Origin of the sequence: Rhodococcus sp. NPDC127593 (genome assembly GCF_042671975.1) — a bacterium.
GTDB lineage: Bacteria > Actinomycetota > Actinomycetes > Mycobacteriales > Mycobacteriaceae > Rhodococcus_F.
This window is the reverse complement of record NZ_JBHXWI010000065.1, coordinates 1-50136: the sequence shown is the minus strand read 5'-3', so window position 1 is coordinate 50136 and position 50136 is coordinate 1. Positions and strand designations below refer to the sequence as shown.

Sequence of the window (50136 nt, the reverse complement as noted above, 5' to 3'; positions counted from 1 at the left end):
AATGGCCCGCCAAACGCGCACACCACCAACACCATCCACAACCCACTCAACCGCCGAAATGCACCATCCTTGTTCACTAACTGAACGGTATTGGGCTTAGAGCAGGCCCCACCAATAGAGCAGAACGGCGAGAACGAACACGATCACAGTTTCCACGACGACCCTCCTTCGCCCGACTGCACGCACAAATCCATCATCCCCCTTCGGCGGGTGCGGACGCCACTGCGCTTCGCGCCCGTGAGTACTTGTTAACCCCCCGCGGTTAACAAGTACTCACAGGGGTGTGACGGGTGTGTCGGATGTTGTTGCTAGGTTGGGCGGTGTCAGGACACCGGCTCGGATGACCGTGTCCCGAGTCGGGGTCGAAAGGTGCTGTCTTCCATGGTGATGGGTCCCACCCATGCAATGTCCGGTGCGGCTGTCGGTCTGGCGGTGGCAGATCTGCTGCCCCTCGACTGGGGTGGCCCCACCTCGACCGCCGAAACCTTCACGTTCGCGGCGGTGTGCGCCGGAGCGGCGCTTCTCCCGGACCTGGACACGAGCCAGTCCACGGTCTCGCGCTCGTTCGGTCCGGTCAGCAGTGTCGTAGCGAAGGGCGTCGACGCGGTGTCGCTGGGCTTCTACACCGTCACCAAGGGCAAACGCGACGGCAAGCGGCGCGGCGGGCACCGCACGCTCACCCACACAGCCCTGTTCGCCGCCGGCATCGGGGCCGGGGTGTCCGCGCTGGTCGTCCAGTTCGGCAAGCCGGCCATCATCGCGACGCTGTTCGTCTGCCTCGGGCTCGCCCTCCGAGGGCTGGCCGGGGAGCTGGCCAAAGAAAAAGGCTGGCTGGCGGTTTCGGCGGTCGCCGCAGTGCTGTCCGCGCTCACCTGGCAGTCGTATCCCACCGAGGCCGGTTCCACCGGACTCGGAGTCGCGGTGGCCCTGGGCTGCGCCACCCACTGCCTCGGGGACGCCATCACCAAGGAAGGCGTCCCCTTCCTCGCCCCGTTCCTCACACTCGGCAAGGAACGGTGGTGGGAGTTCCGGCTTCCGTCGTTCCTGTCCATCCGGGCGGGCGGGCCCTTCGAGAAGGTTGTGCTCGGGCCCGCCCTCACGGTGGCCGTCGGGCTCATGGTCATCTGGGCCATGGACGGTGCGCCGCAGGCAATCTACGACGCGTTCATGCCTGCCCCGCAGTGACTCAAACCGCGAGCATGTTCTCGAGGTCGTCGAGGACGAGCATCGCCCCGGTGGGCCCCAGCGCGAGGAACCAGGTCTCGTCGCTCACATTCACGGCCTTGCCGTCCTTCACGGCCTGCATCTGATTCCACAGCGGGCCGCCGACCACGGTCGACTCGTCGGTGGTCTCGGGCGCGCCGTAGCTGGAGTAGAAGATCCGGTCGGCATTCGCCTCACCGATCGTCTCCTGGCTCACCTCGACGGCGAGTTCGTCGACGTTCTGCACCGTCGGACGCGGAAGTCCGACATCCTCCAGGATGACGCCGATGAACGACAGATTGCCGTACAGGCGGATCTTGCCGGACATGAACCGGACCAGCGAGATCGTCGGCTCGCCCGTGATGGACTCCCGGACCTCGTCGGCGCGGGTCTGATAGGCGTTGAGCACCTCCTCCGCCTTGGTCTCCGCACCGAGGGCATCGGCGACCAGCAGGAAGTTCTCCTTCCACGGGAAACCGGGGCGGATGCCGAACACGGTCGGTGCGATGGACGACAGCTGCGGGTACAGCTTGTCGGCGCGCAGCTTGCTGCCCACGATCAGGTCGGGCTGCAGCGCTGAGATCGCCTCGAGGTTCAGGTTGTTGGTCGTCCCGACGTCCGGCACCCCGGCCAGCTTGTCGGCGAGGTAGGACGGCTGACCGGCGGCGCTCTCGGGGCTGGCCAGCCCGACGGGCGTGATTCCCAGGGAGAGCACGTCGTCCAGCTCACCGCCGTCGAGGACGATCACCCGTTCGGGCTTCTTCTCGATGACGGTCTCCCCGAGCGCGTGGGTGATGGTTCGGGGGTAGACGCCCGGTTCGGCGTCGGTGCCGAGCTTGGCGGTCTCGGCGTCCGCCGTGGCGAACAGGCGGCCGCCGGTGGCGACGTCGGCGTTGCCGGCGGACGACCCGGTGTCGGTGGTGCCGCAGGCGGCGAGAAAGACGGTGGCCAGGGCAACCAGCCCGGCGCGTACGTAGAGCCTCGAAGACATGAGGTGAGGCTAGCCTGAGGTTTCGGTCGGGTGTTCGCGGGGTCTTACAACCGGAAAACGCCTCCACCATGCAGAAGAGGCCTTGGCCGGCGAACCGGTCAAGGCCTCTTCTCGGTGTCTCACACTGTCGGGGTGGCGGGATTTGAACCCACGACCTCTTCGTCCCGAACGAAGCGCGCTACCAAGCTGCGCCACACCCCGTGTTGAACCTCGGCTAGCTTACATTACCCAGCCAGTCACCATTAAATCCCCTGGTCAGTTGCGTAAAACGGTGCTCTCCGACGACTCGGTGCGACCCCGGGCGGCGTCGGCGTCCGAGCCGCCGCGCTGAGCCGGAACCAACGTCAGGAGCGTCGCCTCGGGGCGGCAGCAGAAGCGGGCGGGCGCCCACGGCGACGTCCCGATCCCCGCGGACACGTGCAGCTGGGTGTGCGCACCCCACTTGGACGGACCCTTCACCCGCGAACGGTCGATGTCGCAATTGGTGACCAGCGCGCCGTAGAACGGCACGCACAGCTGACCACCGTGCGTGTGGCCCGCCAGCACGAGGTCGTAGCCGTCGTCCGCGAACCGGTCGAGCACCCGCGGCTCGGGCGAGTGGGTGATGCCCAGCCGGAGATCGGCCAGCGGATTGGGCGGACCGGCGATGGTGTCGTACCGGTCGCGCTTGAGGTGCGGATCGTCGACACCGGCCGACGCGATCCGGACACCCGACACCTCGAGGTCGCGGCGGACGTGCGTGACGTCGAACCAGCCGCGCTCGGTGAACGCGGCCCGCAGGTCGCCCCACGGCAGCGGCTCCCCGAGGACGCGTTTGTGTTCCTTGCGGAAGTACTCGAGCGGGTTCTTCGGCTTGGGCGCGAAGTAGTCGTTGCTGCCGAAGACGAACAGTCCGGGGCGGGCGAGCAGATTCCCCAGCGCCTGGACCACTGCGGGCACCGCCCGCTGGTGCGACAGGTTGTCGCCGGTGTTCACGACGAGGTCGGGGTCGAGGTTGTCCAGTTCCCGCAGCCAGTTCTGTTTCAGCCGCTGTCCGGGCATCATGTGCAGGTCGCTGATGTGCAGCACACGGAGCGTCGACGACCCGGGTTCGAGTACCGGCATCGTGACCTCACGCAGCGCGAACGCATTGCGCTCGATGAGCGAGGCGTAGCCGATGCCGAGGGCGGCGGCACCCGCCGTACCCAGGGCGGCGCGGGTCAGGTTGGCACGGAACTCGTCAGACACTCTTCCAGGATACTGATGAGCGCAATCGAGATGCAGTGGACGAATCGGGGCGCGTAGCGTTTCGCCCATGCCAGATTCACTGAAAGCAAGACTGCGCTCCGACATGACGGCCGCCATGAAGGCCAGGGATTCGCTGCGCACCGCCACCATCCGCATGCTGATGGCCGCCGTGCAGACCGAAGAGGTCTCCGGCAAGGAAGCCCGCGAACTCACCGACGACGAGGTGCTGAAGGTCCTCGCGAAGGAGTCGAAGAAGCGCGGCGAGTCCGCCGAGATCTACACCGAGAACGGTCGAGGTGAGCTGGCAGCGCAGGAGCGAGCCGAGGCGCAGATCATCGACGAGTACCTCCCGACGCCGCTGACCGACGCGGAACTGGTCGACGTCGTGGACACCGCGATCGCTCAGGTGGCCGAGGAAATCGGTGAGCGTCCCGGCGTGCGTCAGATGGGTCAGGTCATGAAGGCCGCCGGCGCACTCGCGGGCGGCAAGGCGGATGGTTCGCGGCTCTCGCACGCGGTGAAGTCCCGGCTCTGACTCCCCGAGGTGAGTGGGAAAGCGTGCGTCGACACACTTTCCCACTCACCTGCGGTCACCGAGGTATGGGCGGCAGCTGGATCGGCGGCAGGCCGGGCAGCTGGATGGGCGGAACGGGGATCCCCTGAGCCGGCGCCTGCGGGGGTGCGGCCTTCACCGATCCGTCGCTGACGTAGATCGTGATGGTCGACCCGGGAATGGCCGAACCGGACGGCGATGAACTCGTGACCGTCCCCTTGGTCGCCTGCGACTCCGTGGTGACCGCGTTCACGGTGAACCCCGCGCCCTGCAGACGGGACGTCGCGGCCGACTGGCTCAGCCCGGTGACGTCCGGAACCTGACCGTTCTGGGAACCCCGCGCGTACTTCTGGTCGACCGGCGGCAGCGTCGTCGGCCCGAAGTTGTTGGCGATCGGATTCATCGCCGCATACCAGGTCCGCGCCGGTTCGTTTCCGCCGAACAGGTTTCCGTCGCCACACGGCCGCAGCGGGGCGGAGCAGATCTCACCCGGCGTCGGTGAGTCACCGAACACGTAGACAGCGGCGGCGAAGTTGTTGGTGAATCCGAGGAAGCCCGAGGACATGTGGGACTCCGTGGTACCCGTCTTGCCTGCCATCGGGAGCGTCCACCCGACGCTGCCCGCCGCGCCGGCGGACGTGCCGCCGGGCTTGTCGTCCTTGCTCATGGCGTTGGTGAGGGTGTCGGCGAGGCCCGGTTCGACCACCTGCTCGCAGGCCTGCTGGGTGACCGAGACGGGCTTGCCTTCACGGTCGAAGACCGAATCGATGGGGGTGGGCGGGCACCACTTGCCGTGCGAGGCGAGCGTCGCCGCGACATTCGACAGTTCCAGGGGATTGATCCAGGTGGGCCCGAGGGTGAACGAACCCAGGTTCTGATCCTTCTGGAAGTCGGCCATGCTGCGGTCGTCGAATCCCGACGTGCCGGGCTGGGCGTACGAGCGCAGACCCAGCCGCACCGCCATGTCGACGGTGGGGGCGACGCCGGTCGCCTGGATGAGCTTGACGAACGCGGTGTTGGGCGACTGTGCCAGCGCGTCCGTCACCGACAGCGCCGCCGGGTATTTGCCCGCGTTCTCGACGCAGTACGTGGACGCGGGGCAGCCGCGCGCGCCACCGCTACCCATGCCCCGGGCCTCGAACCGCCCGGGCACGTCCAGGATGGCGTTCGTGCCGAGGCCCTTCTCCATGGCCGCGGCCGTCGTGAAGATCTTGAAGATCGACCCGGCGCCGTGACCGGCCAGTGAGTACGGCTGCGCCTGCACGGTCTCGTTGGCGTTCGCATCGAGGCCGTACGTGCGGCTACTTCCCATCGAGAGGATCCGGTGCGAATCCTGGCCGGGCTGGACCACGTTCATGACGTTCGCGATGCCGTCGAGTCCCGGGCTGGCGTTCGCGCTGAGCGCCGCCTTGGTCGACGCCTGGACCGCGGGGTCGAGCGTGGTCTTGATCAGGTAGCCGCCCTTGTCGATCTGCTCGCGGCTGATGCCGGCATTGGCCAGGTACTGCAGGGCGTAGTCGCAGAAGAAGCCGCGGTCGCCGGCGGCGATGCACCCGCGGGGCAGCCGGTTGGGCTCGGGCAGCACGCCGAGGGGCGTCTCCTTGAGCTGCCGGAGCTCGGCGGCGCGCTCGGGGATATTCGAGATCATCGTGTCGAGAACCACGTTGCGTCGTTCGAGGACGCCCTCGGGGTTCGTGTACGGGTTCAGCGCCGAACTCGACTGCACCATGCCGGCGAGCATCGCGGACTGCTGCGTGTTCAGTTCGGACGCGTCGATGCCGAAGTAGGTCTGTGCGGCGTCCTGGATGCCGAACGAGGCGTTGCCGAACGGCACCAGGTTGAGGTAACGGGTGAGGATCTCGTCCTTGGTGAGTTCCTTGTCGAGCGTCAGCGCCATCCGGATCTCGCGGATCTTGCGGGCGGGCGTCGTCTCGATCGCCGCACGGCGTTCGGCGTCGGTCTTGGCTACGACGAGCAGCTGGTAGTTCTTCACATACTGCTGGTCGAGGGTGGACGCGCCCTGCTGCACCTCTCCGCTCGTGGTGTTGGTCAGGAAGGCGCGCATCGTGCCCTGCCAGTCGACGCCCTTGTGCTCCGGGAACCGGCGGTCCTCGACGGAAACGATGGCGAGCTTCATCTCGTTGGAGATCTTGTCGCTGGGCACTTCGAAGCGCCGCTGGTCGTACAGCCACGCGATGGGATTGCCTGCCGAGTCGACCATCGTCGAGACCGCGGGAACCGTTCCTTCGACCAGTTCGGCGGAGACGTTGTCGACGGTGTCAGCCGCCCTGTTGGAGGCGTAACCGAACCCGCCGGCGAGAGGAAACATCACGCCGGCGAGGAGCACTCCTGCCAAGGCGGAGGATCCTGCGAGCTTCCCCACTGTTTTTGCAATCGACACGATCTACAGACTACGTGGGGTCTGAGGGTGCGCTGGTTGGGCGCGGAATTCGGCCAGGAAAAAGCCCTGAGCACGGGGTATGGACGGGCGTACCAAAAAAGCGTGTTCTTCGTCTTGCGCGTTGCGGTTTCTTTACCTAAATTGTTGGAACAGTGTGATGGAGATAACACCCCATCGCTTATGTGGTGCAGCCTCGGCGTGCTACGTGCTGAGTTGCGCAGACTCGAAGAGGGGAAACGAATGCACATGACCACCCCAACCAGCCGTCTGGACGTCGAGCAAGCAGAAGCGCGAATCGCCTGGGTCACCCAGGCCCGTTGCCGGGAAGTCGATCCCGATCAACTCTTTGTACGCGGCGCAGCACAGCGCAAGGCCGCAACCATTTGCCGGCATTGCCCGGTATTGATGCAGTGCGGAGCCGATGCTCTCGACAATCGTGTCGAGTTCGGCGTGTGGGGTGGCATGACGGAACGTCAGCGCCGGGCGTTGCTCAAGCAGCACCCCGAGGTGGAATCATGGTCCGATTTCTTCGAAGCTCAGCGGCAGCACCAGTCCGCTGTCTGACGTTCGGGATCTGATTCTCAGGACAGTTAAGCCACAGGCGGTGACCGGTTCTCCGGCAGCGAGCTGATCAGCTCGTGCGGGTGAGCTGGTCACCTACCGCTCTCAAGGCCTCGAGGTCCGACACCTCGAACGGCAGTGAGGGCACGCCGACGATCGGCACCCGAGGGTGGGCGGCCGTGAACCGGGTCAGCAGTTGGACCTCACGCTTGGCGATCACCGCCCGATGGGCGTGGATCCGCAGCACAGCAGCGGTGAGGGGGTCTTGGTCCCCGAGTTGGTCGGCGGCAGTGACCGCATGATCGGCCGACAGGGAACTGAGAGTGGGGTGCGTCCGATTCAGGACGAGGCCCGCGAGCGGCATTTCGTCGCCTGCGAGCCGGTCGACGAAGAACGCCGCCTCCCGCAGTGCATCCGGCTCCGCTGCCGCGATCACCAGAAATTTGGTGCCCGGCTGCCGGAGCAATTCGTAGGTGCGCGTTGCCCTTTCCCGGAAACCGCCGAACATCGAGTCCAGTGACTGCACGAAACTCGAGGCGTCCGACAGCATCTGACTACCCACGATGGTGGAGACGCCGCGCAGCGCGAGGCCCATCGCACCGGTGACGAGCCGGGTGAGACCGCGACCCGGCGCGGTGAGCAACCGGATCATGCGACCGTCGAGGAATGCGCCCAGACGCTGGGGTGCGTCGAGGAAGTCCAGGGCGTTGCGGGACGGCGGGGTGTCGACGATCACAAGGTCCCATTTGTCGCTGGAGGCGAGTTGCCCCAGCTTCTCCATCGCCATGTACTCCTGCGTTCCCGAAAACGAGGTGGCGACGGTCTGATAGAAGGGGTTCGCGAGAATCTGCTCGGCCTTCTCCGGTGTGGAGTGCTCGATGACCATCTCGTCGAACGTGCGACGCATGTTGAGCATCATGGCGTGCAGTTCGCCCGTCGCTTCCGGTCCGAGCTGCACGGGTTGCGGCGAGTTGTCGAGTTCCGCGACGCCGAGGGCCTGAGCGAGCCGGCGCGCCGGGTCGATGGTCAGCACGACCACCTTCCGCCCCTGCTCCGCCGCGCGCAGTGCCAGCGATGCGGCCGTGGTGGTCTTGCCGACGCCACCGGCGCCGCAGCACACGACGATCCGCGTGGCCTTGTTCTCCAGAATCCCCGCGACATCGAGAGCGGAGGCGGTGCGGCGACGCTCGTGTTCAGTTGTCTGGGTCATCGGACACCCTGTTCCGTCAGATATTCGGCGAGTTCGTACAGCCCGCCCAGGTCGACACCGTCGGCGAGGGACGGCAGATGCAGTCGCGCCCCGTCCACTTCGCTGAGCGCTCCGGCGCTCTCCTCCTGCGCCTCGAGGACGGACGCGTGCTCGATCGTCTCGGTGAGCAACCCGGCGAAATCCTCGTCGTCGAGGGTGATCCCGCTCTTCTTCAGCCCGGCCCGAATGGCCTCGGCGTCGATGCGACCCTTCGCGGCGTCGGCCAGCGTCTCGGCGGGCAGGAACTGCGGGCTGGTGCGGTTGACGACGATGGTGCCCAGTCGCAGATCGGCGCGGGCCAGTTCCTCTGCGGCGTCGGTGGTCTCCTGCACCGGAAGCGCCTCGAGCAGCGTCACGAGGTGGACGACGGTCTCGTCGGAATGCAGCAGGCGCACCACGCCCTCGCTCTGCGAGCGCACCGGCCCGCCCTTCGCGAGGTCAGCCATCGCCTTCGTCACGTCGAGGAAGTTGCCGATCCGCCCGGTCGGCGGGGCGTCGACGACGACGGCGTCGTACGCCCGCTTGCCGGACTTGTCGGTGCGCACCACACATTCCTTGATCTTGCCGGTCAGCAGCACGTCCCGAAGCCCCGGTGCGATGGTGGTGGCGAACTCGATCGCGCCGAACTTGCGCATCGCGCGGCCCGCGAACCCGAGATTGTAGAACATCTCGAGGTATTCGAGGAATGCGGTCTCGATGTCGATGGCCAGGGCCATGACCTCCCCGCCACCCTCGGCCGCCGCGACTTTCGTCTCCTTCGGCGGCAGCGGGGGCACGTCGAAGAGCTGGGCGATCCCCTGCCGGCCCTCGACTTCCACCAGCAGCACGCGACGCCCACCCTCCGCCAGCGCGAGAGCCAACGCGGCGGCCACCGTGGACTTTCCGGTGCCGCCCTTTCCGGAGACGAAGTGCAGCCGGGCCTGCGCGGCCTTCTCGGGCCACGTCGGGGTGAGCTGGTCTGAGGATGCAACCACGGGGTCGAGCCTATAAGTCTGGGAGCCGGGATGTGCGGGGGATAGGCTCACCGGCATGAGTGAATTGACTTCCTGGGAGTACGCCACCGTTCCGCTGCTCACACATGCGACCAAGCAGATCCTCGACCAGTGGGGCACCGACGGCTGGGAACTGGTGACGGTTCTGCCCGGGCCCACCGGTGAGCAGCACGTCGCGTACCTGAAGCGCCCGAAGGGCTGACGGCCGTGGCAGAGACACAGAACTGGTCCGCCCGCCTCGCCGAGCTCGGCATCACGCTGCCGTCCGTCGTTCCGCCGGTGGCCGCCTACGTGCCCGCCGTGCGCACCGGCAACTACGTCTACACGTCGGGGCAGCTGCCGATCGTCGAGGGCAAGCTGACGATCGCAGGCAAGCTCGGCGCCGGCGTGTCGGACGAAGACGCCAAGGCCGCGGCCCGGGCCTGCGCACTCAACGCGCTGGCGGCGGTCGACGCGCTCGTCGGCATCGACTCGGTGGTGCGGATCGTGAAGGTCGTCGGATTCGTCGCGTCCGCCGAGGGATTCACCGGTCAGCCCGGCGTTGTGAACGGCGCTTCCGAATTCCTCGGCGAGGTGTTCGGCGACGCCGGGGCCCACGCGCGTTCGGCTGTCGGCGTCGCGGAATTGCCGCTCGGCGCCCCCGTCGAGGTGGAGCTGATCGCCGAAGTGCGGCCGGAGAAGTAGCGCCATGACGCTTGCCCATCCGGCCTACGCCCAGGTGCGGGAGGTCACCCCGATCGTCTCGGTGATGCTCGAGAACAATCCCGGCATGATGACGCTCGACGGAACCAACACGTGGATTCTGCGTGCGCCGGGCCGGGACGAGTGTGTGGTGGTCGATCCGGGTGACGCCGACGAGGAGCATCTCGCCCGCGTCGCGGCACTCGGACCGGTCGCACTGACGCTGATCACCCACCGTCATTTCGACCACACCGGGGGGGTGCAGCGGTTCTTCGAACTCACCGGCGCGCCCGTGCGGTCGGTGGACCCCGAATTTCTCCGCGGCGGCGGCGAAACCCTCGTGGACGGCGAGACCATCGACGTCGCGGGGCTCACCCTCACGGTGATCGCCACGCCCGGGCACACGAAGGATTCGGTGTCCTTCACCGTGGAAGGTGAGGGCACCGTCCTCACCGGCGACACGATCCTCGGCCGCGGCACCACGGTGCTCGACGACACGGACGGCGATCTCGGCGACTACCTGTCGTCGCTGCGCCGCCTACTGGACCTCGGAACCGGACACCGGGTGATGCCCGGCCACGGACCCGAACTACCCGACCTGAACGTCGTCGCGCAGCAGTACCTCGATCATCGCGAGGAGCGACTCGAACAGGTGCGGGCCGCGCTCGGCGCGCTCGGCGGCGCACCCACCGTTCGCGACGTGGTCGAGCACGTCTACTCGGACGTCGACCCGAAGCTGTGGCCGGTGGCGGAGAAGTCCGTCAACGTGCAGCTCGCCTACCTGCGCAGCCTCGACTAGCCACTGAAACGACTTCGGCCACCCCCTCGGTGTGAGGGGGTGGCCGAAGTCGTAGGTGCGGGGACTACCGCGCGCGACGCGCCAGGCGCTCGGAGTCGGAGATCAGCACGCTCTTGCCTTCGAGGCGCAGCCATCCGCGGTGCGCGAAGTCGGCGAGCGCTTTGTTGACGGTCTCACGGGAAGCGCCGACGAGCTGGGCGATCTCTTCCTGCGTGAGGTCGTGGGTAACGCGCAGCGAACCCGCCTCCTGGGTGCCGAACCGCTGCGCGAGCTGCAGCAGCGCCTTGGCGACACGACCGGGGACATCCGTGAAGATGAGGTCGGCCAGGTTGTTGTTGGTACGACGCAGACGGCGCGCGAGCACCCGCAGGAGCTGTTCGGCGATCTCGGGCCGGTGGTCGATCCACGCCTTGAGTGCTTCGCGGTCCATGCTGACCGCGCGGACCTCGGTGACCGTCGTGGCGGTGGACGTACGCGGGCCCGGGTCGAAGATGGACAGCTCACCGAACATGTCGGACGGGCCCATGATCGTCAGCAGGTTCTCACGGCCGTCCGGCGAGCGGCGGCCGATCTTCACCTTGCCGGAAACGATGATGTACAGGCGGTCACCGGGCTCACCTTCGTTGAAGATGACATGTCCGCGGGGGAAGTCGACAGGCTGCAGCTGCTTGGTCAGCGCCGCTACCGCTGAGGGCTCGACTCCTTGGAAGATGCCGGCTCTTGCCAGGACGTCGTCCACGTGCGCTCCTTGGGAATATTGTTCGTCTGTATGCATATTGTGCGCGATTTGCTGCATGTCGACGATGCCCCGGTGATCCGCGGCGTGTCGCTGTGCAACAGGTACGGCTCTGAAGTCTACGTTGAGACGGCTCGGTCTGAGTGACCGATACCACGGAAGTCGTAAAAGTTAACCGGGGGATGCGTCCTGCGGTGTGCTGATTCGGGGGCTTCCCAGCGCTCAGCTGGCGCGCCGCGAGCCCACTTCGGTGACGGCGGCGTCGTCGGATTCGAAGCCCGACCGACCCTTGCGACGTCGATGGAAGCGTGCCAATGCGTGGGGGAAACCTTCGTGGGCCAGGGTGGCCACTTCGTCGTGACTTGCCTGGTCGAGGAACTCTTCCACCTCTTGCTGACGAACGGTGAGCCGGCGGAGTCTGAACTCCACCCGCTCCATTGCCAGCGCGAACAGCATCAGCAGCACTGGGAAGAGGACCACAGCGAGACCTTGCATACCGGGAAGTAAACACTGCAAATGTCTCAGAAGCGACACAGCGGCGATTCGGATCGGTCGGGTATCCGTAGAGTTGATCCCGTGCATGCGACCCCCAGCGACGGCTCCGAAGTGCGTGGACGCACCCGTTCGCGGGCCGCGAAGCAGGACGAAACCCGGCTCGGACTCGTCCGGCGCGCCCGGAGAATGAACCGACGGCTCGCCGAGGCCTTCCCGCACGTCTACTGCGAGCTCGACTTCACCACCCCACTCGACCTCGCGGTCGCGACCATCCTCTCGGCGCAGTGCACCGACGTGCGGGTGAACATGGTGACGCCGGCGCTGTTCGCCCGCTATCCCGACGCCAAGGCGTACGCGGAGGCCGCACGCACCGAACTCGAGGAGTACATCCGGTCCACCGGTTTCTATCGCAACAAGACGAACTCGCTGATCGGGCTCGGGCAGGCTCTGCTCGAACGCTTCGACGGCGAGGTCCCCGGCAACCTGAAGGACCTCGTGACGCTGCCCGGGATCGGCCGGAAGACGGCCAACGTGATCCTCGGCAATGCGTTCGATGTGCCGGGGATCACCGTCGACACCCACTTCGGGAGGCTCGTCCGACGCTGGAAGTGGACCGAGGAGGAAGACCCGGTCAAGGTCGAGCACGCGATCGGCGCGCTGATCGAGCGCAAGGAGTGGACGCTGCTCTCGCACCGGGTGATTTTTCACGGCAGGCGCGTCTGCCACGCCCGCAAGCCCGCCTGCGGGGTGTGTGTGCTCGCGAAGGACTGTCCGTCGTACGGGCTCGGCCCGATCGACCCCGACGTCGCCGCCGAACTGGTTCGTGGACCGGAGACGGAGCATCTGCTGCGTCTGGCCGGCAGGTGAGGGTAGATACGAGTGTCTAGCGCAGCGCGGTGGAGTCTGGCCGCCCTCGTCGTCGTGGTGGCTCTCGTCGTCGCGATCTGGCCGCGGGGTGACGACGCGGAGGTGCCGTCGTACCAGGATCGGTTCGGTTCGGGTGGTCGTACCCCGACCGCGGTGAGCGCCGATCCCGACGCGCTCGCGGCACTGAGGACACAGGCGGGCCTGGCATCGTGCCCCGCCTCGACGGCCACGTCCGAGCCTTCGCCGGGTTCGGTCCTGTCCGGCATCACGCTGGAATGCGTGGGCGACGGCAGCCAGGTGGATCTGGCTGCCGCGCTCGGTGGCAGACCGGCGCTGCTGAACCTGTGGGCCTACTGGTGCGGCCCCTGCGCCGAGGAGCTGCCCTTTATGCAGCAGTTTTCGGATCGTGCGGGTGACGCGGTTACCGTGCTTACGGTGCACACCGATCCCAACGAGTCCAGCGCGCTGTCCCGGCTCGTCGACTACTCCGTCACGCTTCCCGGTGTGCAGGACGGCGACGGGCGTGTCCGTGTCGCGGTCGGAGCCCCGCCTGTCCTGCCCGTGTCGGTGCTGATCCGGCCCGACGGCACGGTGGCGAAGGTTCTGCCGCAGCCGTTCCGCAGCGTCGACGAGATCGCGGACGCCGTCGAACAGAACTTGGGGGTGGCGGCATGACGAACTCCGTGGACGGCGTCGCCGTTCCGCCCTGGCTCCGCCGGGTCGTGCACCGGACCCCGGCCGACCCGCACAGGATCAACCCCGTCCTCGATCGGCGCGCACCCCGCGGCGCGACCACCCGTGAGGCGGCGGTGCTCGTGTTGTTCGGCGGTCCTGTCGAGGCGGACCCGCTGATGTCGGGAGGCCTGCCTGCCGACGCCGACGTCCTGCTCACCCAGCGTGCGTCCACGATGCGTCAGCACAGTGGCCAGGTGGCCTTCCCCGGGGGCGCCAGCGATCCCGGCGACGAGGGACCCATCGCCACCGCGCTGCGGGAGGCGCAGGAGGAGACGGGGCTCGACCCGTCGGGTGTCCGCCCGCTCGCCGTGCTCGAGGAGATCTTCATCCCCCCGTCCGGTTTCGACGTCACTCCCGTCCTCGCGTACTGGGAGAAGCCCAGCGAGGTCGGCGTGGTCGATCCCGCGGAGGCCGAACGTGTCGCCCGCGTACCCGTGCACACCCTGATCGATCCGCGGAACCGGTTCCAGGTGCGTCACCCGGCCGGATACCAGGGGCCCGCGTTCGCCGTCGACGGCATGCTCGTGTGGGGTTTCACGGCCGGCATCCTGGCCGCCCTGTTCGCGGTCTCCGGCTGGGAACAGGAGTGGGACCGCCACGACATCCGCGACCTCGACACCGTCCTCGCCGAACTCGACAACGATCTGGACGACGACCATCTGACCCACGGTCACGGCCGGCCGGCGGCCGAGCGATGACGGGCTCGCACTGGATCGACCTGGCGATCGTGCTGATCGCCTTCGTCGCCGCGACGTCCGGCTGGCGGCAGGGCGCGGTGGCGTCGGTGCTCGCCTTCATCGGGGTGGTGCTCGGTGCGGTGGCGGGCATCCTGATCGCCCCGCACGTTCTGGTGCACGTGGACGAGGGCCGCGGTCGCGTGCTGGTCGGTATCGCCCTCATCGTGGTGCTGGTGATCGTCGGCGAAGTCGCGGGCATGGTCCTCGGCCGGGCCGCGCGAGGAAGCATGCACAGTCCGGTCGCGCGGTCCGTCGACAGCGTGATCGGCGCCTGCGTGCAAGCTGTCGCGGTGTTCGTCGCGGCGTGGCTGCTGGCGATCCCGCTCACGTCCTCGTCCCAGCCCCAGCTGGCGGCGGCGGTGCGCGGGTCGACCGTCCTCGAAACTGTCGACAACATCGCGCCCGCCTGGATGCGGCAACTGCCCACCGAGTTCACCGCCCTGCTCGACACGTCCGGGCTTCCCGACGTCATCGGGCCGTTCGGACGCACCCCCATCACGACCGTCGACCCGCCGGACGCCAGCGTCCTGGAGAGCCCGGTCGCGTCCTCGCTGCAATCGAGCGTGCTGCGGATCCGGGGTGTGGCCCCGAGTTGCCAGCGGGCGCTCGAGGGATCCGGATTCGTCGTGGCCCCCGACCGGGTGATGACCAACGCCCACGTGGTCGCGGGGACGGCGGGCATCGTCGTCGACACCGCGAACGGGCCGATGGACGCCGAGGTCGTGCTGTTCGACCCGTCCGCCGACGTCGCGGTGCTCGAGGTGCCGGGACTGGACGCCCCTGTACTCCACTTCGCGCCCGAGCCTGCCCAGACCGGCGACAACGCCCTGGTTCTCGGCTACCCGGGCGGCGGGCCGTACACGGCCAGCGCCGCGCGGATCCGCGAGATCCTGGACCTCAGTGGGCCCGACATCTACCGGGCGGGAACCGTCCAGCGTGAGGTGTACACGGTCCGCGGTTCCATTCGGCAGGGCAACTCGGGCGGACCGCTCGTCGACAGCGACGGCCGGGTGCTCGGGGTGGTGTTCGGCGCCGCCGTCGACAACAGCGACACCGGTTTCGTGCTCACCGCCGCCGAGGTGTCGCGCCAGCTGCAGGCGGCGTCCGGGGCGTCCGCCGCCGTTGACACCGGGGCGTGCATCCTCTGACCGTCGGTCAGACCGTGCGGGGTGCGACGAGGTCCAGCAGGGCCGCGTTGACGCGTTCCGGGGCCTCCCAGTGCGCGTAGTGACCGACACCGGTGACCGTGTGCATCTGCTGGGTGGGCGCGAAGCGGTGACTGCGGCGCACGGTGTCCGCGAGCACGTACGGGTCGAGGTCGCCGTGGAGGTGCAGGACCGGGATCCGCAGCGTCTGATCCATCGACGCCATGAACCGGCTGCCGTCCGGGCGGAACTGGCTGCGGAACGCCCACCGCTGGTACTCCAGGGTGCAGTGCGCGGTCCCGGGAATCTGAATCGCCGAGCGCATCCGTGACATCACGACGTCGAACTCCGGATTCTCCGTCCAGGTGGGGCCGGAGCGTTCGCGGATCAACCGTTCGACTTCCGACCCGTTGTCGCGGGTGAGGCGACGTTCGGGACGCCACGGCACCTGGCAGGACACGAACGAGGGCAGCAGGGCCTTGCGCTGGTAGCGGTCGTGGAGGACGGCCTGCTTGAGCGCGAGGGGATGCGGCGAGCTGACCAGTGCGATCGACCGGACGAGTCGAGCGTGCAGGACGGCCGTCGCCCAGCAGACGAGGCCACCGTCGGCGTGCCCGACGAGGGTGGCCTCGCCGTAGCCCATGGCCCGGATGAGGCCGGCGATATCGCCGGCCAGCGTCCACCCGTCGTAGCCGCGCGGCGGTTTGTCGGAATCGCCGTAGCCGCGGAGGTCGACGGCGACGGCCCGGTACCCCTCCGCGGACAGCGCGGTCAGCTGATGGCGCCACGACCACCAGAAGTCCGCGAACCCGTGCAGCAAGACGACGAGCGGCGCATCCGGTGCGGACGCGCCGACCTCGACGGTGTGGAAGCGGATTCCGTTGGCATGGATGTCGCGATGAATCCAGGGGCCGTCGAAACGGACGGTAGACGGATCGGGTGGTGCCACAGGAGCGAGTTACCGCGCGTGACGTCCGCTGGATGATGCGAGATGGGCTTCCGCATCCGAGTACGACGTCGGGAGCACCGACCTGGCCTGCTTCAGGGAGTCGATGGTCTTCTCGGGTGCGCGGAGTTTGCGTACCCGCAGATAACCGAGCAGGGCGAGGACCGCCGTCACCACGACCATGATCAGGAAGACGATCAGGAACGCCAGCCAGCGGGCGATCCACACGTCGAGGAGTTCGGCGAGGAAGAAGAAGAAGAAAAACGAGCTGAACAGCAGCACGGTGAACGCGAGGATGAAGAACAGGCTGCCCTGCAGACCCTTCTTGACCTCACCGGTGACCTCGGCCTTGGCGAGCTCGACCTCGGCGCGAAACAGGGTGGACACCTGCGCGGTCGCATGCTTGACCAGCGTGCCGAGGCTCGCCTCGCCGGGTGTCTGAGCGTCCACGTCCGTGAGCGGGATCGACGACACCGTGTTCGGCACCCCGTCTCCCGTGTATCGCGGGCTGTCTCCCTTGCCGTGAGTGATGCTCACTTGTCGACCCCTCCAGGTAGCTCTTGCACTTCCGAGTCATCCTTCCGGGCCGCATGGGCCCGACCGCGTCGCCACAGTAACGCTGATCCGATCAGCGACGCTGTCAACGATGTCACGAGCACCGCGACCTTAGCTATTTCGGCCTCGCTGCCGTCACCGATTCCCGCAAGCGCGAGATCCGATACGAGAAGGCTAACGGTGAACCCGATCGCACCGAGCACTGAGAGGGCAAACATGTCCCGGAACCCCAGTGCTCGCGGCTTCTTCGCGATACCCAGGCGGATCGCGAGCCAGGAGATGCCGAAGATGCCGACGGTCTTGCCGACGAGGAGCCCCGCGATCACGGACTGCGAGATGGGGTTGGTGAACAGCTGCCCGAAGAGCTCGCTGCTCAGGGCCACCCCGGACGCGAACAGGGCGAAGATCGGGACGCAGACGCCTGCCGACAGCGGCTGGATGCGGTGCTCGAGGCGGGAGCCCGGGGATTCGCGCTCGCCGGGGTCGCGCCGGACCCGGGTGAGGAGGCCGAGCGCGACGCCGGCGAGTGTGGCGTGGATTCCGGCGTCGTGCATGCAGTACCAGGTGAGCAGCGCGAGTGGAACGTAGAGCAGGGGGGTCGTGATGCGCCGGTGCTGGGCGAACGTGTAGACGGCCAGGCACACAGCGGCGCCCAGCAGCCACAGCAGGGCGATGGAGCTGGTGAACAGGACCGCGATGAGCACGATCGCGAGAAGGTCGTCGACGACGGCCAGGCTGAGCAGGAACACTCGGGCGCTCGCCGGGATGCGAGACCCGGTCAGCGCCAGCACACCCAGTGCGAACGCGATGTCGGTGGCGACCGGGATGGCCCAGCCCCGGTCCATGCCGGGAGTGCCGGCGCCGATCGTCGCGGCGATGATCGCGGGCACCACCACGCCGCCGCAGGCCGCGATGATCGGGAGCAGGGCGCGTTTGCGGTCGGCGAGTTCGCCCACCACCAGTTCCCGCTTCAGTTCGAGGCCGGCGACGAAGAAGAAGACCGCCAGCAGCCCGTCCTGCGCCCACGTCCCGACCGTCAGGTTCAGGTGGAGCGCCTGCGGGCCGATCGGCCAGTCGCGCAGTGCGAAGTACGAATCCGAGACGGGGGAGTTCGCCCACACGAGGGCGATCGCCGCGGCGACGAGCAGGATCGAACCGCCGACCGTCTCGGTGCGGAGGTAGCGGGAGAGTTCGGAGCGGAGAGGCTGGGTCACCGGGGTCGCTCGCTTTCGATGTGGTCCGGGTACGGCAAATGCTCTGCCGACCAGACTTCCCGGCGCACCGAGATGAGCTTATCCAATTTGCCAAGCGAAAGACACGAGGTGTTCAATTCCTAAGGAATGGACTGTCGTCCCAATAGTTGAAATAGCATCGTGCAGGAGTAAGTCGAGTGAGCAGTGCCGTCGATACGTCGAAGCCCGAACCGGACGGCGGGGCCACCGTCGCCGGCGTACCCAGAAGCCGGATCGTCGTCGCGAGCATGGTGGGAACATCCATCGAGTTCTACGATTTCTACATCTATGCCACCGCGGCCGTGTCGGTGTTCCCACACCTGTTCTTCCCCAAGGGAAACGGCACCACCGCCCTGCTGGCGTCCCTGGCCACGTTCGGTCTCGCCTTCGTCGCCCGGCCGCTCGGCTCGATCCTGTTCGGCCACTTCGGCGACCGCATCGGACGCAAGACGACGCTCGTCGGCTCACTCCTCACCATGGGTATCGCCACGTTCGTGATCGGCCTGCTGCCGACGTACCACCAGATCGGCCTCGTCGCGCCCGCGCTGCTGGCGTTGATGCGCTTCTGCCAGGGTCTTGGACTGGGCGGTGAGTGGAGTGGCGCGGCGTTGCTCGCGACCGAGACCGCGCAGAAGGGCAAGCGGGCCTGGGCGGCCATGTGGCCGCAGCTCGGCGCACCCATCGGGTTCTTCCTCGCCAACGGTCTGTTCCTGATCATCACGCTGTTCCTGGACCACGACAACAGCACCCCCGACCTGGACGGCGCGTTCCTCACCTGGGGCTGGCGTATCCCGTTCCTGCTCAGCGCGATCATGGTGATGATCGGTCTGTACGTGCGGCTGAAGCTCGAGGAGACCCCCGTATTCGCCCGCGCCGTCGCGCGGGGCGAGAAGGTGAAGACCCCGCTGGCCGAGGTGTTCAAGACCAGCTGGCGTCAGCTGATCATCGGCACGTTCGTCATGCTCGCCACCTACACGCTCTTCTACATCATGACCACCTGGGTGCTCAGCTACGGCACAGGCAAGACCCCCGCCCAGGGCGGCACCGGAGCCGGCTTCCACTACACCGACTTCCTCGTCCTCCAGCTGATCGCGGTCCTGTTCTTCGCGGCCGCAGTCCCCGTGTCGGGGTGGCTGGCCGACCGCTACGGGCGCCGCATCACGCTGCTCACGATCACCGGGTTGATCATGGTGTTCGGGCTCACGTTCGGTGTGATGCTGAACCAGGAAGGCATGGGCAATGCCCGCATGCTCGTATTCCTGGCCATCGGAATGTTGTTGATGGGCATGACCTTCGGGCCGATGAGCGCCGTTCTGCCCGAGCTGTTCCCGACCAACGTGCGCTACACGGGTTCGGGGATCGCCTACAACACCGCCAGCATCCTCGGTGCCGCCGTCGCGCCGTTCATCGCCACCTGGCTCGCCACGTCGCACGGCGTCGGCTGGGTGGGCATCTACCTGCTGATCGCCGCCGCGCTCACGTTCGTCGCGCTGCTCGTCATGCGCGAGACGCGCGACCAGTCGCTCGACGACGTAGGGGCGTAGCCCCCGTGCGCCTTTCTGGTTGTTCCAACTACCAGAAAGGCGCACGGGCGGAGCCTATAGTTCTTGCATGGCGAAAGCCGTGCTGCTGTCCAGGACGGCCCGGATCCGGCTGCCGAAGCAGGATCTGTGGTCGTTCCTCGCCGATACCGATCGGCTCAACCGCAATATCGATCTGTCACCGGTGCACTTCGCTCCGATGCTGGACCGTCGGCGCAAGGGACACTATTCGGCGGAGACGCGTTCGTACGGGCGGCGGGTGCGCTACGAGGAGTTCCCGTTCGAGTGGATCGAGGGCCGTTTTTACCACGTCCTCCGGCGGTTCTCCCGCGGTCCGCTCGCGGAGGTCTCGACGGGTGTCCGGCTCCACCCGGCCGCCGACGAGACCGAAGTCGAGGTGTTCGCCCGGATCGTCCCGCGGACCTGGTTCGGCGCGATTGCGGCGCGAACCCTACTGGCGCGCACGGGTATACGGAAGACGGTGGCGCTCGCGCGCGCGTTAGAACTCCACATCCGCGACCCGCAGACGCATGCCGTGCCCGCCCTGCCGCCGCCGGAGAAACTCGACGCCGGCCGGTTGGAACTCCGCACGGCACAGCTGTCTCGATCGCACGATGCCCCGAACCTGATCGGGCGCTTGGAATCCCACCTGCGGACCGCGTCCGACCTGGAGGTGACGGGCATGCGACCGTTCGAGCTGGCGGACCGCTGGGGTGCCGATCGGATGCAGCTGCTCTACGTCTTCCTCCACGCCGCGGACTGCGGTCTGCTGGACCTGAGCTGGAGCGTGCTGTGCCCGGTCTGCCGGACCGTCCGCGAGGACGCCGGCCGGATTCGACAGCTGGCGAGCCGCGTCCATTGCGACACGTGCGACATCGCCTTCGACACCGACCTGGCCCGGTCGGTGGAGATCCGCTTCGACGTCAACCCGGCGGTCCGCCGGGCGGAGCGGGCCCGGTACTGCATCGGTGGTCCGGCGAATTCACCGTCGGCGGTGGCTCAGCTGCGGCTCGAGCCGGGGGAGCAGCGTTCCGAGCGGCTCGAACTCGACCCGGGGTGGTTGCGGCTCCGGTGCTATCAGGTGGGCACCCCGGTGGCCTGCGAGGTCGGCCCTGCCGGTGGAACGCTGCGGGTCGAGTGCGGGCCCGGTGAACTCCGGGTGCATGGTTCGCCCGACGCCGACGGGGCGATCCGGCTGGAGGTCGCCAACCGGCTCCCCGGCGAAGCGCTGGTGGTGGTCGAGCGGGAGCGGTGGAAGGACGCCGCGGCGACCGGCGCGCTCGTCACGTCGCTCGACGGTTTCCAGGACCTGTTCCCCGATCAAGGGGTGGCGCCCGGCGACGAGATCGGGATCGCGAACCTGGCGGTGCTGTTCACGGATCTGAGCGGCTCGACCGCCCTGTACGAGCGCATCGGGGACGTCCGGGCGTTCGCGTTCGTGCAGAGCCATTTCCGCTACCTGCATGATGCCGTGGTGCGCGAGAACGGCGGCGTCGTGAAGCAGATGGGCGACGCGGTCATGGCGACGTTCGCCGGTGCGAGGGAGGCCTGGTCGGCGGCGGTGTCGATGCAGTCCGGCTGGGACGATTTCCGTCGCGGGCACCTCGGCGACGACGATTCGGTGGCGTTGAAAGTCGGGCTGCACCAGGGGCCGGCCGTGATGATCGACAACGACGGCCGGATCGACTACTTCGGCGCGACCGTCAACCTGGCGGCGCGGGTGCAGGGTTGTGCGGCGGGTGGCGACATCGTCCTGTCCCGAGCCGTTCACGACGACCCGGAGGTGGCGCCGCTGCTGGCGGAATCGGACTACCGGTGCGACGTCTTCACGACCGGTCTGAAGGGTATCGGCGAGGAGCAGACGCTGTGGCGGCTTCGCCGCCCGTGAGTGGTTGAGGAGTGCAGGGACTCGTCAACCACTCACGGGGCGCGGAGCGCCCTACTTGCCGCGGATCGCGTCGAAGACCTTGGGGTCGACGAGCGTGGAGGTGTCGCCGAGGTCGCGGCCTTCGGCGATGTCCTTGAGCAGGCGTCGCATGATCTTGCCGGAGCGGGTCTTGGGGAGTTCGGGCACGACGGTGATCTGGCGGGGTTTGGCGATCGGGCTGATCTCCCGGGACACTTCGGCCTTGAGTTCGGCGATGAGGGTGTCGCCGGTGTTTTCGACGCCTTCGCGGAGGATGACGAACGCGACGATGCCCTGGCCTGTTGTCTCGTCCGCGGCGCCGACGACGGCGGCCTCGGCGACACCGTGGTGTCCGACGAGGGCGGATTCGACCTCGGAGGTGGAGATGCGGTGCCCGGAGACGTTCATGACGTCGTCGACGCGGCCGAGGACCCACAGGGCGCCGTCCTCGTCGTACTTGGCGCCGTCGCCGGCGAAGTACCAGCCCTGCTCGGGGTAGCGGGACCAGTAGGTTTCGCGGTAGCGGTCCATGTCGCCCCAGATGCCGCGGAGCATCGCCGGCCACGGCTTGTCGAGCACGAGGTAGCCGGAGCCGCCGGCGCCGAGTTCGTTGGCGTCGTCGTCGACGATCTTCGCGGAGATGCCGGGCAGCGGGGCCATCGCGGAGCCGGGTTTGGTGGCGGTGATTCCGGGGAGTGGGGAGATCATGATCGCGCCGGTCTCGGTCTGCCACCAGGTGTCGACGATCGGGGCGGTGTTTCCGCCGATCACCTCGCGGAACCACTTCCAGGCCTCGGGGTTGATCGGTTCGCCGACCGAGCCGAGGAGCCGGATCGAGGACAGGTCGTGGGCGTCGGGAATTTCCCTGCCCCACTTCATGAATGTGCGCACCAGGGTGGGTGCGGTGTAGTAGATGCTGACGCCGTACTTTTCGATGATCTGGAAGTGGCGGTGCTCGTCGGGGGAGTTCGGGGTGCCCTCGTAGACCACCTGGGTGACGCCGTTCGAGAGTGGCCCGTAGACGATGTAGCTGTGGCCGGTGACCCAGCCGATGTCGGCGGTGCACCAGTAGACGTCCTGGCCGGCCTTGTGGTCGAACACGTTGTGGTGGGTGTACGAGGCCTGGGTGAGGTAACCGCCGGAGGTGTGGATGATGCCCTTGGGCTTTCCGGTGGTGCCGGAGGTGTACAGGATGAACAGCGGGTGTTCGGAGTCGAACGGCTGCGCCTGATGGGTGTCGGACGCCTTGTCGACGGTCTCGTGCCACCACAGGTCACGACCCTCGGCGGTGTCGACGTCGATGCCGGTGCGCTTGACGACCAGCACGTGTTTGACGGACTCGGCGCCGTCCACAGCCTCGTCGACGGCGGGCTTGAGGGGTGCGGCCTGGCCGCGACGCCACTGTCCGTCGACGGTGACGACGAGCTTGGCTTCGGCGTCGTCGATGCGTGAGCGCAGGGCGCTGGCGGAGAAGCCGGCGAACACCACCGAGTGGGTCAGGCCGAGGCGGGCGCAGGCGAGCATCGTGACGATGGCTTCGGGGATCATCGGCATGTAGATCGCGACGCGGTCGCCGGCGACGAGTCCGAGGTCGCTGAAGGTGTTGGCGGCCTTGCTCACTTCGGCGAGGAGGTCGTTGTAGGTGAGGTCGCGGGTGTCGCCCGGTTCACCCTCGAAGTGGATGGCGACGCGGTCGCCGTTGCCGGCGAGGACGTGGCGGTCGACGCAGTTGTAGGCGACGTTGAGGCGTCCGTTCACGAACCACTTCGCGACCGGGGCGTCGGACCAGTCGAGGACGTCGGAGAAGGGGGCGTGCCAGTGCAGGCGCTCGGCCTGCTTCGCCCAGAATGCGAGACGGTCCTCGTCGGCGGCAGCCTGGAGGTCGGGGCCGGCGTTCGCCGTTGCGGTGAACTCGGGGCTCGGCGGATACACCTGCGGGACGGAATCAGAATGTTCCGACTTCTCCGTCGCTCCGCTCGCCTGTGCTGCACTGGTCATTGTGGCCCGGCCTTCTTTCCAGTCTCGAATTCGGCACTTCTAGCACGTGTGAGGGTAGTCACATGGTCTCTCGAGCGCACCGTTGCACAGGGTTGCATGCCCATATTCTGCGACGATCGGTCGACTGCGCGCGACGGACGGCGATCGGGGACGACGAGTGGAGACCCCCCGTGCCGACGATGTTTCGATCAGGTGCCGATTGCACGAGTTTCGCCCGTCGTGGCTACACAGATTGAAACGCTGACTTATCGTCATGCCATCATTCGGGCTGCGCCCGGAACCGCGGCCCGGAACCATGCAGATCTGGGAGGATCGTTTTGCGCATCACACGTGTGGCAACCGCCGTTCTGGCGGTCGGCCTGGCAGCAGGGATGCTGTCCGCCTGCTCGTCCGGTGATTCGACGAGCGGGGGTGGTAGCGGAATCGTCAACGCCTGGGCAGGTGAACCGCAGAATCCGTTGATTCCCACCAATACCAGCGAGAATCAGGGTGGCCGCGTCGTCGATTCGCTGTTCGCGGGGCTCGTCTCCTACGACTCCGACGGCGGGGTGAACAACGAGGTCGCCGAGTCCATCGAGACGACCGACGGCAAGAACTTCACCGTGAAGCTGAAGGATGGGTGGACGTTCACGGACGGCACGCCGGTCACAGCGGCCTCATTCGTCGACGCCTGGAATTACGGCGCGCTGTCCACGAATGCGCAGATCCAAGCGTCGTTCTTCGACCCGATCCAGGGCTACGACGAGGTGGCCGCGGAGAACCCGACCGTGCAGACCATGTCGGGACTGAAGGTAGTCGACGACTCCACGTTCACGATCGAACTGAAGCAGCCCGAGTCGGCCTTCCCGGACCGCCTCGGGTTCGCCGCGTACTACCCGCTGCCTGCGGTGGCGTACCAGGACATGGCCGCGTTCGGTGAGAACCCGATCGGCAACGGTCCGTACATGATGTCCGGCCCCGGAGCGTGGCAGCACAACGTCCGGATCGACACCGTCGTGAACCCCGACTACAACGGCAACCGTAAGCCGAAGAACGCCGGCGTCGACTTCGTCATGTACAACAGCCTCGACACGGCGTACACGGATCTGCTCGCGGGCAACGTCGATGTTCTCGACCAGGTGCCGCCGAGCGCGGTCACGACGTTCGAGACCGATCTGCCGGGCCGCACCGTCAACCAGCCGTCCGCGACCATCGAGACGTTCACGATCCCGGGCCGTCTGCCGCACTTCAGCGGCGAGGAGGGCACGCTGCGCCGCCAGGCCATCTCGATGTCGATCAACCGCGACCAGATCACCCAGCAGATCTACAACAACACCCGCACGCCCGCGCTCGACTTCACCAGCCCCGCCATCGAGGGCTGGTCGGATTCGCTCGTCGGCAACGGCAACCTGAAGTACGACCCGGAGACGGCGAAGAGGCTGTGGGCCCAGGCCGATGCCATCGCCCCGTGGTCGGGCAGTTTCGAGATCGCGTACAACGGCGACGGTGGCCACAAGGAATGGGTCGACGCCACCGCCAACAACATCCGCAACACCCTCGGTATCGACGCGAAGGGCAAGGAGTACCCCACGTTCGCGCAGATCCGCACCGAGGCCACCAACCGCACCATCCCCAGCGCGTTCCGTTCGGGGTGGCAGGGTGACTACCCGCAGCAGTACGGCTTCCTCGCGCAGAACTACCAGACCGGTGGCAGCTCCAACGACGGCGACTACTCGAACCCCGAGTTCGACCGGCTTCTGCGTGCCTCCGCGGGTGAGGTCGATCCCGACAAGGCCCAGGAACTGCTGAACCAGGCGCAGGAAGTTCTCCTGCGCGACCTGCCTGCCGTCCCGACGTGGTACCGCAACGCCGCCAGCGGCTGGTCGGAGAACGTGTCGAACGTGGTCATCGACTGGAAGGGCATCCCGATGTATTCCGACATCGAGAAGAACTGACGCACCGGAGATTGTTCGACGACGGGTGGGGCCGCGAGCTGTCAGTTCGCGGCCCCGCTCGGGAGTGCGAGCCGAGGCTTCGGATTCCTGACGTCACTGCTCCCGACGAATAGGAGGTGATCCGATGCTCTGGTACGTCGGTCGCCGTTTGCTCCAGATGATCCCCGTGTTCCTCGGGGCCACGTTCCTGATCTATGCGATGGTGTTCCTGCTGCCGGGAGACCCGATCGCCGCGCTGGCCGGCGACAAGGCGCTCAGCCCCGCGGTGGCGGCTCAACTTCGTGCCCGGTACCACCTCGACGAGCCGTTCCTGACGCAGTATCTCCTGTATCTGAAGGGCATCTTCACCCTCGACTTCGGTACGTCATTCTCCGGCCGCCCCGTCAGTGAGGTGCTGGCGCAGGCATTCCCGATCACCATCAAGTTGTCCCTGATGGCACTCGCCATCGAGGGGATCTTCGGGATCGGCTTCGGCCTGTGGGCCGGACTCCGCAAGGGCGGCGTCTTCGACAGTTCCGTTCTCCTCGTGAGCCTGGTGATCATCGCGATCCCGATCTTCGTCATCGGTTTCCTGGCCCAGTTCTTCGTCGGCGTGAAATGGGGGTTGGTGCCGCCGACGGTCGGGGGTAACACCAGTTTCAAGAATCTGCTGCTACCCGCGTTCGTCCTCGGGTCGGTGTCGTTCGCGTACGTGCTCCGGCTCACCCGGACGTCGGTCGCCGAGAACCTCACCGCCGACTACGTGAGAACCGCGACGGCCAAGGGTCTTTCGCGTCGCCGCGTGGTGCAGGTGCACGTGCTGCGGAACTCGCTGATCCCGGTGGTCACGTTCCTGGGCGCCGATCTCGCCACCCTGATGGGCGGCGCGATCGTCACGGAGGGCATCTTCAACATCAACGGTGTCGGCGGCACGATCTATCAGGCGGTCACGCGCGGTGAGGCGCCGACGGTGGTGTCCTTCGTGACGGTGCTGATCGTCATCTATCTGCTCGCCAACCTGGTCGTCGACCTCCTGTACGCCGCGCTCGACCCGAGGATTCGCTATGTCTGAGAAAGTGGGGAAAGAGTCGGCCCGGACGGGCGACCGGAAAACCCGTCAGGCGCATTTCGTGGCACCCGAAGAGGTGGCGGCGCCGGGGGAGACCGACGCCGTCCACATCGACCAGCCGCCGACGAGCATGTGGTCGGATGCGTGGCGGGATCTCCGCAAACGTCCGTTGTTCCTGGTCGCGACGGTGATCATCGTCGTGGTGATCGCCGTGGCGGCTTTCCCTGCTCTGTTCACCAGCACCGACCCCAGGTTCTGCGATCTCGCGTTCAGCATGCAGGGGCCCTCGGCGGGGCACTGGTTCGGATTCGACAAGCAGGGTTGCGACATCTATTCCCGCACGATCTACGGGGCACGGGCGTCGGTGCTGGTGGGTGTCGGTGTCACGTCGATCGTGCTCGTCGTGGGCGTGGTGTTCGGTGCGGTCGCCGGGTTCTACGGCGGCTGGGCCGACTCGCTGCTGTCCCGGGTCGCCGACATCTTCTTCGGCATCCCGCTCATCCTCGCCGCGATCGTCCTGATGCAGCTGTTCGCCAACCGCACCATCTGGACGCTGATCGTGGTCCTCGCCCTGTTCGGCTGGCCTCAGATGGCGAGAATCGCTCGTGGCTCGGTGATCTCGGCGAAGAACAACGACTACGTGATGGCGTCGCGGGCGCTCGGTGTGTCGAACGTGCGTACCCTCGTCCGGCACGTGCTGCCGAACTCCCTTGCCCCGATCATCGTGATCGCGACCATCTCGCTCGGCATCTACATCGTGGCCGAGGCGACGCTGTCGTTCCTCGGCATCGGTCTGCCGTCCACCGAGATCTCGTGGGGCGGCGACATCAGCACGGCCCAGGTCACGCTGCGTCAGGGGTCGCCGATCCTGTTCTATCCGGCGACCGCGCTGGCGATCACGGTGCTCGGTTTCATCATGATGGGCGACGCTGTCCGGGACGCGCTCGATCCCAAGGCCCGGAAGAGGTGACCGTGGTGTCCACGAACGAACCAGCCGGACCGCAGAATTCGGCCGACGAGGTGCCGCTGCTCGAGATCCGGGACCTGGAAGTGTCGTTCCAGTCCCATTCCGGGCTCGTGCCCGCGGTGCGCGGTGTCAGCCTCACGGTGTATCCGGGGCAGACCGTGGCGATCGTCGGTGAGTCCGGTTCGGGCAAGTCCACGACCGCCCACGCGATCATCAACCTGCTACCCGGGACGGGAAAGGTCACCGGCGGTCGGATCCTGTTCGAGGGGCAGGACCTCGCGGAGGCGTCCGAGCGCGAGTTCGTCGAGCTGCGCGGTCAGAAGATCGGCCTCGTCCCGCAGGACCCGATGTCCAACCTCAACCCGGTGTGGAAGGTCGGTTTCCAGATCGAGGAGGCGTTGGAAGCCAACGGGATCGCGAAGGGCAAGGCCGCGAAGGCGCGTGCCGCCGAGCTGCTCGAGGAGGCCGGACTCGCCGACGCCGAGGACCGCCTGGGCCAGTATCCGCACGAGTTCTCCGGTGGCATGCGCCAGCGCGCGCTCATCGCGATCGGGCTTTCGGCTCGCCCGCAACTGCTGATCGCGGACGAGCCCACGTCGGCCCTCGACGTCACGGTCCAACGCCAGATCCTCGACCACCTCGACGGTCTCACCAACGAGTTGGGCACCGCGGTCCTGCTCATCACCCACGACCTCGGTCTGGCCGCCGAGCGGGCCGAGCATCTGATCGTCATGAGCAAGGGGCGGGTGGTCGAGGCGGGGCCGGCGCTGGAGATCCTGCAGCGGCCGCGCCACCCGTACACCCGGAAACTGGTGGCCGCGGCGCCGTCGCTGGCGTCGCAACGCCGGAGTTCTTCGCTGGCCCGTGCGGACATTCGGGAGCACGCCCTCGAGGTGGTCGGCGAGGCCGAACAGCACGGCGAGATCGGCGTCGAGTTCGGCAAGGCCACCGACGACGTGGTCGTGGCCACCGGGCTGACCAAAATGTTCAAGATCCGGCACGGGCTACGGAAGTCCACCGACTTCACCGCCGTCGACGACGTCTCCTTCGCGGTCCGGCGCGGGACGACCACGGCCATCGTCGGCGAGTCGGGGTCGGGCAAGTCGACGGTCGCGCAGATGGTCCTCGGACTTCTCGCGCCGACGTCGGGGAATGTCGTGTTCGACGGCAAGGACGTCGCGACGCTGGACCGCCGGGAGACGCTCGCATTTCGCCGCCGGGTGCAGCCGATCTTCCAGAATCCGTACGGCACGCTCGACCCGATGTACTCGATCTTCCGCACCGTCGAGGAGCCCCTGCGCACCCACAAGGTGGGGACGAAGGCGGAGCGGGAAGCGCGGGTACGCGACCTGCTGGACAAGGTGGCGCTGCCGGCTTCGGTGATGCGGAGGTTCCCGAACGAGTTGTCCGGTGGCCAGCGGCAGCGGGTGGCGATCGCCCGGGCGCTGGCGCTGCAGCCGGAGATGGTGGTGTGCGACGAGGCGGTGTCGGCGCTCGACGTGCTGGTCCAGGACCAGATCCTGACCCTGCTGAACGACCTGCAGGCGGAGCTGGGGTTGACGTACCTGTTCATCACCCACGACCTGGCGGTGGTGCGGCAGATTGCCGACGACGTGCTCGTCATGTCCACCGGCGCGATCGTGGAGAAAGCGACGACGGACGAGGTCTTCACGTCGCCGAAGGAGGAGTACACGCGGAAGCTGCTGGATGCGATTCCCGGCGGATCGATCCGGCTCGGCGCCTGACGCGGAACGGCGCCGGGTAGCGTTCCGGTACGTGAGCGACCCGTTGCAGCCCCTCGTCGACCTTCCCGGCGTCCGCGAAGCCGCGGACCGTGCGCGCGACGCGCTCGGCGCGGTTCACCGCCACAAGACCAACCGGCGCGGCTGGCCGACCACGGCGGCCGAGGCGGCGGTCCGGGCGGCCCGCGCCTCGGCGTCGCTGGACGGCGGCAGCACCGAGTTACCCGCTCCCGGCGAGGTCGGCGATCCGATTCTGTCGGGGGCGCTGCGGGTTGGGCAGGCCCTCGACGGTGACGCGCTCACGCTTCTGCAGTCCACCTGGCAGCGGGCACCCCTGCAGGCCCTCGCGCGGTTGCATCTGCTGGCCGCGGCCGACCTCGTGGAGGATCAGGAATTGCTCGGCAGGCCGCGTGCCGGGTCCGGCGTCGCGGAGCGGCTCGACGGTCTCGCCCAGCTCGTGACGGGGGGAACGGCTGCGCCCGCGCCGGTTCTGGCGGCCGTGGTGCACGGGGAATTGTTGACGCTGAAGCCGTTCGGGGTCGGCGACGGTATCGTCGCGCGCGCCGCGTCACGTCTGGTTTCCGTGGCGAGCGGGCTCGATCCCCACAATCTCGGGGTCCCGGAGGTCAGCTGGTTGCGCCGACAGCAGGCGTACCGCAATGGGGCTGCCGCATTCGCGTCGGGCGAACCGGAGGGTGTCGGCAGCTGGGTGGTCCTCTGCTGCGGCGCTCTGGAGGCCGGAGCCCGGGAGGCCACCTCGATCGCGGAAGCCGCAGCGAGTTAGTCGAAATCCTTTGCATTGCAAGAAGTTTCCGAACATGTGAAACGGGCGGCGCTGCCGACTGCTGCCGACTTCGCCGCCCGTTAGCACGGACAACCGGTTACCAAGCGTGCAAGGTGGGTTGTGTGGGTGGCCTCGGCGAGAGTCCGAATATCGTCGGGTCGTCCTTGCAACCTGTGCAGGGTCCTTGCCGGTGAAGACTCGAGTCTCGCAGGCCCACAACGCTTCTGCCCTTATAGTGGCTTATGCTTCGCGTGGGTGCCTAGTGCCCGTGCTGGGAATCCTGGTCGGGAGATCGATCCTTCTCTTCTGGGTCGACCTTGGCCTTCCGTTCTTCCGTAACTCCTTTGTACCCCGTGACCCCCCTCACAGCAAGTATCAAATTCGGTTTGTGACCGTGTCGCGGGTTGCGGCCGTCAGCGCTTGCGGCGCAACACTCCATACGTGAACGCGCCCGCGACCAGGGCCCCGACGCTCACCGCCGCCGTGGCCGCAACGGTGGTGGCGGACGGCGCCTGGAGGCGTGCCCGGAGGGAGACCGGATTGGAGAAAGTCAATATGGGCCAACCGTTTCCGGCCGCAGCCTTCCGCAACGCCCGGTCCGGGTTGACCGCGGTCGGGTGGCCGACCGCGGTCAGCATCGGGAGATCGGTCACGGAGTCGGAGTAGGCGTAGCATGCTGACAGGTCGTAGTGGTATTCGTCGGCCAGTTGCCGCATTGCGTCCACTTTGCCTTCGCCGTAGCAGTAGAACTCCACCTCGCCCGTGTAGAGCCCGTCCTCGACCGCCATGCGGGTGGCGGTGCTGCGCGTGGCCCCGAGTGCCTCGGCGATCGGCGCCACCACCTCCTCGCCCGACGCCGAGACCACGATGACGTCGTGGCCCCGCAGCTTGTGGTCCGCGATGAGGTCGGCGGCCTCGGCGAACACCAGGGGGTCCACGATGTCGTGGAGGGTTTCGGCGACCACGGACCGGACCTGGTCCACGTTCCAGCCCGCGCACATGCTCGTGAGGTAGGCGCGCATCCGCTCCATCTGATCGTGGTCCGCGCCCGACAGCAGGAACAGGAACTGCGCGTAACTGCTCTTGAGGACCGATCGGCGGTTGATCAGACCCTGATCGAAGAACGGTCTGCTGAACGCGAGGGTGCTGGATTTCGCGATGATCGTCTTGTCGAGGTCGAAGAATGCGGCAACCCGACCCGTCTCGGTGTGTCGACCTGTCTTGGCACTTCTCTGCGGCTTCGCGGTCACAATCTCCAAGGATATGCGGACTTCGGGTGGGGCGGAGGCTCGTATGAACGGGCGAAGGAAGGGTCTTTCGGCACTATCGACACGACGGAACGTTCAACAGTTGAACTTGCAAATACTGATTGGGGGAGGTGTAGTATTGCTGATGTTCGGATTTAATCCGGACGATGTTCAGCCCGACCCCCCGGGGCTGAACACAGACGACCCTCGCCTCCTCCCCCCCTGGCGAGGGTCGTCCTCTGTGCGCGGCAGGTCTGCCGCACTTCTCGACCCGGATTCCGAAATTGGTGCGGTTGTACCAGTTTCTATCCACAGGGCCGAAGTTGTCCACAATTGAGCCGAGCCCCTTCCTGCGGCCTCCCTCAGCGGGCACGCTCGCTGCATGGACGCAGAAAGCGGGGGTGAAGTGCTGGTTCTGGTCGACGATCCGGCGCTGCTGCACAGCATCAGGCGCGTCGCGGCGGCGGCCGACCGGGCGCTGAACGAGGTCGATGTCGCCGACGCCCGGCACGTCTGGGGAAGCGCCCCGATCGTCGTGCTCGACGCGCGCGCGGCCGCCGCGTGCCGCAACCGGCTCCCACGCCGGCGCCGTGTCGTGCTGCTGTGCGACGGACCGCCCGGCATCGACGAGTGGCGGATCGCGACCGCGGTCGGTGCAGAACACGTGCTCGCGGTGCCCGAGGACGAGTCGGCGCTGGTCGCCGTGCTCGGCGAGCAGCCCCAGCGTCCCGAAGCGGACGGCACCGTTGTCGCCGTCGTCGGCGGATGCGGTGGTGCGGGCGCCTCCACGCTCGCGGCGGCGACAGCCCTCACCGCCGCGTCGCGACCGCAGCCCACGCTTCTGCTCGACACCGACTCGTGGGGATCCGGCCTCGACGTGCTGCTGGGTGTCGAGGACGTGCCCGGACTGCGATGGTCGGGGCTGTCGATCGAGGGCGGCCGGATCTCCTCGAGCGCGCTTCGGGACGCTCTCCCCGCCCGCGGCGAGCGCCTGCGGGTGCTCGCCTGCAGCAGGACGGGGCACGGCGCCGGACCGACAGCGGCCGCAGTCCGTGCGGTCACCGATGCCGGCCGCCATGCGGGCGATCTGGTCGTGTGCGACGTGTCGCGGTTCCCCGGCCCGGTCACGGAAACCGTCCTCGAACTCGCCGATCTGGTGGTCCTCGTCGTGCCCGCGACCGTCCGGGCCTGCATCGCCGCGGGAAAGGTGTCGCAGTGGATCACCGAGAGGAACCCGAACCAGGGACTCGTGGTCCGCGGCCCGGCGCCCGGTGGGCTCCGCGGAGCCGACGTGGCAGAGGTTCTCGACCTGCCGCTGATCGCATCGATGCGCGCCGAGCGCGCGCTCACCGGAATGCTCGAACACGGCGGCCTCAGGCCGAGCCGGCGCTCCCCACTGGGCGCTGCGGCCGAGGCGGTCCTCGACACGGTTGGCAGCAGACCGCGGTCGCGGGAGTGGGCGGCGTGAGTTCCCTCGTCACGCCCGACCTCCTCGATCGGGTGCGCGAGCGTCTCGCGCACACGTCGGGCGAGCCGACGCCGGCGACGGTCGCCGCTGCCATCCGCACCGAGTCCGGTGGCGTGCTCGGGGACACCGACCTGCTCGGGGCGCTGCGGGTGCTCATGACCGAACTCACCGGCGCCGGCCCGCTCGAGTCGTTGCTGACGGAACCGGGAGTCGCGGACGTGCTCGTCACGGCGCCCGACCAGGTGTGGATCGACCGGGGCCGCGGGCTCGAACGCGCAGCTGTCCGATTCACCGACGAGGCGGCGGTGCGCCGGCTCGCCCAGCGTCTGGCGCTGTCTGCCGGACGCCGTCTCGACGACGCTCAGCCGTGGGTCGACGGAAGACTGCGGGACGTCGGGAACGGCTCGTTCGGCGTGCGGCTGCATGCCGTCCTTGCTCCGGTGGCCCAGGGCGGCACCTGCCTGTCGCTGCGGGTGTTGCGCCCGGCAACCCAGGGGCTCGGTGCGCTCGTCGCGAGCGGTGCCGTGGCCGAGGCGGCCCACGACCTGCTGGTGAAGATCGTGCAGGCACGGCTCGCCTTCCTGGTTACCGGCGGCACCGGGGGCGGAAAGACGACTCTGCTGGCCGCGCTGCTGGGGGCGGTGGACCCGGCGGAACGGATCGTGTGCGTGGAGGATGCCGCGGAGTTGGCGCCGACGCACCCGCACGTGGTCCGGCTCGTGGCTCGGGCACCCAACGTCGAGGGCGTGGGTGAGGTGACCGTCCGGGACCTCGTCCGTCAATCCCTGCGTATGCGCCCCGACCGGATCGTCGTCGGTGACGTTCGCGGCGCCGAGGTCGTCGACCTGCTGACGGCGCTCAACACGGGTCACGACGGCGGTGCCGGGACGGTGCACGCCAACTCTCCCGAGGAGGTTCCGGCGCGGCTCGAAGCGCTTGCGGCACTGGGCGGAATGGACCGCGCGGCGCTGCACAGTCAGCTGGCCGCCGCCGTGCAGGTGGTCCTGCACGTCCACCGCTCTTCGAGCGGGACGCGGCGGCTGACGCAGATCGGCGTCGTCACTCGCGACGAGTACGGGCACGTCACGATCGTGCCCGCCTGGAACCACGACACGGGTGAGGGTCCGGCGGTGGACCGGCTCCGCCACTTGTGTTCTCGGCGTGGACCGGTGGATTCGGTGACGGGGGTGCCATCGTGATCGCCGGTCTGGTGGTGCTCGCCTGTGCGGTGCTGGCGGTGCCGTCCGCGAGATCGCGGCCCCGGTTGCTCGCGGTGACGGGCCGGGAAGGTTACCGTCGCCGGATTCGTCTGCCCTGGATGGTTCCGGCTGCGTTCGCCGGCATTCCGATCGCGTACGAACTGGGCGGACTCTGCGCGGTCCTCGCTGCAATGATCGTTTGTGCAACAGTGCGTTTCAGGTCATTGCGACGCAGGTCGGCGAAAGCGAAGGACGCCGATCTGCGCGTCGTACTGTCGAGTCTCGAGGTGGTGACGGCGGAACTTCGGGTGGGCGCCCATCCCGCTGCCGCATGTCAGACGGCGGCCGACGAGTCGGCGGGCAGTGTGGCGGCGGCATTCCGGGCCGCGTCGGCGCGCTCGCGGCTCGGAGGATCTGCCGCCGACGGGTTCCGGATCGCGGACTCCCGCGTCGGTGCCGAGTTGGGGCGGATCGCTGATATCTGGGCGGTGGCCGACGCGCACGGCCTCGCACTCGCGGAGCTGCTCGAGGCGGCACGGGCGGACCTGTTGGGACGCAGCCGCTTCCGTCAGCGAACGGAGGCGTCGCTGGCTGGGGCGAGGGCGACGGCGACCGTACTGGCCGGGCTGCCGCTGCTGGGTGTCGGTCTCGGCCAGATGATGGGGGCGTCCCCTCTGGCGGTGCTGTTCGGCGGCGGTGTGGGTGGAATCCTGTTGCTGCTCGGTGCGGGGCTGGTGTGCGCGGGCCTGTTGTGGACCGACCGGATCACCGGACGGGTGACGGGATGATCTGGGGCGCGGTACTTCTCCTCGCCTGCGCCGTGCTGGTGTTGCCCGCACCCAGATCGCCGGTGCAGCGACTGCGCGGCGACCGCGGTGGCCCGAGTGATGCGGCGTCCGCGGTGGACGATGGCGCGCGCCGCGGGGACCCGCTCGCGATCGCAGCGACCTTCGACCTGCTGGCAGCGTGCCTGCGCGCCGGACTGCCGGTCGCGACCGCGGCGCAGGCCGTGTCGCGGTCGGCGCCCGCGCCGCTGTCGGAGTCGCTGCGCCGGGCCGCGGACCTGCTGTCGCTGGGGGCGGATGCGGCGACCGCGTGGGAGGCGGCGGCGTCGGACCCGGCCACCGAATCGCTCGCCCGCATGGCGCGCCGGTCGGCCGCATCGGGATCGTCGCTCGCCGGTTCCATGACAGAACTCGCTGCCGACGGCCGGATCCAGGTCGAGCATCTGGCGGCTGCGTCGGCCGAACGAGCGGGTGTGCTCATCAGTGGCCCCCTCGGGCTGTGCTTCCTGCCGGCATTCATCTGTCTCGGGATCATCCCGGTCGTCGTCGGGCTGGCCTCGCGTGTGCTGGACGGCGGGCTGTTGTGACAGATCGATACTTCCGGCGCAGAACCGCTGCGCCGGACACTCTGAAGGGGGAACACCATGGAACACGGAATCCGGGCCTTGGCGGAAGTTCGGGCACTGACGGCCCGCTTGACGATGCTCGCGACGGACGAGGACGGCATGTCGACCGCGGAGTACGCCATCGGGACCATCGCGGCCGCGGCCTTCGGCGCCGTCCTGTATTCGGTCGTCACCGGCGACAGCATCGTCACTGCGTTGACGAACATCATCGACAAAGCGTTGAACACCGCGGTGTGATGAGTGCTTCCGAGAACCTGCGCCGGTCGGAGGCCGGTGGCGTGACGGTCGAGGCGGCCATCGCGATCGCGTCGATCGTGGCGGTGGTCGTGCTGTGTGTCGGCGCGATCACCGCGGCGACGCTGCACGTCCGGTGTGTCGACTCGGCTCGCGAGGCTGCACGGCTCGCTGCCCGGGGAGATCGCGAGTCGGCGATCTCCACGGCGGCGAGAGTGGCTCCCGGCGGTGCCGACGTGTCGGTCCGTGCCGAGGGGGAGTTCGTCGTCGCGACCGTGCGGGCACACAGTCCGCTCCTTCCGCTCGTGAACATCTCCGCGGAGGCGGTGGCGGCTCTCGAACCCACCGTTCCGGGCTGGAGCGGGGGAGGGCGGTGAGTTCGGGGATCACCGAGGAGCGCGGTTCCGTGACCGTCACGGCGTGCTGTGCGCTCGCTGCGCTGGTGGTGGTCACGGCGATGCTGGTGCACGTCGGCTCGGCGGTGTCGGTGCGGCACCGGGCGCAGTCCGCCGCGGATCTGGCTGCCCTCGCCGCGGCCGTCGCGCTGGACCGCGGCACCGAGGCGGGGTGTGCCGCGGCACGGGAGGTCGCGGGGCGAATGCGCACCGAGGTCGTGTCCTGCGAGGTCGACGACTGGGACGTCGAGGTTGTGGTCACCGCACCGGTGATTCTGTCCTCGCTGGGTGTCCGGGATGCCCGCGCGGTCGCGAGGGCGGGTCCCGCGGAGTGACGCCGAAGCGGGGAGGCGGGCCGGTAATACCAGCGTGCGGCCGGTTTCTGTGATTATGACCAGATTGGTAATAATCCGCCGCTCAGGAAGTATTGGACGGCATCGATCCTGTGATGCGAGTCTCACTGCTGCGAGCTGGTTTTCATCCACACCACTCCCTTTGGCGAGAGAGGGCATTACATGACCACGGCACCACCGAAGCGGACCGAGGCCGAGACAAAGGCGCGGAGGGCGGGCATCGCCTCGTTCATCGGCACCACGATCGAGTGGTACGACTTCTACATCTACGGCACCGCGTCGGCGCTGGTCTTCGGTCAGGTGTTCTTCTCCGACACCCTGCCGGCGGGCATGGGCACCCTGCTCGCGTTCGTCACGCTGTGGGCCGGGTTCCTCGCCCGTCCGATCGGCGGCATCGTCTTCGGCCATCTCGGCGACAAGATCGGTCGAAAGAACACCCTGGTCATCACGCTCATGATGATGGGCACCGCCACCGTCGGAATCGGACTTCTGCCCTCCTATGCGCAGATCGGGATATGGGCGCCCGCCGCCCTGGTGTTCCTCCGGCTCGTACAGGGTGTGGCAGTCGGAGGTGAATGGGGCGGGGCGGTCCTGATCGCCAGTGAGAACGCACCCAAGGGAAAGGGGATTCTGTACTCGGCGTTCGCCCAGCAGGGGTCGCCCGCCGGAAACCTCCTGGCGACCATGGCGTTCTTCCTGCTCTCCGCCATGCCCACCCCGGCCTTCGTGCTCTACGGCTGGCGCATCCCGTTCCTGATCTCTGCGGCCCTGGTGATCGTCGGCATGATCATCCGCCTCAAGCTCGAAGAGTCGGACGCGATGAAGACCGTGCTGAAGCGCAAGAAGACCGTCGCACTGCCGATCGGTGAGGTGCTGCGCAAGCACTGGGTCCTCGTCCTCCTCGGTGCCGGCGCGCTGCCCCTGGCCCAGGTGACGTACTTCAAGAACACCTTCGCATTGTCGTGGGCCACCAGCGAACTCGGCTACGACCGGGGCACGTTCCTCGGCGCCATCGCCATCGCCCTCGTGGTCCAGTTCATCGTGCAGCCGTTCGGCGCCGTCCTGGTGTCCCGGATAGACATGCGGAAAGCCATGTGCATCATGGTGATTCCCGAGTTCATCCTGATGCCGGCAATGTTCTTCGCGATCCGGACCGAGAACTTCGCCATTGCCGTCGTCGCGATGTGCCTCGCGACCATTCCGCACTCGATGTTCTATGGCGCCATCGCCGGAGTTCTCGCGCGTGCCTTCCCCGCCAACATTCGCTACACCGGCCTTTCCGCGGCCTACCAGCTGTGTTCTCTGATCGTCGGCGGCGGCACCCCGGTGCTGGCGCAGTGGATGCTCAACTCGTCCGGCAACATCGTCGGTGTTGCGTTCGTGTCGGCCGGATATGCCGCCGTCTCCCTGATCTGCACGTTGTTGCTGCTGAATCGGACCGGATACGACGCGCGCCGACTGTCGACCGCGGAGCAATCCGACGCGGACGAACTGCAACTCGAGATCGCTGAGGACGATGCGGTGGACACCGCTCCGAGTGCAGGGCAGGCACGTGCGACAGCCCGCACCTGACCGCGCAGGTCATTCCGGAGTGGGCAATGCCTCCTCGGACAGCCTGAGGACTTCCCTCAACGCGGCGTTGTCGTCGTCCGCTCTCCACGCGATCCGCAGTTGCAGGGTGCTGGGACCGCCGACCAGCGGGAGGAACACGACATCCGGGTTGTTCACGTTCTCGGCCACGGAGGACACGGTCAACGCGCAGCCGACCTCCGCGGACACCAACGCCATCAACGCCATCGAGTCCGGGGCACTCTGCACGATCCGGGGCGTGAAGCCGGCGTCGTGGGCCGCCCGCTGCAGGGAGTCGCGCAGCGCCGATCCGGGATCGGCGGGCAGCGTCACCCAGGGCTCGGTGGCCAGTTCCTCGATGCGAACGCCGTCCCTGCCTGAGAGCGGGTGGTCGGTGGGCAGGGCCACCACGAAGTCCTCGTTGAGGATGACGCGGGACGCGATGCCCGGCGGGGTGAAGATCCACCGGACCAGACCGATGTCGAGGGTTCCGTCGAGGAGCTTGTTCAGCGCTTCGCTCGCGAAAGCGGAACTGTCCAGAACGAATTCGATCCCCGGGTGGGTGTGCCGGACGAGTTTGGCCCACCGCCCGATGAGCAGGTGGGACGAGACTCCGGCGAAGCCGATGCGCACCCGGCCGACCTGTCCGCGCCCGGCGGCGGCGACGGCGATCTCCGCGAGCCGGCAGGCGTCCAGGATCTCGCGCGCCGGGCCCAGCAGTGCCTCACCGGCGGAGGTCAACCGCACGTTCCGCGTGTTTCTTTCGAAAAGAGTTGCCCCGAGCTGCTTTTCCAGTTGCCGAATCGTTCGGCTCAGCGGCGGCTGGGCCGAGTGCAGGCGCTGCGCGGCGCGGCCGAAGTGCAACTCCTCGGCAACCGCGAGAAAGGCAGTGATCTGAGAAATCTCCACGGGAGAACTATTGCAGTTCCAGCAACAGAGTTGTCAACACTATTGATTCACACGGCGGTAATCCGGTGGGGAAGGTCCCGAGGCGACCTCCCGTCGTTCCGGAGAAGGGCATGACGATGAGCAAAGTGGTCAGCATGGCGGAAGCCATAGGAACGTACGTCGAAGACGGCATGACCGTGTGCCTCGAGGGCTTCTCACATCTCATCTCCTTCGCGGCTGCGCACGAGATCATCCGGCAGCAGCGGCAGAACCTCACGCTGTGCCGGATGACGCCCGACATCGTGTCGGATCAACTCGTGGCCGCCGGTTGTGTCACCAAGCTCGTGGCCTCGTTCTTCGCGAGCGGCTCCGCCGGATCCCTGCACGAGTTGCGGCGCCGTATCGAGCAGCACGATCCGGTGGCCCTCGAGGTCGAGGAGTACAGCCACTACGGAATGGTCTGCCGCTATCAGGCGGGTGCCGCCGGTCTCCCGTTCTTTCCGCTGCGCTCCTATGCCGGAAGCGACCTTCCGCGGCTGAACCCCCGAATTCGACTCGTCGACGATCCTTACGGGGAGGGCACCGTGTACGTCGTGCCTCCGCTGAACCCGGACGTCACTATCGTTCACGCGCAGCGCGCCGACCGTCACGGCAACGTGCAGATCTGGGGTATCTCCGGGGTCCAGCAGGAAGCGGTGTACGCCGCGAGGAAGGCGATCGTGGTCGTCGAGGAGATCGTCGACGACGAGGTCGTCCGCTCCGACCCGAACCGCACGCTGATCCCCTCCCACGCGGTCGATGCCGTCGTCGTCTGTCCGCGCGGGGCGCACCCGTCCTACGTGCAGGGCTACTACGACCGGGACTGCGCGTTCTACCGGCGATGGACCGCGATCAGCAAGGACTCCGGACTCCTGCAGGCCTGGCTGAAGGAATGGATCCACGGCACCGCGAATCACGACGAGTACCTGGACAAACTCGGCGGCGACTACTGGAACGACCTCGCCGTCGAGCCTCGATTCTCCGAACCAGTCGACTACGGGAGCCGGAAATGACCACAGCACCAGTCGGAGCGATCTCCGCGACGGAGGTCATCGTGTCCGTCGCCGCCCGCGAACTCGCCGGGAAGGGGCGTGTCTTCGCCGGCGTCGGCTTGCCGACGCTCGCCGTCGATCTGGCCAAGCGGACCAGCAACCCCGACGTCGAACTGATCTACGAATCGGGAGTGTGCGGCGCCCACCCCGCCGTGATGGCCGAGGGCATCGCCGACTCGGTGGTCGTGTCGGGCGCAGAGTCGGTGGTGTCGATGTCGGCGTTGTTCGGCTACGTGCTGCAGGGCGGCAACGTCGACGTCGGATTTCTCGGTGCGGCCCAGATCGACCGGTACGGCAGCCTCAACACCAGCATCATCGGTGACTGGGACAAGCCGACGGTCCGGTTGCCCGGTGCCGGTGGCGCCGTGGAGATCATGCCCAATGCCGGCGAGATCTTCGTGGTGATGCGGCGACACGACCCGAGTGCCTTCCCGGCGGAACTCGACTTCTGCACGTCGCCGAGTCCCGTCCGGGCCCGGGCGGCAGGTGACGGGATCATGCCTCGCGGCCGAGGGGTGACGAAGGTGTTCACGAACCTCGGGGTGATGTCGCGGCAGGGCCCGTTCGACGAACTCGAGTTGGTCAGCGTGCACGAGGGGGTCACCGTCGACGACGTGCGAGCGCAGACCGGCTGGGAACTGAAGGTCGCCGGCGATCTCACGGTCACCGCCCCGCCGACCGCCGAGGAGATTCACCTGCTGCGGGATGTGATCGACAAGGTAAGGCTCTATCTGCGCTGAGCGGGCTCAGCCGAGCGAGTCCAGTACAGCCGTGAGGACCCGGATCGCCCCATCCTTGTCGAGGGGGTCGTTACCGTTTCCGCACTTCGGCGAGTACACGCAGGACGGGCACCCCGAGGTGCATTCGCACGATTCGATCGCTTCGCGGGTCGCGCCGAGCCAGCGGGTGAGTTCGGCGTGACCTCGGTCGGCGAAGCCGGCGCCGCCTGCGTGACCGTCGTACACGAACACGGTGGGAAGTCCGGTGTCGGCGTGCAACGCGGTCGAGACACCGCCGATGTCGCCTCGATCGCACACCGCGACGAGAGGCAGGAGCCCGATCGCGGCATGTTCCGCGGCGTGGAGCGAGCCGGGTACGCGTTCGGCCGGAACGCCCGCCTGCACCAGGAGTTCCGGGGTGACGGTGTACATCACCGCGCGGGTGGGGAGGGTCTGCTTCGGCATGTCCAGTTCGACCGCGTCGAGGATCTCACCCGAAGACAGTCGTCGGAGGTACCCGATCACCTGATGGGTGACCTCGACCTCGACGAGAGCGACCTCGACGTCGCCGAACTGCTTCTGCTCGAGCACCGACGTGACGGTGATCTCGGTGGTCTCGCGGGCCGACGTCGTCCAGTCGGGGTCCTCGGCGTGCACCAGGGCGAGTCCCTGTTCGAGGTCGAGTTCGTCGACGACGTACGACTCACCCTGATGGAGGTGGACGGCGCCGGGATGCGCCGTGGCGGGAGCGCGGCCGGTGTCGACGGTTCCGAGCATGCGTCCGGATTCCGACACGACAATTGCCACCTGGGTTCCGATTCCACCGCGGATATCCACTGCGCCATGAGGATTTGTGCCGGCGGTGACGAACCAGCCGTGTGCGCGCCGGCGGATCAGGCCCTGCTCTGCCAGCTTCCCGAGGACGTCGATCGCGCCGAACGCCTCGGCCTCGGCGTCGGACAGTGGCAGTTCCATTGCCGCGCAGAGCAACTGCGGGCCGAGGACATACGGATTGCTCGGGTCCGTGACGGTCGCCTCGACGGGCTTGTCGAGCAGCGCGGACGGGTGGTGGACGAGGTAGGTGTCGAGGGGATCGTCACGCGCGACCAGGACTACGAGCGAACCTTCGCCGCGTCGGCCGGACCGGCCTCCCTGTTGCCAGAACGACGCCACCGTCCCGGGGAACCCGGCGACCACGACGGCGTCGAGGCCGGCGATGTCGACGCCGAGTTCCAGCGCATTCGTCGTCGCCGCCCCCAGCAGCGTGCCGTCGGCGAGTGCGGTCTCGAGCTCACGCCGATCCTCGGCGAGGTACCCGGCTCGATACGACGCGACTCGCGCCGAGAGTTCGGGATCGATCTCCCCGAGTAGGCGTTTGGTCGCCATCGCGGTCAACTCCGCGCCACGGCGGGAGCGCACGAAGGTGAGCGTGCGGGCCCCTTCGACCATCAGGTCGGCCATGATGCGCGCGGCCTCCGAACCGGCGGGCCGTCGAACGGGGCTTCCGTTCTCCCCGGTGACCTCCCGCATCAGCGGGGGTTCCCACAGCGCGACCGTCCGGGGGCCGTGCGGTGAACCGTCTTCCACGACCTCGGCGCAGGGCGCTCCGATCAGCCGCGACGCCGCCGCCCCGGGATCCGCCGTGGTGGCGGACGCGAGGACGAAGACGGGATCGGCGCCGTACCGTGCCGCGATGCGCCGGAGCCGCCGCAGCACGAGCGCGACATTCGAGCCGAAGACACCACGGTAGGAGTGGCATTCGTCGATCACCACGTAGGTCAGATTGCGGAAGAAGTGCGCCCATCGCTGATGGGTCCGGAGGAGGGAGATGTGCAGCATGTCGGGGTTCGTGAAGAGCCACCGCGAGTTCTCCCTCGCCCAGTGCCGCACCTCTAGTGAGGTGTCGCCGTCGAACACGCACGGGTACACGCCCCGGAGGTCGTCCCCGGCGTCCAGGGCTTCCGAGTCGATGAGCGAGGTCACGGCCCGCAGCTGGTCTGCGCCGAGCGCCTTGGTCGGTGAGAGGTAGAGGGCGGTCGCCCGCGGATCCGTTGCCAGAGTGGTGAGTACCGGGAGCTGGTAGGCCAGGGACTTGCCCGAGGCCGTGCCGGTCGACACCACGACGTTCGTCCCGTGATGGGCCAGGTCGGCGGCGGCGGCCTGGTGGGTCCAGGGGCGGGGGATCCCGTTCTCCTGCATGGCCCGGACGACGCTCGGGTGCGCCCACGCGGGCCATTCCGACACCTGAGAAGTCCGGGCAGGCATTTCCGCGGCGAAAGTGAGCGGGTTTTCGTCTCGGGGAACGCCCTCGAGGACTCGGTTCAGCAGCGCTCGGCCGTATGTTTCGCCCGTATTTCCACTGTCGTCACGTGGTGAAAACGGTGTGCTCACTGATGTCTCCGGGCTGTCGTAGGGGACGGGCGAGTAGCTTCCACACCGCCACGACCTGCGCATTTGATGATAACGAGTGCCTCTTCGGGGCTGTCGCCCGGGGTGTCGCGACCCCCGCGTGAAACGGCTGTTTCATGCCTGTTCGCTACAAGATCAACTTTTTGTGTGAATTGTTCGGATTTCGACTGTTGCGTTCGCGGAGTTCATGGTTGACTACAACTGGTCGCAGCTTCTGTGTTCGTAGGCTTGAAAGAGTGAACGCTCGCAGGATCGATGTTGCGAACGCGGTGCTCTGCTTTTCCTGAGGGGGAAATCAAGAAGTACAGCGGTCGGAACCGGCCCGGCGGACTGTATGTGCTGTCCGCCGAATCCGGTGTTAGAAAGAGAAGGAAAAGCATGGCACAGGGCACTGTGAAGTGGTTCAACGCGGAAAAGGGCTTCGGCTTCATCGCACCCGAAGACGGCTCCGCTGACGTCTTCGTTCACTACTCCGAGATTCAGGGCAGCGGCTTCCGCACCCTCGAGGAGAACCAGCGCGTGGAGTTCGAGGTCGGCCAGGGCACCAAGGGCCCCCAGGCTACCGGCGTTCGCGCAGTCTGATTCTGCCGTTCACATTCGTGAACACGTAAATCAGATAGGCGGGGTCCTCGTGACCGCGTCTGATTCGTCCCCCATCGCCTGAGGCGGTGGGGGACGAATCGTTTTCACGGCAACGGTGCCGTGGCCAAAGGGGGTACTTCAGTGAGCCAGCTCTCCTTCTTCTCCGCGGAGGCGATGCCGCCGGCAGTCACCGATCTGTGCGGTCTTCTCGCCGCGACGGGTCAGGTGGTCACATCGGCCGGGCGTGCGCGGATCTCGATCGTGGTCGACGCGCAGTGGCGGGCGGAGGCGATTGCGGAGTTGATCGCCCAGGCCGGACTCGAGGTCGAGATCACGCGCAGCGACGAGGGCAGCCCGCTGGTTCGCACTGCATCGGTCGTCGACTTGCGGCCTCTCGCGGACCAGTGGACGAGGGGAGCGGTCAAGGCGGTGCCTTCCGGCTGGGTGCCGTCGGGGCGTCAACTGAGGGTGTGGGCTTTCGCGTCGGGCAGGGGCGAAGCGGAGGGTGAGCGGTTCGTCCTCGGACTCGATCCGCATGCCCCGGATACCCACGCGCCGTTGGCTCAGGCATTGATGAGAGCGGGCATCGCGCCGACGCTGATCGGCACCCGTGGCTCGGGTCCGGGGCTCCGAATCTCGGGTCGGCGTAGGCTCGGCAGACTCGTCGAGAGCATCGGTGAGGCGCCCGGAAATTTAGACGACCGTACCGGTTGGCCCCACGTCTAGAGCCGCGTAGACGGTACTGATCTGCGAGGATGGGTTCCGGGTATGTCACTCTAGTAATAGGCGAACCGGGTATAAAAGGGTTTGTCTGCACAACTGTCGAGTGGCAGCGATCGACTTCAGGAAGGCTCGGGCTACAGGTGGCTAAAGGGGACAACGGCAGTGCACAGGGTGCGGCGGGAGCGTCCGGCCAGCCTCGCCGCCTCGTGATCGTCGAGTCGCCGACCAAGGCCCGCAAGATCGCCCCGTACCTCGGAAAGAACTATGTCGTCGAGGCGTCGGTCGGCCACATCCGCGACCTTCCGCGCGGAGCCGCGGATGTCCCGGCCAAGTACAAGGGTGAGTCGTGGGCGCGGCTCGGCGTCAACGTCGACCATGATTTCGAACCCCTCTACGTGGTCAGTCCGGAGAAGAAGTCCAAGGTCACGGAGCTGAAGAGCCTCCTCAAGGACGCTGACGAACTCTTCCTCGCCACCGACCCCGACCGCGAGGGCGAAGCGATCGCCTGGCATCTCCTGGAGACACTCAAGCCGAAGATCCCGGTTCGCCGGATGGTCTTCCACGAGATCACCGAGCCGGCCATCCGCGCCGCGGCCGAGGACACCCGCGAACTCGACACCGACCTGGTCGACGCGCAGGAGACCCGCCGCATTCTCGACCGTCTGTACGGCTACGAGGTCAGCCCCGTGCTGTGGAAGAAGGTCATGCCGAAGCTGTCGGCAGGCCGCGTGCAGTCCGTCGCCACCCGCGTCATCGTGAAGCGGGAACGCGAGCGGATGGCGTTCCGCTCGGCGTCCTACTGGGACATCTCCGCCACCCTCGACGCCGGCGCCGACGCCAGCCCCCGCAGTTTCGGGGCGCGTCTGGTGAGCGTCGACGGCTCCCGGGTGGCCAGCGGCCGCGACTTCGGCGCGGACGGCCAGCTGAAGACGAGCACCGTCACTGTTCTGGACGAGGCGCGAGCGCAGCGTCTGGCAGAGTCCCTCGCCGGTGTCGACCTCACCGTCTCCTCCGCGGAGAGCAAGCCGTACACCCGCAAGCCGTACGCGCCGTTCATGACGTCGACGCTGCAGCAGGAGGCGGGCCGCAAGCTCCGCTTCACGTCCGAGCGGACCATGCGCATCGCGCAGCGGCTGTACGAGAACGGTTACATCACCTACATGCGTACCGACTCGACGACGCTGTCGTCGTCGGCGATCGCTGCCGCCCGCGCGCAGGCCACCGAGTTGTACGGCGCCGAGTACGTGCACGACACACCGCGCCAGTACACGCGCAAGGTCAAGAACGCGCAGGAGGCGCACGAGGCCATCCGCCCCGCCGGCGACGTGTTCCAGACCCCTGGTCAGCTGCATTCCCGCCTCGACACCGACGAGTTCCGTCTGTACGAGCTGATCTGGCAGCGCACCGTGGCGTCGCAGATGGCCGACGCGCGGGGCACGACGCTGACCCTGCGGATCACCGGAACCGCGGGCACCGGCGAGGAGTGCACGTTCTCCGCGTCGGGCCGCACCATCACGTTCGCCGGATTCCTCAAGGCCTACGTGGAGAGCGTCGACGAGGAGGCAGGCGGCCAGTCCGACGATGCAGAGTCGCGCCTGCCGGTGCTCGTCGAGGGCCAGGCGGTCACCGCCACCAAGCTCGATCCCGACGGCCACACCACCAACCCGCCCGCCCGCTACACCGAGGCGAGCCTGATCAAGACCCTCGAAGAGCTGGGCATCGGCCGCCCGTCCACGTATTCGTCGATCATCAAGACCATTCTCGATCGCGGATACGTCTACAAGCGCGGCAGCGCGCTGGTCCCGTCCTGGGTGGCGTTCGCCGTCATCGGCCTCCTCGAGATGCACTTCGGGCGGTTGGTCGACTTCGACTTCACCGCCGGGATGGAAGACGACCTCGACGCGATCGCCGGTGGCCGGGAACAGCGCGGCAACTGGCTGAGCAGTTTCTACTTCGGTGGCGATCACGGCGCCGAAGGCTCGGTTGCCCGTGAGGGCGGCCTGAAGAAGATGGTCGGCGTCAACCTCGAGGAGATCGACGCTCGCGAGGTCAACTCGATCAGGCTCTTCGACGACGCCGAGGGACGGGAAGTGCACGTCCGCGTCGGACGGTTCGGTCCGTACCTCGAGCGGATGGTCCAGAACCCGGACGACCCCGAGGGCGACCTCATCTCCCAGCGGGCCAACCTGCCCGACGACCTTCCGCCGGACGAGCTGACCCCGGAGTACGCGGAGAAGCTGTTCTCGACGCCGCAGGAGGGTCGCAAGCTGGGAGTCGACCCGCTCACCGGGCACGAGATCGTCGCGAAGGAGGGCCGCTTCGGCCCCTACGTCACCGAGATCCTTCCCGAGCCGGAGCCGGAGCCCGAACCGGCAGTGGTGCCGGTGACGGACGAATCGGGCGACGGGACGACCAAGACGAAGACGGCAGCCAAGAAGGCTCCGGCGAAGAAGGCGGCGAAGAAGGCCACCGGTCCGAAGCCTCGGACGGGTTCGCTTCTCAAGTCGATGGACTTGGAGACGGTGACCCTCGACGACGCCCTCAAGCTGCTGTCGCTGCCGCGCGTGGTGGGTGTCGATCCGGAGTCCAAGGAAGAGATCTCCGCGCAGAACGGTCGCTACGGCCCGTATCTGAAGAAGGGGACGGATTCGCGGTCCCTCGCCACCGAGGACCAGATGTTCACGGTGACCCTCGACGAGGCTCTGAAGATCTACGCGGAGCCAAAGCGCCGCGGACGTCAGGCCGCCGCCACCCCGCCGCTGCGTGAGCTGGGCGTCGACACGGTCAGCGAGAAGCCGATGGTGATCAAGGACGGCCGGTTCGGGCCGTACGTGACCGACGGTGAGACCAACGCCAGCCTCCGTAAGGGTGACGAGGTGGAGTCCATCACCGACGCTCGCGCTTCGGAACTGCTGGCGGATCGGCGTGCCCGCGGTCCCGTCAAGAAGAAGGCCGCCGCGAAGAAGGCGCCCGCCAAGAAGGCTGCAAAGAAGGCCGCCGCGAAGAAGGCGCCGGCGAAGAAGGCGGCCTCGAAGAAGGCAGCGGACAAGAAGGCGTGAGCCGGTACCTCGGGCCGGCCGCGCTGTCGCACGTGCCGGTTAGGCTGGCGCGGTGACGGTATTCGACCGGTTGGTGGGCCAAGAGGACGTCGAGGCCGAGCTGACGGCCGCAGCGACCGCCGCCCGTCGTGGAGTCGGTGCGATGGGCTCCTCGATGACGCATTCGTGGCTGTTCACGGGGCCGCCCGGATCGGGTAGGTCGGTGGCCGCGCAGTGTTTCGCCGCCGCACTCCAATGCACCAGTGACGGCGTCCCCGGCTGCGGCGTGTGCCACGCCTGCACGACGGTCATGGTCGGCACACACGGCGATGTCCGGCGGGTAGTCCCCGAGGGCCTGAGCATCAGCGTCAAGGAAATGCGCGCCATCGTGCAGACCGCCGCTCGCCGGCCGAGCACCGGGCGCTGGCAGATCGTGGTCGTCGAGGATGCGGACCGGCTCACCGAGGGTGCGGCCAACGCTCTCCTGAAAGTGGTGGAGGAGCCGCCGGATCGCACCGTGTTCCTGTTGTGCGCGCCCTCGGTCGACCCGCAGGACATCTCCGTGACGCTGCGGTCGCGCTGCCGGCACGTCCATCTCGTGACTCCGTCGGCCGACTCCATCGCGAAGGTCCTGCGCGAGCGGGACGGCCTGGACCCCGCCGATGCGCAACTGGCGGCCTCGATCAGCGGCGGTCACGTCGGGCGCGCCCGACGTCTCGCGACGGATCTCAATGCCAAGGTGCGTCGTAAGGACGCTCTGGACCTCGCCGTCGCGGCACTGCGGCCCGCCACCGCGTTCGCCGCGGCGGAGGAACTGGTGCGTTCTGCCGACGCGGAGGCGAAGGAGATGAGCGCGGCCAGGGACGAGCAGGAAACCGAAGAATTGCGCACCGCGCTGGGGGCGGGCGGCACCGGTAAGGGTGCTGCCGGAGCTCTCCGCGGTTCGGCCGGCGTGCTGAAGGATCTCGAGAAGCGCCAGAAGTCCAGGGCCACTCGCACGGGCCGTGACGCACTCGACCGTGCACTGATCGATCTGGCCGGTCTCTACCGCGACGCGCTCGCCGTCGCATGGAAGTCGAACGGCGCCGCGAACCACCCGGACATGGCGGATCGGGCGGCCGACCTCGCCTCGCGCACAACCCCGGAAGGCCTTCTGAAGTGCATCGAAGCCGTCCTCGAGTGTCGCGAGGCGATCACCGTCAACGTCAAACCGCAGTGGGCTGTCGACGCCATGGTGGCCACTCTCGGCGACGCGTTCAGGGAGCCGTTTTCGCATACTCGGGGTTGAGGCGCTAGACTCGCCACCGCCGAAAGGCACCGCTGCCTTAGCTCAGTCGGTAGAGCATTTCACTCGTAATGAAAAGGTCGAGAGTTCGATTCTCTCAGGCAGCTCAGCGGTCCTCTGGCCCTTCCCGATCAGTCGGGAAGGGCCAGAGTTGTCTCCGGGGGCGGACACATTCGCCGTGTCGGATATGTACAAGAACTTCGGGGTCGTGAAGAACTTCTCCGGTGACATCGAGGGCAGGCACCCGCCGTCTGTGGCCGGACTACTCGCTCACCGTCTGACTGTCGGCACCGGAAACCGGAAGAATCGTAAACACTGGACGCGTGGACACGCAGAGCGGAACTCCGACGATGCCGGCGGTCGGTCTGCGCGCACTCGGTGCACCCGCCGCTGTGGCCGTCGGCGCCGCTGTCGCCGCCGCGATCCTCCACTTCCGGGATCCGCATCAGCCGGGTTCGTACGGCTTCTGTCCCGTCTACGCCCTGACCGGGTGGTGGTGCCCGGCCTGCGGAGGGTTGAGGGCAGTGCACGACCTCACCAACCTCGACATCGGCGCGGCTGTGGCCGGCAATGTTCTGATCGTCCCGTTCATTGCGGTGATGGTTTTCGCGTGGATCGGATGGGCACGTCGCCGATGGCGAGGACATCGCGATCGCAGGATCGTATTCGGTCCGCGAGTGACAGTCGGTGTGCTCATCTTCCTTGCGGCGTTTACCGTCACCAGGAACACATCTTGGGGAAGCTGGCTCGCGCCGGCCTGACACCTGGTCGCCGCGGGCACGAAACAGAGAGTCGGTTCACAGATGGCAATGCAGGTCTTTTCGTTGATCGCGATCCTGGGCGCGCTGATCGTCCTCATTCCGACCGCGCTGCGAGTCTTCGGCAAGAGCGACAACGTGAAGGCGCCGGACGAGACCGAGGAGTGAGTTCGGTGCACCCTCGACAACCCACCGCCGCGCGGTCATGATTTCGATATGAGCGATTCGCTGAAGGACCGGGTGCGCGAGAAGCTGTTGCGTCAGCTGGCCGAGGACGGGGGGCACCCAGTCCAGGAGGCGGAGGGGGACGATCCACGATTGGTTTCCATCGACTCCGACCTCGCGGCTTTGGAGCAGGCCTCGGACGGTGATGTGGTGATCGAGGAGCTGGCGGCCAAGTACTGGGTGCCCTGAATCGGCGGGTTTGCGGCGTTGACCTGGCGATTTGGTGTTCTTGTTTCCCTTCGCGTAACTTATTCCAGGTCAGAGCGACACGGACACCGACCCCGGCCGGAAGGCGGGGGACACGAGGTTGGACGAAGGCGCCTGGTAAATCGGAAGTTCACCGTCGTGTATGGTTGTGCTTCCATCCCGGTTTGATCTTGATCAGTGTCACGGCTTGCGCCGGTGAGGCTGGTAGGATAAGATGGAACGGTTGCCCCGGAGCGGCTGGCGAGTGTGTCAGTGGTGATGGTGTGTGCGTGTTCTTTGAGAACTCAACAGTGTGTCGATGAATGTCAGT

General features: G+C 67.4%; 48 protein-coding genes and 2 tRNA genes. 35 read left to right on the top strand and 15 right to left on the bottom strand.

Going from position 1 to position 50136, the window contains the following annotated elements:
* The first annotated feature begins 381 nt into the window (after positions 1–381).
* Positions 382–1185 carry a metal-dependent hydrolase gene (locus ACFVJ3_RS40660; protein ID WP_378457447.1) on the top strand — a complete coding sequence of 268 codons (804 nt, stop codon included), beginning with the start codon at positions 382–384 and terminating at the stop codon, positions 1183–1185.
* A gap of 1 nt (position 1186) precedes the next feature.
* Here ACFVJ3_RS40660 and ACFVJ3_RS40655 read toward each other — a convergent pair whose 3' ends face one another.
* The 3 genes from ACFVJ3_RS40655 to ACFVJ3_RS40645 form a co-directional block, all read right to left on the bottom strand.
* Positions 1187–2194, bottom strand: coding sequence for an ABC transporter substrate-binding protein (locus ACFVJ3_RS40655; protein WP_378457446.1), 1008 nt, complete (start codon positions 2192–2194; stop codon positions 1187–1189).
* Between the two features lie 127 nt (positions 2195–2321).
* Positions 2322–2395 (bottom strand) — tRNA-Pro (locus ACFVJ3_RS40650).
* A 54-nt stretch (positions 2396–2449) separates the two neighbouring features.
* The gene (locus tag ACFVJ3_RS40645; protein WP_378457445.1) at positions 2450–3421 is read right to left on the bottom strand and encodes a metallophosphoesterase; all 972 of its coding nucleotides are present in this window, start codon (positions 3419–3421) and stop codon (positions 2450–2452) included.
* A 67-nt stretch (positions 3422–3488) separates the two neighbouring features.
* Between ACFVJ3_RS40645 and ACFVJ3_RS40640 the strand changes: the two genes are divergently transcribed.
* Positions 3489–3956, top strand: a complete 468-nt coding sequence (locus ACFVJ3_RS40640) for a GatB/YqeY domain-containing protein (RefSeq protein ID WP_378457444.1) — start codon at positions 3489–3491, stop codon at positions 3954–3956.
* A 55-nt stretch (positions 3957–4011) separates the two neighbouring features.
* Here ACFVJ3_RS40640 and ACFVJ3_RS40635 read toward each other — a convergent pair whose 3' ends face one another.
* Positions 4012–6357, bottom strand: a complete 2346-nt coding sequence (locus ACFVJ3_RS40635; RefSeq protein ID WP_378457448.1) for a penicillin-binding protein — start codon at positions 6355–6357, stop codon at positions 4012–4014.
* Between the two features lie 258 nt (positions 6358–6615).
* Here ACFVJ3_RS40635 and ACFVJ3_RS40630 point away from each other — a divergent pair, with 258 nt between their 5' ends.
* Entirely contained in the window at positions 6616–6939 is a 324-nt protein-coding gene (locus ACFVJ3_RS40630; RefSeq protein WP_005248496.1) for a WhiB family transcriptional regulator, read from the top strand.
* 67 nt (positions 6940–7006) lie between these two features.
* On the opposite strand, the gene ACFVJ3_RS40625 is transcribed toward ACFVJ3_RS40630, so the two are convergent.
* Together ACFVJ3_RS40625 and ACFVJ3_RS40620 are read right to left on the bottom strand one after the other, a co-directional pair.
* The gene (locus tag ACFVJ3_RS40625) at positions 7007–8146 is read right to left on the bottom strand and encodes an ArsA family ATPase (RefSeq protein ID WP_378457443.1); all 1140 of its coding nucleotides are present in this window, start codon (positions 8144–8146) and stop codon (positions 7007–7009) included.
* Entirely contained in the window at positions 8143–9159 is a 1017-nt protein-coding gene (locus ACFVJ3_RS40620) for an ArsA-related P-loop ATPase (protein WP_378457442.1), read from the bottom strand. Before ACFVJ3_RS40620 ends, ACFVJ3_RS40625 begins: the two co-directional genes overlap by 4 nt.
* Before the next feature lie 55 nt (positions 9160–9214).
* Here ACFVJ3_RS40620 and ACFVJ3_RS40615 point away from each other — a divergent pair, with 55 nt between their 5' ends.
* The 3 genes from ACFVJ3_RS40615 to ACFVJ3_RS40605 are packed head-to-tail and all read left to right on the top strand — an operon-like array spanning position 9215 to position 10657.
* A complete protein-coding gene (locus ACFVJ3_RS40615; protein ID WP_005248493.1) occupies positions 9215–9379 on the top strand; it encodes a DUF4177 domain-containing protein in 165 nt (54 codons plus the stop codon).
* A 5-nt stretch (positions 9380–9384) separates the two neighbouring features.
* Positions 9385–9861, top strand: coding sequence for a RidA family protein (locus tag ACFVJ3_RS40610; protein ID WP_378457441.1), 477 nt, complete (start codon positions 9385–9387; stop codon positions 9859–9861).
* Between the two features lie 4 nt (positions 9862–9865).
* Complete coding sequence (locus tag ACFVJ3_RS40605) at positions 9866–10657, top strand: MBL fold metallo-hydrolase (RefSeq protein ID WP_378457440.1); 792 nt, start codon at positions 9866–9868, stop codon at positions 10655–10657.
* 64 nt (positions 10658–10721) lie between these two features.
* Here the strand turns inward: ACFVJ3_RS40605 and ACFVJ3_RS40600 are convergent, their stop codons facing one another.
* Entirely contained in the window at positions 10722–11396 is a 675-nt protein-coding gene (locus ACFVJ3_RS40600) for a Crp/Fnr family transcriptional regulator (protein ID WP_005256089.1), read from the bottom strand.
* A 219-nt stretch (positions 11397–11615) separates the two neighbouring features.
* Positions 11616–11888: a hypothetical protein gene (locus tag ACFVJ3_RS40595; protein ID WP_005248489.1), complete on the bottom strand. Its 273-nt coding sequence runs from the start codon at positions 11886–11888 to the stop codon at positions 11616–11618.
* Positions 11889–11909: 21 nt separating this feature from the next.
* Here ACFVJ3_RS40595 and nth point away from each other — a divergent pair, with 21 nt between their 5' ends.
* The 4 genes from nth to marP are packed head-to-tail and all read left to right on the top strand — an operon-like array spanning position 11910 to position 15375.
* Complete coding sequence (gene nth / locus ACFVJ3_RS40590) at positions 11910–12755, top strand: endonuclease III (protein ID WP_378457439.1); 846 nt, start codon at positions 11910–11912, stop codon at positions 12753–12755.
* A gap of 12 nt (positions 12756–12767) precedes the next feature.
* Positions 12768–13430 (top strand): TlpA family protein disulfide reductase, encoded by a 663-nt coding sequence (locus ACFVJ3_RS40585; protein ID WP_378457438.1) that lies wholly within the window; start codon positions 12768–12770, stop codon positions 13428–13430.
* Positions 13427–14188 (top strand): NUDIX hydrolase, encoded by a 762-nt coding sequence (locus tag ACFVJ3_RS40580; protein WP_378457437.1) that lies wholly within the window; start codon positions 13427–13429, stop codon positions 14186–14188. Before ACFVJ3_RS40585 ends, ACFVJ3_RS40580 begins: the two co-directional genes overlap by 4 nt.
* Complete coding sequence (marP, locus tag ACFVJ3_RS40575; RefSeq protein WP_378457436.1) at positions 14185–15375, top strand: acid resistance serine protease MarP; 1191 nt, start codon at positions 14185–14187, stop codon at positions 15373–15375. Before ACFVJ3_RS40580 ends, marP begins: the two co-directional genes overlap by 4 nt.
* A gap of 7 nt (positions 15376–15382) precedes the next feature.
* On the opposite strand, the gene ACFVJ3_RS40570 is transcribed toward marP, so the two are convergent.
* The 3 genes from ACFVJ3_RS40570 to nhaA are packed head-to-tail and all read right to left on the bottom strand — an operon-like array spanning position 15383 to position 18087.
* Positions 15383–16321, bottom strand: coding sequence for an alpha/beta fold hydrolase (locus tag ACFVJ3_RS40570; RefSeq protein ID WP_378457435.1), 939 nt, complete (start codon positions 16319–16321; stop codon positions 15383–15385).
* 9 nt (positions 16322–16330) lie between these two features.
* On the bottom strand, positions 16331–16855 hold the full coding sequence (locus tag ACFVJ3_RS40565; RefSeq protein ID WP_378457434.1) for a phage holin family protein: 525 nt from the start codon (positions 16853–16855) through the stop codon (positions 16331–16333).
* On the bottom strand, positions 16852–18087 hold the full coding sequence (nhaA, locus tag ACFVJ3_RS40560; protein WP_378457433.1) for a Na+/H+ antiporter NhaA: 1236 nt from the start codon (positions 18085–18087) through the stop codon (positions 16852–16854). The genes ACFVJ3_RS40565 and nhaA overlap by 4 nt, the downstream gene beginning before the upstream one ends.
* A 176-nt stretch (positions 18088–18263) precedes the next feature.
* Here nhaA and ACFVJ3_RS40555 point away from each other — a divergent pair, with 176 nt between their 5' ends.
* Entirely contained in the window at positions 18264–19649 is a 1386-nt protein-coding gene (locus ACFVJ3_RS40555; RefSeq protein WP_378457432.1) for an MFS transporter, read from the top strand.
* A gap of 67 nt (positions 19650–19716) precedes the next feature.
* Entirely contained in the window at positions 19717–21534 is a 1818-nt protein-coding gene (locus ACFVJ3_RS40550) for a DUF5939 domain-containing protein (protein WP_378457431.1), read from the top strand.
* 51 nt (positions 21535–21585) lie between these two features.
* Here ACFVJ3_RS40550 and acs read toward each other — a convergent pair whose 3' ends face one another.
* On the bottom strand, positions 21586–23550 hold the full coding sequence (gene acs / locus ACFVJ3_RS40545; RefSeq protein WP_378457430.1) for an acetate--CoA ligase: 1965 nt from the start codon (positions 23548–23550) through the stop codon (positions 21586–21588).
* A gap of 317 nt (positions 23551–23867) precedes the next feature.
* On the opposite strand from acs, the gene ACFVJ3_RS40540 reads away from it, so the two are divergent.
* The 5 genes from ACFVJ3_RS40540 to ACFVJ3_RS40520 all read left to right on the top strand — a co-directional run bounded on the left by ACFVJ3_RS40540 (position 23868) and on the right by ACFVJ3_RS40520 (position 30025).
* Positions 23868–25484 (top strand): ABC transporter substrate-binding protein, encoded by a 1617-nt coding sequence (locus tag ACFVJ3_RS40540; RefSeq protein WP_378457429.1) that lies wholly within the window; start codon positions 23868–23870, stop codon positions 25482–25484.
* Positions 25485–25608: 124 nt separating this feature from the next.
* A complete protein-coding gene (locus tag ACFVJ3_RS40535; RefSeq protein WP_378457428.1) occupies positions 25609–26535 on the top strand; it encodes an ABC transporter permease in 927 nt (308 codons plus the stop codon).
* Positions 26528–27502 (top strand): ABC transporter permease, encoded by a 975-nt coding sequence (locus ACFVJ3_RS40530; RefSeq protein WP_378457427.1) that lies wholly within the window; start codon positions 26528–26530, stop codon positions 27500–27502. The genes ACFVJ3_RS40535 and ACFVJ3_RS40530 overlap by 8 nt, the downstream gene beginning before the upstream one ends.
* Entirely contained in the window at positions 27499–29244 is a 1746-nt protein-coding gene (locus tag ACFVJ3_RS40525) for a dipeptide ABC transporter ATP-binding protein (protein ID WP_378457426.1), read from the top strand. The genes ACFVJ3_RS40530 and ACFVJ3_RS40525 overlap by 4 nt, the downstream gene beginning before the upstream one ends.
* Before the next feature lie 31 nt (positions 29245–29275).
* Positions 29276–30025 carry an oxidoreductase gene (locus tag ACFVJ3_RS40520; protein WP_164063501.1) on the top strand — a complete coding sequence of 250 codons (750 nt, stop codon included), beginning with the start codon at positions 29276–29278 and terminating at the stop codon, positions 30023–30025.
* 413 nt (positions 30026–30438) lie between these two features.
* On the opposite strand, the gene ACFVJ3_RS40515 is transcribed toward ACFVJ3_RS40520, so the two are convergent.
* A complete protein-coding gene (locus tag ACFVJ3_RS40515) occupies positions 30439–31275 on the bottom strand; it encodes an HAD-IB family hydrolase (RefSeq protein WP_378457425.1) in 837 nt (278 codons plus the stop codon).
* Positions 31276–31654: 379 nt separating this feature from the next.
* Here ACFVJ3_RS40515 and ssd point away from each other — a divergent pair, with 379 nt between their 5' ends.
* From ssd to ACFVJ3_RS40475, 8 genes are all read left to right on the top strand, one after another.
* Positions 31655–32740, top strand: a complete 1086-nt coding sequence (ssd, locus tag ACFVJ3_RS40510) for a septum site-determining protein Ssd (RefSeq protein WP_378457424.1) — start codon at positions 31655–31657, stop codon at positions 32738–32740.
* Positions 32737–33939, top strand: a complete 1203-nt coding sequence (locus ACFVJ3_RS40505) for a TadA family conjugal transfer-associated ATPase (protein WP_378457423.1) — start codon at positions 32737–32739, stop codon at positions 33937–33939. Before ssd ends, ACFVJ3_RS40505 begins: the two co-directional genes overlap by 4 nt.
* Positions 33936–34727: a type II secretion system F family protein gene (locus ACFVJ3_RS40500; RefSeq protein WP_378457422.1), complete on the top strand. Its 792-nt coding sequence runs from the start codon at positions 33936–33938 to the stop codon at positions 34725–34727. Before ACFVJ3_RS40505 ends, ACFVJ3_RS40500 begins: the two co-directional genes overlap by 4 nt.
* The gene (locus ACFVJ3_RS40495) at positions 34724–35311 is read left to right on the top strand and encodes a type II secretion system F family protein (RefSeq protein WP_378457421.1); all 588 of its coding nucleotides are present in this window, start codon (positions 34724–34726) and stop codon (positions 35309–35311) included. The genes ACFVJ3_RS40500 and ACFVJ3_RS40495 overlap by 4 nt, the downstream gene beginning before the upstream one ends.
* A 57-nt stretch (positions 35312–35368) precedes the next feature.
* On the top strand, positions 35369–35587 hold the full coding sequence (locus tag ACFVJ3_RS40490; RefSeq protein ID WP_378457420.1) for a DUF4244 domain-containing protein: 219 nt from the start codon (positions 35369–35371) through the stop codon (positions 35585–35587).
* A complete protein-coding gene (locus tag ACFVJ3_RS40485) occupies positions 35587–35961 on the top strand; it encodes a TadE family type IV pilus minor pilin (RefSeq protein WP_378457419.1) in 375 nt (124 codons plus the stop codon). Before ACFVJ3_RS40490 ends, ACFVJ3_RS40485 begins: the two co-directional genes overlap by 1 nt.
* Positions 35958–36314 carry an Rv3654c family TadE-like protein gene (locus ACFVJ3_RS40480; RefSeq protein WP_378457418.1) on the top strand — a complete coding sequence of 119 codons (357 nt, stop codon included), beginning with the start codon at positions 35958–35960 and terminating at the stop codon, positions 36312–36314. The genes ACFVJ3_RS40485 and ACFVJ3_RS40480 overlap by 4 nt, the downstream gene beginning before the upstream one ends.
* Positions 36315–36494: 180 nt before the next feature.
* Positions 36495–37904, top strand: a complete 1410-nt coding sequence (locus tag ACFVJ3_RS40475) for an MFS transporter (RefSeq protein ID WP_378457417.1) — start codon at positions 36495–36497, stop codon at positions 37902–37904.
* 9 nt (positions 37905–37913) lie between these two features.
* Here ACFVJ3_RS40475 and ACFVJ3_RS40470 read toward each other — a convergent pair whose 3' ends face one another.
* Positions 37914–38810: a LysR family transcriptional regulator gene (locus ACFVJ3_RS40470; protein WP_378457416.1), complete on the bottom strand. Its 897-nt coding sequence runs from the start codon at positions 38808–38810 to the stop codon at positions 37914–37916.
* Between the two features lie 110 nt (positions 38811–38920).
* Here ACFVJ3_RS40470 and ACFVJ3_RS40465 point away from each other — a divergent pair, with 110 nt between their 5' ends.
* Both ACFVJ3_RS40465 and ACFVJ3_RS40460 read left to right on the top strand, forming a co-directional pair.
* A complete protein-coding gene (locus ACFVJ3_RS40465) occupies positions 38921–39841 on the top strand; it encodes a CoA transferase subunit A (protein WP_378457415.1) in 921 nt (306 codons plus the stop codon).
* Positions 39838–40620 carry a CoA-transferase subunit beta gene (locus ACFVJ3_RS40460; RefSeq protein ID WP_378457414.1) on the top strand — a complete coding sequence of 261 codons (783 nt, stop codon included), beginning with the start codon at positions 39838–39840 and terminating at the stop codon, positions 40618–40620. Before ACFVJ3_RS40465 ends, ACFVJ3_RS40460 begins: the two co-directional genes overlap by 4 nt.
* Positions 40621–40626: 6 nt before the next feature.
* Here the strand turns inward: ACFVJ3_RS40460 and ACFVJ3_RS40455 are convergent, their stop codons facing one another.
* Positions 40627–42990 (bottom strand): DEAD/DEAH box helicase, encoded by a 2364-nt coding sequence (locus tag ACFVJ3_RS40455; protein WP_378457413.1) that lies wholly within the window; start codon positions 42988–42990, stop codon positions 40627–40629.
* A gap of 396 nt (positions 42991–43386) precedes the next feature.
* On the opposite strand from ACFVJ3_RS40455, the gene ACFVJ3_RS40450 reads away from it, so the two are divergent.
* The 8 genes from ACFVJ3_RS40450 to ACFVJ3_RS40415 all read left to right on the top strand — a co-directional run bounded on the left by ACFVJ3_RS40450 (position 43387) and on the right by ACFVJ3_RS40415 (position 49808).
* On the top strand, positions 43387–43590 hold the full coding sequence (locus ACFVJ3_RS40450; RefSeq protein ID WP_005248460.1) for a cold-shock protein: 204 nt from the start codon (positions 43387–43389) through the stop codon (positions 43588–43590).
* Between the two features lie 141 nt (positions 43591–43731).
* Positions 43732–44316 (top strand): hypothetical protein, encoded by a 585-nt coding sequence (locus ACFVJ3_RS40445; RefSeq protein WP_378457412.1) that lies wholly within the window; start codon positions 43732–43734, stop codon positions 44314–44316.
* Positions 44317–44453: 137 nt separating this feature from the next.
* A complete protein-coding gene (topA, locus tag ACFVJ3_RS40440) occupies positions 44454–47372 on the top strand; it encodes a type I DNA topoisomerase (protein ID WP_378457411.1) in 2919 nt (972 codons plus the stop codon).
* Between the two features lie 52 nt (positions 47373–47424).
* Positions 47425–48639 carry a DNA polymerase III subunit delta' gene (locus ACFVJ3_RS40435; RefSeq protein ID WP_378457410.1) on the top strand — a complete coding sequence of 405 codons (1215 nt, stop codon included), beginning with the start codon at positions 47425–47427 and terminating at the stop codon, positions 48637–48639.
* 31 nt (positions 48640–48670) lie between these two features.
* Positions 48671–48743, top strand: a tRNA-Thr gene (locus ACFVJ3_RS40430).
* A gap of 216 nt (positions 48744–48959) precedes the next feature.
* The gene (locus ACFVJ3_RS40425) at positions 48960–49397 is read left to right on the top strand and encodes a DUF2752 domain-containing protein (protein WP_378457409.1); all 438 of its coding nucleotides are present in this window, start codon (positions 48960–48962) and stop codon (positions 49395–49397) included.
* A 42-nt stretch (positions 49398–49439) separates the two neighbouring features.
* A complete protein-coding gene (locus ACFVJ3_RS40420; RefSeq protein WP_005248443.1) occupies positions 49440–49562 on the top strand; it encodes a hypothetical protein in 123 nt (40 codons plus the stop codon).
* 48 nt (positions 49563–49610) lie between these two features.
* On the top strand, positions 49611–49808 hold the full coding sequence (locus ACFVJ3_RS40415) for a hypothetical protein (RefSeq protein WP_005248440.1): 198 nt from the start codon (positions 49611–49613) through the stop codon (positions 49806–49808).
* The last annotated feature ends 328 nt before the right edge of the window (positions 49809–50136 follow it).

Excerpts from the sequence above, each read along its gene's own strand:
- ACFVJ3_RS40660 (WP_378457447.1), top strand. The coding sequence starts at position 382 with ATGGTGATGGGTCCCACCCATGCAATGTCCGGTGCGGCTGTCGGTCTG.
- ACFVJ3_RS40655 (WP_378457446.1), bottom strand. The coding sequence starts at position 2,194 with ATGTCTTCGAGGCTCTACGTACGCGCCGGGCTGGTTGCCCTGGCCACC.
- ACFVJ3_RS40640 (WP_378457444.1), top strand. The coding sequence starts at position 3,489 with ATGCCAGATTCACTGAAAGCAAGACTGCGCTCCGACATGACGGCCGCC.
- ACFVJ3_RS40630 (WP_005248496.1), top strand. The coding sequence starts at position 6,616 with ATGCACATGACCACCCCAACCAGCCGTCTGGACGTCGAGCAAGCAGAA.
- ACFVJ3_RS40625 (WP_378457443.1), bottom strand. The coding sequence starts at position 8,146 with ATGACCCAGACAACTGAACACGAGCGTCGCCGCACCGCCTCCGCTCTC.
- ACFVJ3_RS40615 (WP_005248493.1), top strand. The coding sequence starts at position 9,215 with ATGAGTGAATTGACTTCCTGGGAGTACGCCACCGTTCCGCTGCTCACA.
- ACFVJ3_RS40605 (WP_378457440.1), top strand. The coding sequence starts at position 9,866 with ATGACGCTTGCCCATCCGGCCTACGCCCAGGTGCGGGAGGTCACCCCG.
- ACFVJ3_RS40595 (WP_005248489.1), bottom strand. The coding sequence starts at position 11,888 with ATGCAAGGTCTCGCTGTGGTCCTCTTCCCAGTGCTGCTGATGCTGTTC.
- nth (WP_378457439.1), top strand. The coding sequence starts at position 11,910 with ATGTCTCAGAAGCGACACAGCGGCGATTCGGATCGGTCGGGTATCCGT.
- ACFVJ3_RS40580 (WP_378457437.1), top strand. The coding sequence starts at position 13,427 with ATGACGAACTCCGTGGACGGCGTCGCCGTTCCGCCCTGGCTCCGCCGG.
- marP (WP_378457436.1), top strand. The coding sequence starts at position 14,185 with ATGACGGGCTCGCACTGGATCGACCTGGCGATCGTGCTGATCGCCTTC.
- ACFVJ3_RS40550 (WP_378457431.1), top strand. The coding sequence starts at position 19,717 with ATGGCGAAAGCCGTGCTGCTGTCCAGGACGGCCCGGATCCGGCTGCCG.
- acs (WP_378457430.1), bottom strand. The coding sequence starts at position 23,550 with ATGACCAGTGCAGCACAGGCGAGCGGAGCGACGGAGAAGTCGGAACAT.
- ACFVJ3_RS40535 (WP_378457428.1), top strand. The coding sequence starts at position 25,609 with ATGCTCTGGTACGTCGGTCGCCGTTTGCTCCAGATGATCCCCGTGTTC.
- ACFVJ3_RS40530 (WP_378457427.1), top strand. The coding sequence starts at position 26,528 with ATGTCTGAGAAAGTGGGGAAAGAGTCGGCCCGGACGGGCGACCGGAAA.
- ssd (WP_378457424.1), top strand. The coding sequence starts at position 31,655 with ATGGACGCAGAAAGCGGGGGTGAAGTGCTGGTTCTGGTCGACGATCCG.
- ACFVJ3_RS40495 (WP_378457421.1), top strand. The coding sequence starts at position 34,724 with ATGATCTGGGGCGCGGTACTTCTCCTCGCCTGCGCCGTGCTGGTGTTG.
- ACFVJ3_RS40490 (WP_378457420.1), top strand. The coding sequence starts at position 35,369 with ATGGAACACGGAATCCGGGCCTTGGCGGAAGTTCGGGCACTGACGGCC.
- ACFVJ3_RS40485 (WP_378457419.1), top strand. The coding sequence starts at position 35,587 with ATGAGTGCTTCCGAGAACCTGCGCCGGTCGGAGGCCGGTGGCGTGACG.
- ACFVJ3_RS40475 (WP_378457417.1), top strand. The coding sequence starts at position 36,495 with ATGACCACGGCACCACCGAAGCGGACCGAGGCCGAGACAAAGGCGCGG.
- ACFVJ3_RS40465 (WP_378457415.1), top strand. The coding sequence starts at position 38,921 with ATGACGATGAGCAAAGTGGTCAGCATGGCGGAAGCCATAGGAACGTAC.
- ACFVJ3_RS40460 (WP_378457414.1), top strand. The coding sequence starts at position 39,838 with ATGACCACAGCACCAGTCGGAGCGATCTCCGCGACGGAGGTCATCGTG.
- ACFVJ3_RS40450 (WP_005248460.1), top strand. The coding sequence starts at position 43,387 with ATGGCACAGGGCACTGTGAAGTGGTTCAACGCGGAAAAGGGCTTCGGC.
- ACFVJ3_RS40420 (WP_005248443.1), top strand. The coding sequence starts at position 49,440 with ATGGCAATGCAGGTCTTTTCGTTGATCGCGATCCTGGGCGCGCTGATC.
- ACFVJ3_RS40415 (WP_005248440.1), top strand. The coding sequence starts at position 49,611 with ATGAGCGATTCGCTGAAGGACCGGGTGCGCGAGAAGCTGTTGCGTCAG.